This window comes from Hymenobacter roseosalivarius DSM 11622 (genome assembly GCF_900176135.1).
Lineage (GTDB): Bacteria > Bacteroidota > Bacteroidia > Cytophagales > Hymenobacteraceae > Hymenobacter > Hymenobacter roseosalivarius.
Map to the genome: position 1 here is coordinate 112,080 of NZ_FWWW01000039.1, position 50,975 is coordinate 163,054.

A 50,975-nucleotide genomic window follows, 5' to 3' on the forward strand; every position below is an offset into this window, starting at 1 on the left:
ACGGGCGCTACCTGGTTTGCCGCCTCCGACTTGCTGCCCGACCTCGCCGACCTCACCAATTACCTCGACTCCCTGGCCGAATCGATTCTGGCCGCCTGCCCGCCCAATACTCCCGTTACGGTGCTGGGCTACGGGCACGGCGCGGCCGCCGCTTGCCGCTGGCTGGCAAGCAACCGCATATCGTATGACCGCCTGATTCTGTACGCCGCCATCTTTCCACCCGAAATCGACCGCCGCGCCACGCTGGTCGGCCTACCCGACCGGCCGGTGAATGTAGTGACTACCACCGTGGAGATGTACACGCCCGAGGTCGCCGGCGAAGGGCTCGTGCAGGATTTGCTTGATGTGGGCCTCACGGCGCAGCTTAGCTACGTAGCGGAAGATGGCCTTACGCTGGCGGCCCTGGGTGCCGGTGCCGAAACCATAAACTATGAGCCAAACCCCAACCCTACGGAATAAAAAAGCCCCCCGAATTACTCAGGGGGCTTTTTTGTAAATTGCCTTAACGGCAAAGCACTGGTGTTAAGCCTTCATCCTTTTCGAGTTGCGGCTATCCGTCGAGTCGTTATAGGAAGCGCCGTTAGTCTGATTTTGGTCCTGCTGCATGTTGTAGTCGTTGCCATTCGACTGATTTTGTCCTTCGCCCGACTGCACGGATATGTCGCTGGCCTGCTGACCCATACGCTCCGACATCTGACCGCTGCCTATAGTTTGCCCCCCACGAATATCAATCTAGTGACGCATGGTTTTCTGGGTGTCTTTGGGTACCATCACATGCAGCACATTATCCTCAAACGAGGCTTCTATCTGGCCGGGGTCTACGGTATCGGGGAGCTGGAATGACCGCTGAAACGACCCATACAAGCTTTCTGCGAGGTGGTAGCGTCGGTCGTTCTGCTCATTCTGGAACTGCCGTTCGCCCGAGATAGTCAGGCGGCCCTGGTGAGAATCAACCTTAATATCATCGCGCTTCATGCCTGGTAGCGCTGCCTCAATCTGGTAGCCGCGCTCCGTTTCGTGCGCATCTACCTGGGGCGAAATGCTGGACAACTGCCCCGAGAAGCTACGGTATCGTTGAAAAACTGGTCGAGCATGGAGCTAAAAGGCGACTGGCCCATTCCGGAAAACGAGTCCTGATACTGCTGAATAGCCATGACGATAACAAAGTTTAAGAGGTTAAACCATTGTTTTCAAACACGCGCTTTTTACCGTTCTTTTCTTTGCTAGGTTTCACTAAAATATGCCTTTTTTAAGCTCATCAGGGTAGTTTTTTTAGTTTTATGACTAGGTTTCCCCGCATTATCTACTGATCTAAATACTTTTCTATGAAGGCTGTCCAATAAGTGGGTAAACTGCCTGTTTTTAGGGGCCAGCCTTCTTATAGGCTGTCATCACTTTGCTCCATCAACTCCATCTGCCACCGTATTTCTTCCAGCTTAATTGGGTAAGGAATTCCGTTCCGAATGGTTTGATACAAAGCCTCGAACAGCTGCATGTAGTCGCCTTTGGGGGCGGGATAAGAATGGGGGGTAAACTGACCGTCGGCGCTGGCTACCGTGAGGGTGCCCTCCTGGCCGGGCGCTTCCAAGCCGTAAGCGGCGTCCTGGGGGGCAATTCCTTGCTGAAGCTGGGTTTCCTGCACGTCGGTGCGGGCCTTACTGAAGCTGCCTTGCGTACCGTGGAGCACAAAGGAGGCTTGGGGCTGCGCCACTAGCAGGCTACTGGTCAGAAACACCTGCAAGCCATTGGGGTAGTGCAGGTGAAAGGAAAAGTAGTCGGGTACCTGCGAGCCGGGACGGAATATTCCGGTAGTCTTGCGGCTGAATAAGGGCTTGCCAAACATGCTAATGGCCTGATCTAGTAAGTGCGGGCCCAGGTCATACAGGAGCCCACTGCCTGGGATGGGCGTTTCCTTGAAGGCCTTCGTATTCAGGGCCATCTTGTAGCGGTCGAAGCGGAAGTGAACTTCGATGAGCTGGCCGAGCTGCCCGCTGGCTATCACCTGCCGCACGCTCTGAAAATCACTGTCCCAGCGCCGGTTTTGGTAAGCAAATACGTGTCGGTTCATGCGTTGCGCTAGCGCTGCCAACTCGTTTACTTCGGCCGAGGAAGTGACCAGCGGCTTCTCAATAAGTACGTGCTTGCCCGCTTCCAACACCTGCCGGGCCAGCTCGAAGTGCGTATTGCTGGGGGTGTTTACTACTGCCAGCTCAATTTTGGGGTCAGCGAGCAGGGCTTCCACGCTATCGTAGCTAATCAGGCCGGGGTAATCCTGCTGCGCCTGCTTGTGGTGGCGCTCCGTTATGGCACGCAGCGCAAAGCCGGGGTGAGCAGCCAGAAACGGGGCATGAAAAACCTTGCCCGACATGCCATAGGCCAGCAAGCCGGTTTGAATGGGATTCGTGGTCATAGTAAGGTAAGTAGTGAGCAATAGCAGGGCCCATAGTTAATCGATAGGAACGAAAAGCGAGCTATGGCAAGCTGACCCGTGCTTGGGTGAGGCGAGTTAGAGTAAAGGCGGTTAGTTAAAATGAATCTTGTGTGAATGCAAAATTCGGTATAGATTATTATCTATCTTAAACACAGCATATTAAAAATTTAGGTCTTCATAGCTCAGTAGCTATTGTTGGCAGAATGTTTGCAAAAAAGAGTCAAAAGGCACTTAATAAAATCAGATTTGTTTTTCTTAGTCCGCTGTTTAAAACCAGAGAGATTAGCTAATGGAAATTAAATCACTCCATTAAGTTTATAAAAAAAATACAGTTCACTCAAGCTTGTATTCTGCTCGCGAAAAAAGGACGGTTGCTCCGTCCTCCCCGCTTGCTTACCCTGGTGCTCCTACGCTGATGCCCGCCCTAGGATATTGGCTTCCACACTCTTTCTCCAATTCGTCTTTTCTGCTTCAACTGCCTTGAGCAACCACTCAAAGTACCCATACAGCTACTAAGGCTCGGGCCGCCCACCATACCTTGCCCTGGCTGTCGAGAGAGTCTACTTCCCACTCCTTTTTTCTCTGTTTGTGTCTTTCGATCTAGAAACAGGTGCCCTTGATGCCAGCTCGCCCAGCGAATGGCCTCTGCCTTACCCCGTGGCTAGCCAGCCGGTGGTCAATACGGCGCCCTCCATTGAGGCTGCCCCCGCGGTTATCTACGATAAGCTTATTCTGCCCGGCGACTTCCCCGATCCGACGGTCACCAAAATCGGTGATACGTATTGGGCTAGTGCCACTTCCGCCGAGTGGGGACCTGTCTTTCCGCTTCTGAAGTCCACGAACCTGGTCGATTGGGAAGTAGTGAGCTACGTGTTTCCGGATAAGCTGCCCGAGTGGGCCGACTGCAACTTCTGGGCCCCGGAAATCAGCCACGAAAATGGCAAAACCTATATCTGCTATACGGCGCGCAAAAAAGGCAAGCGTGGTCAGCTCTGCGTAGCCATCGCCAGCGCCGATGACCCCGCGGGCCCCTACACCGACCACGGTCCGCTGGTAGGGCAGCGCATGGGCTCCATCGATGGTTTCCCGCTGCGCGACGAGAACGGCGCGCTCTATATGGTGTGGAAAGAAGACGGCAACGCTTTTCGCAAAGACACCCCCATCTGGGCCCAGCGCATGAATGAAAGCCGTACGGCGCTGCTCGGCAAAAAGGTAGAGCTGTTCCGCAATGATACTCCCTGGGAGGGCTGTTTGGTAGAAGGCTCCGCCATTGTGCGGCAGGGCGAATACTTCTACATGTTTTATGCTGGCAATGGCTGCTGCGGGAAGTGCTGCAACTACGCTACCGGCGTGGCGCGCTCCAAAAAGCTGCTCGGCCCCTGGGAAAAATGCCCCCAGAACCCCATTCTGACCAAGAATAAAACCTGGAAATGCCCAGGCCACGGTACCGTGACGGAGTATGAGGGCCGTTGGTTCCTACTCCACCACGCCTACTACACCAACAGCCACGAGTTCGTGGGGCGTCAGGGGCTGCTGAGCGAGTTTACCTGGAACGCCGAGGGCTGGCCTGAGTTTGTGAATAGCAGCCCCCAGGCTGAGCCCCTGCGCGATTTGCGGGTGCTGAACGTGGACGACAACTTCCCCGGCAACCGTCTGTCGGCCGCCTGGCAGTGGCCCGTCAGCGAGCAGCCCACGGTGGGCGTCAGCGATGGCCAGCTGCTGCTAACAGCTCGCTCCACGGGCCTTGGCGCCCTAGTCGCTCAACGTACCTTTACGGCTACCTATAAAGCGGCCACCACACTCGACTATGGTGCCCTGGCACCCAATACCTACGCGGGGCTGGCGGCCATCGGCGACCCACACAACGCCCTGGCCCTGGTAGCCGGCAATGGGCATCTGCAACTGTGGCACATGCAGGGCAAAAAGCATCTGACCCTAACTGAAGTGAAGCTGGAGGACTGCAAGATGCTCAGCTTGCGCCTGGAGGCCTGGGGCGGCAGCCGCTTCCGCTTCGCCTTCAGCACGGATGGCGGCACCACCTGGCAACCCGTCGTGCTGGATAGCTTTGCGCTGAACGGTACCTACCTGCCCCCGTGGGATCGGGGCGTACGGATAGGCTTACTGGCTCAGGGCCCAGAAACCACCACCGTAGCCTTCAATAACTTTGCGCTGCGTAACTGCCGTTAGACATTTCCTCTATTATAGCTCTATATATTATAGTTTTATAAGTTAAAAAAGCCCCTCAGCACCAAGCTGGGGGGCTTTTTTATTGTATTTAAAACATGCGCTGGCAATCCGAGCAAGCGCCCGTCTTTTTAGCGGTCGGCTTGGTGAGAAGGCAGAAAGTATCCTTAGGATATAGTTTTTCCCTGGCTCATCTTCGAAGTCTTCGATAACTACGTTTAAAGTAAAAACTTTAAACTCCCGCATCTTCTAATGCTAGCCATTCGCCAAGCTACCACTTCTGACTTACCCGGTATTCTACAACTGATAAGCCGCGTGGTGCCGCTGATGCACGCGGCCGGCAATTATCAGTGGGAGGCGTCTTACCCCAATGAGGCAGTATTTCGGCAGGATATTGACCGGCAACACTTGTGGGTAGCTGAGCTGGGGGGCAAAGTAGCTGGCGTGGCCGCCCTCACCACCGACCAGGACCCGGAGTACGCGCAGGCCGATTGGGATGCCTCGCTGCCCGCACTCGTCACACATCGGCTGGCCGTCGATCCGGCCGCGCAAGGCCAGGGCGTAGCTGTTGCTCTGCTCAAGCAGGCGGAGAAGTTAGCCATTAAGCAAAAGCTGCCTGTGCTGCGCGTGGATACCAACTCAGAGAACCGCGCTACGCAGCAGCTTTTCCCTAAGCTGGGCTACCGCTTCGCGGGCGAAATCACGCTGGCTTTTCGGCCGGGACTGCGCTTTTTCTGCTACGAAAAAAAGGTGGTGAGCCTTAGAGAAAATATCCCAACGGACAATAAGAGCAATCTTAGTCAGCAGTAAAGCAAGCTACTGCCATCCTGCTCCGGTGTTCAGGTAGTATGCAACTGGCTGGGCTGGATTCGGTCATAAAACTTTACTCGGCGGCGTTTATCTCTAAAAAAGGCTTCTATAGCTATTGAACACTGATAGGGTCCCAAGTAGACTAAAATTACATAAACTCTATTTATTTATATTATACCATTATTTTATTGTTACGAATTACAGATATTTAAACTTTAATAATAGCTAAATTCTATTTAGACTGTATTTTTGTCAATGGGTTGCACAGGTTTGCGCAGCTGGAACTTAGTCGAATGCTTTTCTCTTGCCAGAATATGCCAAAATTTCTACGTAGTCCTTTTCGCTTTTTGTTGCTGTTTTCGTGCTTCGCTTTTCAAGCGGCACCCGCCGGTCAGCAAGCCACCAGCCTCACCGCTGCCAACCCCCAGGAATCCTTCGATACCGGAACCAAGGCCGATTACGCCGCCGGAAGTGTAGCCTTTGCTACCGGTACCTGGACTCTGACTGACGCCGTGCTGGGTAATGCCGAGGCCGACCGTAAGAACGGCGCGCAGGCGGTGCGCCTGCAGCAAAACGGTAAGCTCACCATGGAGTTCTTCGTGCCCAATGGTGCCGCTACCGTAGCGGTACAGCACGCCATTTACGGCTCCGACGCCAGTAGCAGCTGGGAGCTGTGGGCGCAACCCGAATCCTGCAACTGCAATAAGTGGACGAAGGTGGGCAACACGGTATTTACTACCACCAGCACCCTCCAGGCCGCCGCGTTTACCGTCAATATTGCCGGCAATGTCAAGTTCGAGATTCGCAAGACGTCGGGTGGAGCGAGCCGGTTGAATATCGATGACTTTGCCGTAACCGACTTCGGCGTTGCCCAGCCTTCTATCGACAACGATAACATGGCCCTGGGCAACCCAAGTGGTGCTATCACCGACGTTGGCTCTCCTAAAAACTACCTGATGGTGAAGCCTCAATTTACGTTGAGCTATAACCGCGATGAGGGCAAGCCCAACTGGGTAAGCTGGCACATAGATGCCTCCGACCGTGGTGACGCTAACCGGATTGACCTTTTTCGTCCCGATCCTACTCTTCCTGAAGGCTGGTATCAGGTGCAAGCGAATAGCTATACCAGCTCGGGTTTCGACCGCGGCCATAACTGCCCCTCGGCCGACCGCCTGGCCAACGCGGAGGATAACGCCGCGACCTTTTTCATGACCAACATGATGCCTCAGGCACCACTTAACAACCAAGGCCCCTGGGCCGACTTAGAAAATTACGCTCGCACCTTCTTGCCGGGCAATGAGGTGTACGTCGTCTGTGGCAGCTACGGTCTAGGCGGGACGGGTGCTAATGGTAGTGTCACTACCACCATCGATAATGGCCGAATTACGGTGCCTAACCGGACTTGGAAAGTCATCGTGATTTTGCCCGTAGGTGATAATGATGCAGCCCGAGTTACCTCATCTACCCGGGTGATTGCCGTGGACATGCCTAATACTAACTCTATCATTCGCGATTGGGGCTTGTACCGGACTAGCGTCGATGCCATTGAAACTTCAACTGGCTATGACTTGCTATCCGCTCTGCCAGTTGATGTACAGACTGCCATCGAATCAAAAGTCGATGCTGGCCCGGCTCCGGCAAACTAATTCCAACTTCCTGGATCTTTTCAAAACGACATAAGCGTCTATATGACAAGTTTTTACAAAAATGCCTGGAAGCTTGGGCAGTTGCCGGCTTTTCTGGTTTGCCTATTTTTCTTCAATGCGCAGCAGAGTTGGGGCCAGCTTGTTCCTGTCCCGCTAGCGAATGGTACTTACACAGAGAACTTTGCTGACATTGCTAACTGGGGTAATGACTTTAGCTCGGGTGTTGGTGCAAATCGATATAGCAAAGCATTTGGCCAACCCACTCTGCCCAATAGCAACACGGTATTCGCTGCCACTGCTAGCAGCGGTGGCGTACAAAGAGGGACGAGCACTACAGGCACAGCCGGTGCAATAGTATTGTTGGCTACGGGCACCACAGATGGCGCGAGTGCCGCCGCTTTTGATCTTAATCTGGATTTTTCGGGCGCTCCAACTGGAAACATCAGTTTAGATTGGGCTGAGGTTAATAACGGCACAATTGATAGCAACAGAAAGTCCACATTCAAGCTGCAAACCAATACTGGTGAAGGGGGGGCTTTTGTTGACCTACCGCACCCTAGTGTGGTCATCACGAACTACGTATCCGCTACAGGTAGCTTAACTGCCATTCCGTTGCCGGCCAGTTTTGCTAACAATCCAGGGGCGAAAATTCGTTTCTTCTTACTTACGTCGGGAGGTGGCAGTACTGGCAGCCGTCCAAAAATAAGCCTCGATAATATCACGGTAACTACTGGTTCTACGGGCACTCCGCCTACTCCCACAGCCAGCATCACGACTACCGCTTCTGCCTTCAACAGTCCTTATTGCGTCACGACCACTGCCGGCAGTGCTCCATTCAACGTAGCCTATACCAGCAGCGGCACCTTCACGGGCGGCTTCAAAGTGCAGCTGTCGAATGCTTCGGGCGTATTTCCGAGCAATGCAACGGACAACATTATCGGCAGCGGCAATAGCTCGCCTATTTCGGCTACTATTCCGGCCGCTACGCCGAGCGGCACTAAGTACCGGCTGCGGGTAATGAACGATGCGCCGGCTACCTACGGCAGCACCAACGGCTCCGACCTGACCATCAACTTAACGCCCGACACTAACCCGGTAACTGTAACGCCAGCCACTGCTCAGTCGGTACTTACTACCGGTACGGGCGATGCCCTTACCGCTAGCGCCGCTGCTACCTCTTCGTTCGCCTGGCTTTATGGTGCTAGTGCAGCCGGACCGTATTCTGCGGCTATCGGTGGGGCAACTACTGCTACTTACATTGTGCGAGGGGCAGATTTCCCTGGCGAGGGTACTTATTACTTGGTTGCGCGGGCAACCTTAGCTACTAGCTGTGGCACGGCAACGGGCTTGAGCGCCCCTATTACGGTAACCGTATCAGCACCTCCCACTAACCCCGCTCTGAGCGTCTCATCTACTACGCTCCCGGATTTTGGCAGCCTGGCCGTCGGGGCCGGAGCTGGGCTGAAGAGCTTTACGGTGGGGGGCAATAATTTAAAGGGAGGCGTCACCATTACGCCGCCGGCCGGGTTTGAAATCCGGACTGGTAATAACCCGTTTGCTTGCTGCACCATTGAGTTGCAGCCGACTGGTGGCACTGTCCCAAGCACCACGATTGATGTTCGCTTTGCCCCAACGGCTACTCAGGCGTACAGTGAGTCGATTCCGGTAAAGAGCGCTGGCCTGCCTGATCAGGCGGTAGCAGTTTCGGGTACGGGCGTCAATGCCATTTATCCGGCCACGCTAAGCACCACGGCCATCACCGACTTAACCCCGACCAGCGCTACTACGGGGGGCACCGTAGCTGCCGATGGCGGCAGCGCGGTAACAGCACGCGGCGTTGTTTGGGCTAAAACGGCTAATCCAACTTCTGCAGGTACTACCAAAACGGCCGATGGCGCGGGTACAGGGGCTTTTGCCAGCGCTATTACCGGCCTGGTGCCGGGCACTACCTATTTCGTGCGTGCGTATGCTACCAATGGCGCGAGCACGGCCTACGGTGAGGAGCTTTCCTTCACCACCGTAACGGTACCGCTGGCCGCCGAGCCAACCGCAGCGGCTACGCTCACCGCCAGCCAGGTAGCCAGCACCTCGCTCCAACTTGACTTGAAGGGTGGCGACGGTAAGAAGCGTCTGGTGGTAGCTCGCCGCGGCACCGCCGTAGATGCCGAGCCTGTTGACGCTACCACCTACACCGCGGAGGCAGAGTTCGGCAAAGGCAGCGTGCTGGGGGTAGGTAACTTCGTCGTGTACAACGGGACCGGCGACAACGTAACCGTAACGGGTTTGCGTGCTAATACCACCTATCATTTCTCTGTCTTCACCTTCAATGACAACGACACGCCCTATGCTGAAAACTACCTGGTAACTACACCGGGTACTTTAGCCCAGGCAACCTCGGCTGCTCCCGCCGCGCTGCTACTGGAGGAAAACTTCGATTACGCAGCTGGGTCGCTGCTGACGGCTAATAACTGGACGGCACATAGCGGCGGCGGCACCAACTCCATTGCCGTTACGGCTGCCGATGGCTTGTCTTACTCCGGCTACAGTGCCAGCAGTGGCAAAGCCGCCGCCACCGTTGGTAATGGCGAAGATGTTAACCGGCAATTTGTAGAGCCTGTCTATGCTGGCACGCCGGTGTATACGTCCTTCCTGGTAAATGTCGCGAGTGTAAGCACTAGTGCTGAATACTTTTTTCATCTCGGGCCAGCAGTAGTAGGGTCTACCTTCAAGGCTCGGTTATTTACGCGTCCTGGCATTGCGTCGGGCACAGTACAGTTCGGTATCAGTGGGAATGGTGGAACCATCAACTATACGACTGCTAGTTATCCGTTAAATACTACCCATTTATTGGTGGTTAAATACGCCTTCGATGAGGTGGGCAGCAAGACTGAGTTGTTTGTCAATCCGGCGGCTGGTGCTGAGCCCGCTCCGGCCACTGCTGGCGTTGCCGAAACAGGTAGCTCCCCGGCCAATATTGGCGCAGTGGCAATCCGCCAAGGCACCAATGTTCCGAAACTGACAATCGACGGCATTCGGGTAGGCAATAGCTACCGGGTAGTTCGTACGGGCCTTGTTTGCCTGGAGCCGGCGCCGGCCTTCACGGCCGCTCCGGCTTGTGCTGGCTCAGCCACCGCCTTCACCGATGCTTCTACGGTAGTTGAGTCCAACGCTACGTATGCCTGGGACGTGGAGAGTGATGGTAAAGTAGACTACACTACCGTCGGCAACATCAGCCACACGTACGCGGCGGCTGGTACTTACACGGCTACGCTGGTTATTACGCAGGGCGCTTGCTCCGCTACATACACGCAGAAAGTAACGGTGCGGGAGTTGCCAACGGCGACGTTGAGCGGCGACGCGACTGTATGTGTGGGTACTTCTGCCAAGCTGACCGTGCACCTGACCGGTGTTGCGCCCTGGAACATTGGCTCCTCAACCAACGGAGCTGCTGCCCCAACGGCTCTGACCGTAACAGCTACTGACGTCGATGCTGACGGAAACTACACGCTGGTTGTAGCGCCAAAAGAAACAACCACTTATGCCTTGACTTCAGTAACGGACGGCAACTGCACGGGCACGGCTCTGACGGGTTCAGCCGTTGTAACTGTTACAACGCCTCCTGCCCTGACGGTGCCTTCCATCCCGACGGCTAACACCGAGAATGATAAGTGTGGTGCCTCGGTTGCTTTCGCTGCTACGGCCACGGGTGCCCCGGCCCCCGCGCTTGTGTACAGCATTATGAAGGAGGGAGTTAATACCACCATCACTTCCCCTTACTTCTTCCCGGTAGGTACTACCATAGTTAAAGTTACGGCCACCAATAGCTGCGGTACTGATTCGAAGACCTTTGCGGTAACGGTGAAGGATAAGCAGGCACCTACGGTACTGATCCGGAACTTGACTGTGACTTTAAGCAGGGGCACCGCCACTATCACGGCGGCGCAGGTAGACAACGGCAGCACGGATGCTTGCGGAATAGCATCAATGATGCTGAGCAAGAGCACGTTTAGTTGCGACAATATTGGGATCAATAAAGTAACCCTGACTGTCACCGATATCCACGGTAACGTGGCCAGCCAGACGGCCGACGTCGATGTGAGAGGCACGGTTCCAACCCCTGTTGTCGCCTTTACCCCCTCTTCAACCGTCTACACAGGTGGAGTTCCTACAAACTTGTATCTGGGCTATGGCCCACAGAGCCTGACCCTCACCGCTTCGGGTGGTAGCAGCTACCAGTGGAGCCCATCGACTGGTCTGAGCAACGCGAGCATTGCTAATCCTGTTTTCACGGCTACCACTGCCGGAACATTTGCTTACACCTTAACAGTAACCAACGAGTTTGGCTGTACCGCGACGAAGTCCATATCGATAACCGTGGTAGAGGTGCGGGGCGGCAAAAAGAACGAGCAGATTTTGCTATGCCACAAAGGGTCAAAAGTTTATGTAAATCCTAATGAGGTTGAAGATCACCTGTTGGGGCATAAAGAACAACTCGGCAGCTGCGCGGGCACTACGCTCACCGCTTCGGCCGCGGCTACGTCTGTGACCACCGAATACGCTGCTACTGCCAACGTGTTTGAGGCGTATCCTAACCCCTTCACCGAGCGCGCTACCCTGAGTTTCCGCACGGCCGAAACCGGGAAGGCGCAGCTGTTGGTCTACAACTCGATAGGTAAGCTGGTAGCCACCATCTATGATGGCGTGGCAGAAGGCGGCCGCACTTATGAGTTCACGGTAGAAGGGGCTGCCTTGGCCGAGGGCGTGTACACCTGCCGTCTAACCAGCAAGGGTAAAGTAGAAACCAAACGTCTGGTGCTGGTGAAGTAACCTGCTTGGCGCTTGTAAGCGCAATATTTTGCAGAGAATAAAAAGCCCCCCAGATAAGCTCTGAGGGGCTTTTTTGTGTATTATTTATTTCTTCTGAAAAATATTTACAACCTATTACGAATCTTTCGTATAATTACGAAAGATTCGTAATATTTATTTATGGAAAGACTAACCCAACCCGAAGAGGAAGCCATGCAGGTGCTGTGGCAGCTCAATGGCGGCTTCACCAAAGACGTGCTGGACTCGCTGCCCGAGCCGAAGCCACCCTATACCACGCTGGCCTCCACCATCCGCAATCTGGAGCGCAAGGGCTATCTGCGCAGCGAAAAGCTCGGCAACTCCTACCGATTTGCCCCCCAGATTGCCGCCGAAGAGTACCGCAAGCGGTTTATGAGCGCCTTCGTGAGCGAGTACTTTAAAAACTCCTACAAGGAAGTCGTGTCCTTTTTTGCCAAGGATGAGAAGATCAGCGCCGAGGAGCTGAAGGAGATACTCAGCATGATTGAGAACCGCCAAGCCAAGGAATAATGACGGCGCTGCTTGTTTATCTGTTGAAAGTGAATGGAGCGCTGCTGCTGTTCGCGGGCCTGTACTACGTGGGCTTGCGGCGGCTGACCTTCTACGGCCTGAACCGGGCGTACTTGCTGTTTGCATTGCTCTTCTCGGCCTTATATCCAGTTCTGGACGTGGCAGCCATAGTTGCCCCCCAGCAGCAAGTAAGCGGTTCGCTACTCACCATATTGCCAAACTGGTCGGGTACGGTGGCTGCTTCTGCGGTGCCACAGCTAAGCTTGGTTGGTGCCCTTGTCGCTGCTTACTGGACGGGCGTGGTGGTGATGAGCCTGCGCTTGCTGGGGCGGCTTTTCTCGCTTTACCGTCTGCACCGCGCCTCTGTGCCGGATAGGGTAGGCGAAGTAGCCGTGCGGCGCTTGCCTGAAGTAGGTAGTCCTTTCTCCTTCGGAGCCATTATTTACTTAACCCCTGCCCAATACCCCGCGGCTGAGCTGCCCGCTATTCTGCACCACGAGCAGGTGCATGTGCGGCAATGGCACACGCTGGATGTGCTGTTGGCCCACGTAGGTCAGGTGTTTTGCTGGTTCAATCCGGCGGCGTGGTGGCTGGGGCGGGCTATTCAGGAAAACCTGGAGTTCCTGACCGATGACGTCGTGCTGCGTGCCGGGGTGGTTTTGCCCAAAGTATATCAGTATAGCCTGCTCCGGCTCAGTGGCCTGGCGCCGGGCGCGGCTTTAGCCAATCATTTTACATTTCTCACTCTCAAAAACCGGATAGCCATGATGAACAAACCCTCCTCTGCCCGCGCACATCTGGCGCAATACGCACTCGTGCTGCCGCTTGCCGCCGTGTTGCTGCTGGCCTTTACTACTTCACGCGCTGGACAATCCGCTTCCGCTAACCCAGCAAGCGTGCAAGTCGGTGGTGTGAAGTATTATCTGGATGGGCGGTCTACTGTGCAATCGGTAGTGGAAAAGCCGAATACGACCCCAGACGCCATTGCTAACGTGCAGGTGTTGAAAGGTGAAACGGCACAGGCGCTAACTAAAGATGCTGCAACCGGCGTAGTGGCGGTGACTACTAAAGGCAACGAGCGCCTGCCCGCCGTGCAAGCGTTGAATGCTAAAATTATCAGGCTGCTGCCGGATGCGGATACCAAACCTGAGGAGAAAGTAGTTTCCATCAGCAACCTACACCCGGATGCGCTGGCTTATATCACGCAGCATTTTCCGGGTCATCGCTTGGTAGAGCTGCTGGAGGTGAAAGAGAGCGGAGCAACTGAGGTGCGCTACAAAGCCGTGATTGCCATGGGCCGCCGGCCGAAGTATGTGGTGTTCGATACGCAGGGGAAAGCGCTGGGCAGCTTCGATGCTTCCGGCAAGCCGCTGGCGGAGTAAGAGGCCGTAGCGGCAGCGTTTCGGCAGAAGCTTAAAATTCATTTATCTCATTCTTATCCACTTCTTGTCATGACAAACAGAAAGAAAATCGTTGTGGGCCGTGTGGCCAAGTGCTTGCTGGTTAGTTCATTGGTTGTTGCCTTGAGCTTTAGTATCGTTGCCCCCGTTGCCCCCGTTGCCTATGCTGCCGTACCAACGGCCGTGGCGCAGAGCGTAGCAGGCTTACCCGACGGCGTGCTTTATTACTTGAACGGGCAGAAAGTCAGCAAGGAAATAGTTGAAAAAATAGCGCCTGAAACGATTGCCAGCATGAATGTGCTGAAAGGCCCCGGCGTGCAGCAGGTACTAGGCAACGTGCCCGAGCAACAAGCTATTCTGGTCACGACCAAAGGCAAGGAAAACGCCGCGGCCGTAGTGGAGCTGAATAAAAAGCTGAACCGCAGCGTCGACCTCGCTGGTAAGCTGCTGCTCATTGATGGCAAGGAAGTAACCCGCGCGGAGTTCGAGCGCGTGCTGCCCGCCCAGCCCCAGCAAATAACCGTTCTGACGCCGGAGAAAGCAGTAGAAGCCTACGGGGAAAAAGGCGAAAACGGCTCGGCGTCGATAACGACGAAGTAGCTACCTGGCCAAACCCCAGCGCTGGCTTGCCGCGTAGACGGTGGTTCCATTCATACCCGCCTGCCATGCCGCTCCACCGCCAGTTATCCGATAAGCTCAGTAAACTACACGAGCCTTCCGCGACCATTGATGACGTGTTCAAAGGCCACGATATCACCTTCATTACCAATGAAAACGGCGAGCCCGTCACCCTGTTCATCGGCAAGCGCCGCCCCGATGATATTATTATCGGCGAGCGGTACAAGCGCACTATCAAGCGGGTGCCGGGTAGCTCGCAGGTAGTATCCAGTCATTGGGATTTAAAAGGCAAATCTCATCTATAAAAAAGCCCCCAGAGTATTTCTGGGGGCTTTTTATAGATGTAACTGTTGAAAAAGGCGGTCATGCTGAGGTCACGAAGCATCTCGCGTGTTTAACAGGATTACTAATCCAACATCAGCACGCGAGATGCTTCGACAAGTGGACGCCAGATCAAGCATGATGGCCTATTGGAGTAGACTCTTAGGAAGAAATCACTACCCTTCCCAGGTACCAAATTTACCGGCGCGATAGTCTTGATATGCCTGCTGAATTTCGGCTTCCGTGTTCATCACAAACGGGCCAGCGGCTACAATGGGCTCCTGAAACGGCGCGGCGTGGCCGAGCAGCACCACAGCATCCGATAAGGCTTCAATCTGTAATTCGTTGCCGTCGTGGTTAAACTCCAGCAGGCGGCGAGCTTCGGTTTCCTGACCATTGACGCGCAATTTACCCCGGATGGTGTAAAAGAAAATGGTGCGCTCGGCGGGAATAGTCAGCGCCAATTTGCCCCCCAGGCGCATTTCAACGGTAGCCAGCTGCATATCAGTGAGGGGCTGCATGGCGCCGGCCGTCCCGAACCAATCACCCGCAACCGCATGAAGTATAACGTGGCCTTCGTCCTGCGCTACCTTCGGAATGTCGGCTTTTTGCAGGCCGGTGTAGCGGGGTTCGGTCATTTTGTGCCTGGCGGGCAGATTTACCCACAGCTGCAAAATCTCAAGGTCGCCGCCGGTGCGCTTGAAGGCGGGCGACGAAATCTCGGCGTGAATGAGGCCGCTGCCCGCCGTCATCCACTGAATGCCGCCGGCCTCAATCACGCTTTCGTGGCCGCCGGAATCCTGGTGCATGATGTCGCCGGCCAAGATGAACGTCACCGTCTCGAAGCCCCGGTGCGGGTGAGGGCCAAAGGGCAGGCCGCGGTTGTTGGGCCGATATACTTGCGGGCCGTGGTGGTTCAGAAACAGAAAAGGATCGAGGTGCTCTACTGATTGCGTGGGCAGGGCCCGGTAGGTAATCAGGTCGGCGATGGGGGCGCTAATGGCTTGGTGCTGTTGCTTGATGGTGCGCATAAGCTGGGGGCAAATAAGACTTGAATTGGCTCGCGGGAAGAAGCACCAGGGAGCCACCCAACAAGTTTACGGCCGCTGGCAGGTTGTGGTAGCACTATCGTTGAACGACCCGCGTAGGTGCCTGCCGTGCTACCGTTGCTTATCAGTTACGAGAATGAGGTTTATTTGTAAATCGCCAAAATGCCGGGCCCGTCCTGGCGGTGCAGCCTATACGAGGTCAGCAGGTCTTTCACTGGCTTTTTACCCCCCGAATCGTCAATTCCAATCCTTCTATGAAAAAACAAGTTGCTTTAACCTGGACTTTGGCCGCGGGCTTAGTGCTGACGGGCTGCGCCACCAGCACCCCGGCGTCGGATACCACCGCCACCGCCGCATCAGCACCGACTACTGCCACTGCGGAGCCCACCATCAAAGGCGTAGGCATCGACGTTGCCGACATCGACCGTTCGGTGGAGCCCTGTGAGGATTTCTTTCAATTTTCCGGTGGCAACTGGCTTAAAACCAATCCTATTCCGGCCTACGCCTCCAGCTGGGGGCCACGCAACCTGCTCGGCGACCGTACCCAGGCGCTGCTACGCCAGCTTCTGGAAGAAGCTGCCGCGAATACCAGCGCCGAGAAGGGCAGTAATGCCCAGAAAGTAGGCGACTATTATGCCTCTGGTATGGATTCAATGGCCATCGAAAAGGCCGGAACCACTGCCCTGAAGCCGGAGTTGGCCCGCATTGCCGCTACCAAAGACCTCAAGAGTCTGCCCGCTACGGTGGCATATCAGCAGCAGCTGGGTACGGGGGGCTTTTTTCGGGCGGGGGTTTCGCCCGACCGCAAGAATAGTACGGTGTACGCCGTCAACCTGAACCAGGGCGGCCTGAGCATGCCCGACCGCGACTATTACCTGAAAGACGACGCACGCTCCAAGGCCATTCGGGATGCCTTCGTAACGTACATGACCAATACGTTCCAGCTCATAGGCGACCCAGCGGCAACGGCCACTAAAAAAGCGGCTGCCATTCTGCGCTTGGAAACTCGCCTCGCGAAGGCCTCCAAAACCCGCGTGGAATTGCGTGACCCTAACGCCAACTATAACAAGATGACGGTGGCGGCCTTTCACCAGCAGTTCCCCACCATTGGTCTGCCCACTATTCTGGCTCAAAACAAGCTCGGCACTGCCAAGGAAGTCATCGTGGGGCAGCCGCAGTTTTTTCAGGAGCTGAACGCGGTACTGAAAACCGAGTCGCTGGCTGACCTCAAAACCTATATGCAGTGGCAGCTGGTTAGCTCCGTGACGTCGGCTTTGCCGAAGGCGTACAGCGACGAGGCTTTCCGGTTTGCGCAAGTACAAAGCGGTGCCAAGCAGCAGCCGGTACGTTGGAAGCGCATGCTGGCCGCCACCGATAACACCCTGGGCGAGGCCTTTGGCCAACTCTACGTGGATAAAGCCTTCTCGCCCGAAGCCAAGCAAAAGGCCCTGGATATGGTGGCCAACGTGAAGGAGTCGATGGCCGAGCACATCCAAACCAACACCTGGATGAGCGACGCCACCAAGGCCGAAGCCCTGAAAAAGCTCAATGCGTTGCGGGTTAAAATCGGCTACCCCGATAAGTGGAAGGACTACTCGGCGCTGAACATTGCGCGCGATTCTTACCTACAAAACGTGCTGAACGCCCGCAAGTGGAACTACCAGCAGAACGTGCAGAAGTACGGGCAGCCCATCGACCGCAATGAGTGGAGCATGACGCCGCCCACCATCAATGCTTACTACAACCCGCCGATGAATGAAATCGTGTTTCCGGCCGGCTACCTCCAACCGCCCTTCTTCGACCCTAACGCCGATGATGCCGTGAATTATGGGGCAATCGGGGGCGTAATGGGCCACGAAATGACGCACGGCTTCGACGACCAGGGCCGGCAGTATGACTCGCAAGGCAACCTGCGCGACTGGTGGACGAAAGCTGACGGTGAGGAGTTTACGAAGCGCGCTGCCGTGGTGGGCACGCAATACAGCGCCTTCTCACCGCTCGACTCGGTGTACGTAAATGGCAAGCTGACCATGGGCGAAAACCTCGCTGACTTCGCCGGTCTGACCATTGTGTACGCCGCTTTGCAGAAGCAATTGCAAAAGCAGTACGGCAACGGTCCGCGCCCCAAAATTGACGGTTTCACGCCGGAGCAGCGCTTTTTTCTGTCGTGGGCGCAGCTGCGCCGCACCAACATCCGGCCCGAAGCCCTGCGTCAGCAGGTGCTCACCGACCCGCATTCGCCCGGCCAGTACCGCACCATCGGCCCGCTCATGAACATGCCGCAGTTCTACGAGGCTTTCGGCTGCAAGGAAGGCCAGAAAATGGTGCGCGCCGAAGCTGATCGGGCTAAAATCTGGTAGCATAGTATAAAGTCAATTTCACTAAAAAAGCGCCCCGTACCGTACGGGGGGCTTTTTTTTAGTGGGTTTCCATTATAAAGGAGATCATAGGAATGTCATGCTTTGCTACCGCTCTGCATGACAGTTGCCGGGTAATACAACGGAGCAAAATGCTCCGTTGCCGCTTCATGCGCGGAACGCTCCGTATGACATCTCACTTGGTAAGCGGCTTCCAGCAATCAATACATAATGCGTCGTAGCTGCCTATATTCGCCCTCCACTCCCTCGTACTTATGGCTGCCGAGAAGCTACCCGAACTGCTGCAAACCAATTACCGGTCTGACCTCAACCTGTTCGTTGGGCGCTGGGGCTATCAGCCTGCGTCGGAGCTATTGTCCCGCACTTATGAGCAGCTAACGCAGCGCGCCTTGGAGTGCGGCTGCCGCTTCTGGCTACAGGATATCCGGCGGCGCGCCTTCAACGATCCGGACATCACCCGCTGGCTGCTCACCAGCTATTTTCCGCAGATGGCTACGAGCTTGGGTGGCCGCTTACATGTGGCTTATTTGACGAGCCCAACTTTGCTGGAAACCATCGTCAACGGCTCAGGCTACGTGCTGCCTGGTGCTTATGAGAACAGCCCATTCGTCATCGCTTTTTTTAGCACTGAAAATAATGCGATGGAATGGCTCCACCAGGCGCAAGGTCGTGAGTTGCTGACCTCGTGAGCTTAGTTGCTGGCCGACGAGGCGGCATAAGCTGCGCTCCGAAACCTCTGGGGGGCTTTTTACTCGATAATTTGCTTCGCCACTTCCACCAGCGTCTTTCCCTGATAGGTGGGCGAGGGTGCCAGCGGATAGAGGGTTTGGCCCTTGCGCGCAATGAACCCGGCCGCGAGCCCGGCGTGCAAAGCGCCGGCAATATCCCAGCCGTGGGCCGCAATCATGATGGCGGAGGCTGGCTCGGTGCCGGCCTGGCGCGCGGCAGTCAGGTAGGTGTCTGGGTGAGGTTTGTAGCAGCGCTGATCGTCTACGCTCAGGCCCTGCTCGAAATACTGAATGATATCCGCATAGCGGAGCTGCTGATCCAGCACACTGCGGGTTGAGTTGGTAAACGCCACCAGCGAATAGCCCGCTTTCGACAGCATTTTCAAGCCCTCGGGCACGTCTTTGTGCGCCGGCAGCTCCGTCATAAGGGCCAAAAGCTTATGCTTCTCGGCCGACTTCAGGGGTTTTTCCTGCAGCATATTGGCCGTCATGTCCAGGGCCGCGTCGCCGATGGTGCGGAAGTCGTGGTAATGATTCGTAACCGTATCTACCAACGAATATTGAAGCAACAACCCAAACCACTGATGAAAGGCTGCCTTGTTGCTGAAGGCTTTGATGAGCGCGTTTTTCAGCTTACTCATGTCCAGCAGCGTTTCGTTGACGTCGAAGAGAATAAGCTTGGAGGGACCGGTAGAACGGGGCTGGGGCATACGTGAATAGGCTGGTTAATAGAAGGAGCGGGCGTGAATACGCGTTATTCCCATACGCATACCGTCGTCGCCAGATACCCGCCACTACCAAAAATATTGCTCAATTAAACGCAGTAAGAGGAAGGCAAGCGGCAAAGCACTGAGCCGGTGCTATCTATTTCTGTTTGCGCAAAAATCCCCGCACGGTCTTAAAATATTCCTCCGGCACTTCCCAATAAGCCTTATGGGAGGCATTTTCAAAGATTACCAGCTGCGAATTAGGCGTTTGCTTCTGGAAATAAGCCACCGTAGCGGGCGCGGCCTCATCGTAGCGGCCGCATAAGTAAAGCACTGGTAATGTGAGCTTTTTGAGGTCGGCGGCGCGAGAATAGCTTTTCAGCGAGCCAGTGGCCTGGGCCTCATCGGGGCCCCACATCGTTTCGTACACCTGCGTCCCGAAGGTGGGATTGGGTGGCATCGGGCCGTTGCGGTACAAGTGCTGGCGGTTATAAAGCGTGACTGCTTCTTTATACGCCTGTTTGCTGGGCTCATCGGTAGCCGCGTACAGGCGCATGGCCCGCTGCTGGGTCGGCGGCAGTTGGCCGATGTAGCGCTCCGCATCCTGCACCCATAGCTTCGTGTCAAGCAAAGGGCTGGACAGTATCACGCTGACCACGCCGGGGGGCTTTTGGGTGAGCAAGTACTCAGTGGCCAGCGTAGCGCCCCAGGAGTGGCCCAGCAGATGCAGCTTCGGGTAGCCTAGCGCGGCTACTACCTGCTCCAGCTCGGTCACGAACCGCTCCATCGTCCACAATCGCGGATTGTCAGGCCGGTCTGATTTGCCGCAGCCAAGCTGGTCATACAGGATAACCGGCCGCTCATCGGCCAGCGCCGCGAACCCCTCGAAGCTGCCGCTACCAGAGCCCGGCCCGCCGTGCAGGAGCAGCAGCGGAATGCCCGGCTTGTCGGCGCCCAGTACTTTATACCAGACTTTGCCCCCCGGCACGTTGATATAGCCTTCTTTCATAGATGGTTGGGCCTGTACGGCAAAGCCCAGCACCCAAAGGCCCACGGCTAGTAATAGTGTGCGCCGGAAAAGAAGAAAACGCTTCATGCAATCAGGGTTCAGGTCGGAAGTAGTGCCGCGCCAAACTTGCACAAAGTTCAGCAGATGCGTTAGCCCCGCCACTTATTCGTACAAATCCTGCGGATCGGCGGCGGCCAGCTCCACCAAAAACTGCCCAATATTGGTTGTCACGGCTGCCAGAAAAGCCTCGCCTTGTTGGGCCGTGGCCTCGGCCGGGTTGCCCACGCCCGTGTCAGTCGATACTTTGCTCCATTCGCGCTGCGCCCACGCCCAGCCCTGCTGAAAGGCTTTGATTTTGAACTGTTTGGCGGCTCCATCGCCGGCCTCGGCCAGTGGGCGCACCAGCTGGGGGGCAATATGCAGCATGGCGCTGGTTTCCATGGCGTCGGCGTGGTCGCCGGGGGCGGTAAAGAACTGGCTCCGGTCGGCGGCTTTAAACCAATTGAGCGTGCAGAGAAAGACACTCGGAAACTCGGCTTGCAGCTCCCGCAGTATCTGCCGGAAATCGTTGCCGCCGTGGCCGTTCAGCACCACCAGCTTCGGAATGCCCTGCCGGGCCAGCACCTGCACCATGTCACGGAGAATGAGCAGCTGCGTGCTCGGGTTCAGGTTCATATCGAGTGTAATGTCCAGCTGGCCGGTGTTTACGCCGAACGGAATGGTGGGCAGCACGACCACTTTTGCCCCCCGGTCCCAGGCTTTGCGGGCCGCTTCGGCCGCCACGTAGTCGCACTGGTAATTGTCGGTGGCGTAGGGCAGGTGGTAGTTGTGGGCCTCAGTAGCGCCCCAGGGCAGCACAACTACCTCGTACCTGGTTTCTTTTACTTGTTGCCAGGTGGTTTCGGCTAAGATGTAGGGGCGTGTAGTCATAAAAGAAAGAGTAGAAAAAGGGAGCGGAAGACTACTGCCTTCGCTGCTTTGCAGATGTAATAGGTGGTTTAGCGCCACAAATAGGCTGACATTACACTACGTTGAGCGGCGCCGGAAGATTAGCCAGCAAAGCCCGGAGCTCCGCTACGCTTTTCCCTTCTAACTCCAGCAGGGCCTCGTACGCATTGCCGCGCAGCTGCAAGAGGATTGCAAAGGCCGGCTCCGTTTTCAGGCCTTTTTCCTTGAGCTGCCGCACCGCTGTGCGCCACATGTCGCCCCCGGCCTGCAATACACGGTCTTCCACGACCATATGCCGGAAGGCATGTTGAGCTTCAATAGGGCAATCTTGCCCAAAAATCTCTACTACAAAATCCTGATAACGAAAGCGGCATACCACGGACGACCGCAGGTTGATTGTTTTCTGCGCTAACGCAAAGTCAGGCAGGTGCGCATAGTGCGCGCGAAGCAGGTCGGTGAAATGAGAAATATCAGCAGAAGCAACGGCACACAGCAAGTCTAGGTCGCTACTGGCTATGTCAATTCCCAACGGAATCGTGCCTGCCAGCACTGGATTAAAATCGCGCAGCCTGTTCAGTATGCCCAGGTTTTGCAAGGTGTCATAAGCCATTTGCTGGCGTGTACTACCAGTTTGTAAGTAGTGTAAATCCTTCCAGTTTGTCATTTTAACCAGATAATTGACCCCTCCGAACCAACCAGATTGTTTAAGTTCAAGCTTGCACTTCATCTTCAGCAGCTAGCTGCTAACTGACAGAATGCAGGTAACAGAGAGCCTGCCCGTGTTTCGAGAGCCAGTCACCGTGCAGTTGCAGACCTCGTCCGTTACTTTGCGTAGACAAGCTACCTTCAAATACCCATCCCACCCCCTTCATGCAGCAATTCCGAACCGAACACGATTTTCTTGGCGAACGGGCTATTCCTATTGATGTCTACTACGGTATTCAAACCCTGCGAGCTCTCGAAAACTTTGATATCACGGGCATACCTCTTAAGTCAGAGCCGCTGTTTGTACAGGCTCTGGCGCACGTAAAAAAAGCTGCTGCCCTGGCCAACCGCGACCTAGGCGTGCTCGACCCGACCATCGCCGCTTACATCGCCCAAGCCTGCGACCGGGTCGCGACCGGCGAGTTCGACAGCCAGTTTACCACCGACATGATTCAGGGCGGGGCCGGTACGTCGGTGAACATGAACGCCAACGAGGTGATTGCCAATGTGGCGCTGGAAATGATGGGCAAGGAGAAAGGCCAATACGAGTATTGCCACCCCAATAACCACGTCAACTGCTCCCAGTCCACGAACGACGCGTATCCTACGGCCTTTCGCATTGCCCTCAACAACAAGCTGGTAGGCTATAGTCATGCTTTGGGTCAGCTGGCTGACGCTTTTGCCGAAAAAGGCGTCGAGTTTCGTGACGTGCTCAAAATGGGGCGCACCCAGCTTCAGGACGCCGTGCCTATGAGCATGGGTGACGAGTTCAAGGCCTTTGCTACCAACCTGCGCGAGGAGCTGCTGCGCATCGAGGACAGCCGCAACCTCATCAGCGAAATAAACATGGGGGCCACCGCCATCGGTACCCGCGTAAATGCGCCGGCTGGCTACGCCGAAATAGTAACTGAGCACCTGCGCGACATCACGGGCCTAAATCTGGTGCTGGCTGGCGACCTGATTGAGGCCACCTACGACACGGGCGCCTATGTGCAGCTTTCCGGGGTGCTGAAGCGCACGGCCGTGAAGCTCTCCAAGATCTGCAACGACCTGCGCCTGCTCTCCTCCGGTCCCCGCACAGGCATCAACGAAATAAACTTGCCTCCCCTGCAGCCCGGCTCCAGCATTATGCCCGGCAAAGTAAACCCCGTGGTGCCGGAGGTAGTCAACCAGACGGCCTTCTACGTTATCGGCGCCGACCTCACCGTGACCATGGCCGCCGAGGCCGGGCAACTTCAGCTCAACGTGATGGAGCCCGTTATTTCCTTTGCCCTGTTTACCAGCATTTCCTACCTCACCCGCGCCTGCCACACCCTGCGCGAGAAGTGCGTAGTCGGTATCACGGCCAATGCCGCCCACGCCGAGCAGCTGGTACGCGGCAGCATCGGTATCGTGACCCAGCTAAACCCCATCCTGGGCTACGAAACTGTCTCCGAAATCGCGAAAGAAGCGCTCCGCACCGGTAAATCGGTGTACGACGTGGCCGTGACCGAACGGCAGCTGCTGACCCAAGCTAAATGGGATGAGATATTCACGTTTGAAAACCTGATCCGCCCGAACTTTATTCAGTAAATAAAAGCGATTACCCCGTAGAGACGCGAATTCGCGTCTCTACGGGGTAATCGCTTTTTAGCTGCTCTTAGGGCGTGCCAGCCAGATACCGCCGGCTACAATAGCCAGCACGCCGAACACGGCGGCCGCCTTACTCAGGCGGCGGGGTGAGGCGGCGGTGTCGTACGCTCCGACTGCTTCCTCAATGGTTTCGCCGCTGGTGGCGCGCAGAATCAGACGGATGGTTTCCTCGGGCTGGTCCCACTGCGGAAAATGCCCGCATTTGTCGAACCAGCGCAGGCGGGCATCCGGGAATTTGGCCAGGGCCCGCTCGGCTTGGTAAGGAAAACATACCCGATCCTGCCGGCCCCAGCCAATAAGTAGCGATGCCTTTATAGTACCCCGCGGCGCGCCTTGCTGCTTTTCACCATAGGCCAGATTATACAGCAGCTCATCGAAGGAAGGCGCGTTGGCGAAGGTTCGCATCTCATCCAAGGCTACCTGGGGGGCAATTTTCCAGGGCTTCGCTGAAAACTGGGCAAACAATACCGTGCGGCTCACCCTATTGCCGGTTAATTGCGGCATCACCGGCTGCAAGGCCCGCACCAGCTTGGTCGAAACGGCGACAGTGTGATAAAAAAACGGAACCTCCCAGCCCTCCCAGAACCCGCCCGGATCAAGGGAAACGACCGCGCCTACCACGCCGCCCCGGCGCGCCAGCTCCAGCACCAGTCGCGCGCCCATCGAGCTGCCCACCGCATCGATACCCAGCAGATTTTGCTCGCGCAGAAAGTCGGTCACCGCATCGGCTAGGGTGCCAATGGTGACCGGACCATGCAGCGGCGGCGTATCGCCAAAGCCTGGCAAATCTACCGCGATGACGTCGCGCTCGGCGGTCAGGCCGTCGAGAATAGTTTGCCAGGAGCGCCAGCTGCCACCGATGCCGTGCAGCAGTAACAGCGGCTTGCCGGTGCCGCGCCGGGTGTGGTGCATATTCATAAGGATAGGGGTGAGAAGGCTTGAGAAAGCCCTCCAAACGCTGGTTGTTAGCGGCTGGGGGGCTTTTTTGTCGCGAATTTCGCGTAGTGTGAAGCTTATGCGCTGGTCATTCTACGCGCTTGGTATATAATTAGATACCAGCAGATAAGTAAACAGCCTATAAAGGACTGTCATGCTTCGCTACTGCTCTGCATGATGGTCTTTAATTATATTCTTACGGATTCGTAGACCACATACCGGCTTCTTTGATAAATACCCGCCGGTTGAGCTTCAGCTGCGCGATAATCAGCTCAGCCAGATCTTCGGGCTGCGCTACCTTCTCCGGGTTGCCGTCGGTGAGCTTGTTACTGACGGCCAGCTCGGTAGCGATGGTGCTGGGGGTAAGCGCCGACACGCGAATGTTGTGCTTGCGCACCTCCTGCATCAGCGACTCGGTGAGGCCCATTACGGCAAACTTCGAGGCGCTGTAGGCGCTGGTGCCGGCCGCGCCGCGCTGCCCGGCCGTGGAAGAGATATTGATAATGTCGCCGGTCTGGCGTGCTATCATCTGGGGCAATACGGCGCGGGTGGCGTAATACACGCCCATCAGATTCACCTGAATAATCCGCTCCCACTCCGAGGGGTCGAATTCCAGAAACTTACCGAAGGTGCCGATGCCGGCGTTGTTGATGAGAATATCGATGGGCCCGAGCTCCTGCTCCACGCGCGCGGCGGCGGTTTCTACGGCGGCGCGGTCGGTGATGTCGGCGGCTACTACGGCTGTTTTGCCCCCCAGGGCCGCTATTTCGGCGGCTACGGCTTGCAGCTGCTCTTCGGAGCGGGCCAACAAGCCTACATGGGTGCCTTCCTGGGCCAGCGCCAGGGCTACGGCGCGTCCGATACCTTTACCCGCGCCCGTCACGAGGGCGACTTTTCCTGCTAATGATTCCATGCGATGGCTGCTAAAAGAGAGTAATAAGCGGCATAACCGCCGAACCCGGCAGGTGTTTGGCCTGCGTCGGTAAGTGGCTGATAAAGCGCCGGTTTCAGGTTTAGCAGCAAGAGAAGCACGGCTGAAAGCCATACGGAGGAGTGAGCATAGATAAGCTACCCCGGACGTGGCCACCAGCTAGCTTCTGTACTGGCTAGGCCATAAGCAGGGAGCAGCCCCACCTTTGCCCTACCACTTGATCGTTGAGGCAGCTGATGAGCTGGTCTGCCGTTCTTACCTGCTCCAGCTCAATATCTGGAATACGGACGTGGTAGAGGTTTTCGAGGCGAATGACCAATTCAAAAAAGTCGGTCTGGTCCATTCCCAAATCCTCACTGAAGCGGGAACTGCTGGCGAGTTTAGTTGTAAACGTGGACCTGATGGGCAGGTAGCTGTACACTTGTTGTTGAATAGGTAGCATGATAAAATAAGGCTAAAGGGTGGAGCACCGAAGGGCAGCGTTCGTTGCCGTGCCGCTTATAGGCTATATAAAAATGTCAGTAGCGCGAGCGTATGGCAGTAGCGCGTTACCAGACCATACGACGTACTGACGGGCCTTTTACCTTATCTAAGCGACGGGTTCTTTTTTGTTAATGCTTTAAATCAGCTGACTAACCGGCACCAAGTAGCCCCGCGACTAACCGGCTGCGGTAGCCTGGCCTAAAAAAGCCCCCCGGAGCAACTCCGGGGGCTTTTTTAGGCCAGGCTACCTTATCCTTTCCCAAACCGCTCCAGCATTACCGTCGGCTGATCTTTGTACGTGGTGCGATGGTAGGGGCTGTAGCCAAACTTCTGGGCCAGCCGCAGGGATGCTTTGTTGGCCGGATGAATAATGCACACGGTACGCCCGGTGCCAAAACGCGCATCGCCCCAGGCAATGGCAGCTTCTACTGCCTCGGTGGCGTAGCCTTTGCCGTGGGCGTGGGCGGCCAGCACCCAGCCAATCTCGGGCGTGCCGTGGTTCTGCGGCATGATGTCGCGCTTGGGGTCGGCAAAGCCGACCGCTCCGATGAAGGCACCGGTTGCTTTTTCCTCAATGGCCCAGAACCCGTAGCCCATCAGGGCCCAGTGACCGATGCTGCGAAGCATGGTGGCCCACACTTCTTCCTCCACCATGGGGCGGGGCGTTAGGTAGCGATAAAACTTGGGGTCGGCCCACATGGCCACGTACTGCTCAAAATCGCTGGGTTTGTACCCGCGCATGAGCAGGCGGGCGGTTTCCAAGACTGGTACCTGATGCAGCGAAGGGGTAAGGGTTGGGGTAGGAATAGACTCCATAAAGTATAGTTAGTATCGACGTGCTGGCGAAAGTAATAAGCGCGCGCATAGCGCTACTAACTGAAGCTCGTGCTGCGGGATGAGCCAGGCGTGACTTAACGCATGACTCGCTCCCAGGGCATCTATAACTCCCCACACATACAGCTCTTTCTAATACAGCATTCATACGCAGCCTGTTGCCGACTCCGAAATCGAACGCTCTGTCCGGTATCGAACATCTGCTGGCATGAGTGATCTGTGTAGCTTCTATGTAACAACTTGTATATGAGTTATTTATACAAATGGCATGGGTGTTGGAAAATTACCAATAACTCTACTATTCAACTGTTCAAAACCGCACATGAGCTGCTTTTCCCAGCAATGAGTTCGGCCGACAGCAAGACGATTATAGAGGAAACCAGCCGCTGCCCAGCGGTGCATTTGGTATCGTTTCCATCATTTCTAACCCCAAACTTTTTATTATGAAAAGCTCATTCGCCTCTGCTGCTTCCACATTGGCTGCCCGTTTTGCTTCCAAGTCTGCGTTAGCCCAAACCCAATCGGGTTCCTCCTTTTCTCTGGATTATTTGCGCCGGGCCGCCTTGGGCGTGCTGTTGTTTTGGGGGGCTTTTTTCGCCAGCCCAGCAGTAGCCCAGCAGCATCCCGTGACCGTGGACAAAGTAGAAGCGGCCGTCTTTCGGGTGCGCACCCAGAACCTGACCAGGCAGCATGGGCAGGTGCAGGTGTACAGCCTCGTAAGTGGCCAGAAGCTGTTCGACGAAGCATTCGACCAATCGTTTTATACCTGCCGCCTAGGCTTTAATAATTTGCGGCCTGGCAACTATTGGTTGTGCCTGAAGGTCGGAAAGGACAGTTACCGCTACACCTTGCGGGTGCTATCAAATGGCGCTGGTGAAGAGGTTGCCGTGCGTAGCGTGAAGGCTCGGCTGGGCAAGCAGACCCGGCAGGTAGCCGCCCTCAACACAGTAGTGCCAGTAGCAGCTCCTACGCTAACAACTAACGGTATTGGACTATAACGCTCGCGCAAGAATGGCGCACAGCAAAAAAGCCGTCCAGCTAGGACGGCTTTTTTCTGTAAATGATTTTACTGAAAGATTACCAGGAGCCGCTGTTGTCGCTGTTGTCATCGAAGCCGCCACCGCCGGTATCGTCGGCGGCGGTGTCGTCGTAGGATGACGTCTCATCGGCTGAGAAGAAGTCAGGCTCGGAGTTATCCGGCAGATCGGAGAAATAATCTGGGCTCATTTCTTCGGCGTTGCCGGTGCCTTCCAGCGCCGGGAAGCCACCAGAAGCGGCTGTGCCTCCTACACCGGCCGCGTAGGTATTGGCGGGGTCAAGGTTTTGTTGGGACGCGGTGTTGTCAGGGCCTGCTATGCTGTTGCCGGCGTGGTCGGTGTGCCCGCCCGAGGCCATCCGATTGCCTAGGTAAGCACCGGCCGCGGCCGCCGCCCCCGTTGCCAGAATGCCCCCCATGCCGCTGGTCAGGCCCCCGCCGCTTCTGTTCATAGAGCCGCTACCCAAAAAGTCAGGTACTGGTTGGCGCGCCTGCCCGCGGGTATAGTTGCCATTCGGTCCCGCGGGTTGGTTGCCGCCCACCGATTGAGTGCCCAGAAAGTCAGGCGTTTGGCTAGGGTTTTGATTCTGGTTGGAATACATGGTCTGAGGCGCGGCCGGGGCCTTGCGCCAAAACAGGCGCATCAGCAGCCACAGGATGCCGCCAATAGCCAACGCCCCAATAGCCAGGGTGCCCATGCCCAGCCCCGAAGAAGATGGTTCGGGCGTCGATGCGGCCGGCCGAAAGGGCTCGGAGCTTGGGTCAGAAGTAGCTGGCAGCTCATTATTCAGACTTGAGGTGGCTGCTTCAGCACGCTTTTCTGGTGCTATTTCGGCCTTGGCCGCTTGCAGATCCATGACCTTGGGAGCAGATTCTGGGTTGGCGGCTACCATCAGCGCGTTCAGGCCGGCGCGCAAGCCCGCGAAGTAGTTGCCCTGCTTGAAGCTGGGGGCCATTTCCTGGCCTATAACCCGTTTAGTCAGCTCGGGCGTAATCTGGGAGCGAAGTCCGCTGCCGGCCTGAATCGTGACCTGGCGCTCCTGCCCGGAAAGTAACAGCACTACACCATTGTTTTTGCCGCGCTGCCCTACACCCCAGGACTCGCCCAGGGCCTTACCATACTCGGCTACGTCGCGCCCGCCCAGGGTGGGCACCGTCACGACAACAATCTGAGTACCGGTGCTATCGGCATAGCGGCGCAGGCCCCCTTCCAGGGTTTTGGCGTCGGCGGGGGAGAGAAGCCGCGCTTGGTCGGTGACGAAGCGAAAGGGCGTAGGCCGCGCTGGCAGCCCCTGGGTAGGCTGCTGCGCGCCTCTTGCCGGCCCGCTCAGCCCCGCCGATACGAGCAGCAGCATTATAAACAAGAAGCGTTGCATGGCGCAAAAAATGAGGTGAGAGATCAAGCTTATTTTGCTTTCCACGTCACTTACCGTCAATCGGCTATCACTTCTTCGCGCTGAGCCCGTTGCCACCTGCCGGCTGCTGCGGGGGGCTTTTTTTCCGCAAATTTTCTGCCTTCCAGCGCATGGCCGTCAGCACGCGGGTGTGGCCACTGGGATGATCGAAGAAAATGATTTCCTCCATCGGGCTTGGGTCAATTTTACGATACTCCGACAGCTTCATGGCGATGGTAGCGAAGCCGTCGGGCTGGCGGGCGGCATTCAGGCCAAACATATCGGCCTCCTGCTCCTGGGTGCGGATAATGGTATTAAAGGCGGGCGTAGCCAGAAACATAAACACGGCGAAAAGTGCCACCAGCAGCGGCAGTCCACTCACATCGGTGATGCCGGCAATGCCCCAGCGCGGCCCGTAGCTCCCAATCAGGCGGTGAAAGGCCCAATCGACGAACCACAAGCCCACGCCGATAATCAGCACCAGGAAGATCAGCATTTTGGGGATGTGATTCAGCACGTAGTGGCCCAGCTCGTGGCCCATCACGGCCTGCACTTCGGCGGGCGTGGAGCGGTTGAGCAGGTTGTCATTGAGCGACACCCGGATGGTGCTGCCCAGTCCGCTCACGTTGGCGCTGATGCGCTTGCTTTGCCGGGAGGCATCCACGAGATACACGTTATCGGCCGGAACACCGTTGGCGCGCGCCATGCTCAGAATTTGGTCGCGGATGGGGCTGGCCGGCAGCGGCGTGTACTTGTTGAACAGAGGCGCGATGAAGACCGGCGACACAAATATTGATACCACCAGAAAGACGGCAAGTATGGCCGTGCCCCACACCCACCAGCTCCGGCCCGTGCGCCGGATGGCCGCATACAACGCCAGCAGCACCAGGCTGCCGAATACGACCGACAGCGCCAGTCCCTTCAAATCATCCGTCAGCCACTCGCCGAAGCTTTGGTTGGAAAGCGCGTAGGCATGCTCGCGGATGTAGCCACTATACAGACTCAGCGGAAAGTTGAGCAAGTAAGCCAGCAGCAGGTACAGCGCCGCATACGCCAGCGTGGGCAGCACTTTGCCCGGTAGCCGCGCCGTTTGGCCTTTGATAACCCTGGACAGGCCCAGCACCAGAAATACGGCTGCCACACCCAGCGCGTACACCAGGCTCCCTATCTGGAGCCAGTAGCCCCCCTCAAAGTAAGCGTTGGAGCTGGCCTTTTGGGCGGGCGTGAAGGTGTTGAGGTAGTGTTGAGTGGCGGCCTCAATGTTGAAAGCGGCGGTCGAATCGGCTGCTGCTGCCGACGCGGCCCAAGCCGGAACCACGAGCAGGGCCAGGGCCAGCATGACCACAAATGTTCGTTGGGAGAGCAGACGCATAAATTTGAAGGATGGATCAGATAGCGACTCGGGGTACGATTACAGTGGTAAGCTAATGTTTTAAAGTTATATATAGATATAATTAATTCCGGGCGCCTGGCCGGCGTGGGCAGCATGGGCTGCATACTCCGGCCAGGCTGCCGGGGGGCTTTTTTACTGCCCGGTTGGCAATAATTTTCCTGCATCAGCTGTACCGTTAGAATAATGCAGGTAAGCAACAGCGGTGGCGTGAGCGACTACCGCCTCAGCATCCCTACCCTCCCCGACGTACAAGCTAAGCTACCTGCGCAGAGAAATTTGGAATCGGCGCTGGCCCTCGGAAGTCGTACAATCCTGTATCTTTCGTTTTGTCCCCTTACCCGTAGCGCCCTACCCGATCAACCCGGCCTGGGGGGCAAATTTATCCTGCCAGCCGTTTCACTCTACCCTCAAGCCCATGAGCCAGATCCCCGAATCGCCGTCCCGGCGCGAGTTTATCAAGCACAGTGCCGTCGCCGCCGCTGGCATCATGATCGTGCCCCGCTTCGTGCTGGGGGGTAAAGGCTACACCGCCCCCAGCGACCAACTGGTCATCGCCGGCGTGGGCGTGGGCGGCAAGGGCGAGAGTGACCTGGCCATGTTTGCCAAAACCGGCAAAGCCCGCATTGGCTACCTCTGCGACGTGGACGACCGCCGCGCCGCCAAATCGCGCCAGGCCTTCCCGAAGGCCACCTACTACAAAGACTGGCGGCGGATGCTGGATAAGGAAGGCAAGCATATCGATGCCGTATCGGTAGCCACCCCCGACCACAACCACGCCGTGGTGACCCTGGCGGCCATGCAGCTGGGCAAGCACGTGTACGTGCAAAAACCGCTCACCCACGACCTGCACGAGGCCCGCGTACTCACCGAAGCGGCCAAACGCTACAAAGTAGTAACGCAAATGGGCAACCAGGGTGCCTCCAACGACGGCGTGCGCCAGCTCCAGGAGTGGTACGACGCCGACATTATCGGCGACGTGCACACCGTGTATTGCTGGACCGACCGGCCCGTCTGGCCCCAGGGCATTGCCTGGCCCACGGGCAAAGCCCCTGTGCCCAGCGAGCTGGACTGGGACCTGTGGCTCGGCACGGCCCCGTACCGGGACTACGTGGATAAGCTGGTGCCCTTCAACTGGCGCGGCTGGTGGGAGTACGGCACGGGCGCCCTCGGCGACATGGGCTGCCACCTGATGGAAGCGCCTTTTCGGGTCCTGAATCTGCAATACGCTAATGCCGTGCAGGCCAGCGTGGGCAGCGTCTACGTCGATGAGTTTAAGCGCGGCTACTTCCCCGAGAGCTGCCCGCCCTCCAGCCACGTCACGCTCACTTTCCCCAAAACCAACAAAACCAAGCAGGATATCACCATGCATTGGATGGACGGCGGCATCCAGCCCACCCGCCCCGATGAGCTGGGCCCCAACGAACTGTTTGGCGACGGTGGCAACGGCACGTTGTTTATCGGGACCAAGGGCAAGATGATGGCCAGTACCTACTCGGCCAACCCGCGCCTGCTGCCCACCTCGCGCACCAATGAAGTGCAGGTGAAGCAAACCCTGGCCCGCGTACCCGGCGGCGCCGACGGCCACTACGGCCAGTGGGTAGATGCCTGCATAGCCGGTCACGGCAAACAGACCGTCAGCTCGCCCTTCGAGCTGGCCGGCCCCCTGACCGAAGCCCTGCTCATGGCCAACCTCGCCATCCGCGGCTACGACCTCCAGCGCCCCAAAGCCACGGGCTCGGGCATGGACTACCCCGGCCGCGGCATCGAACTGCTCTGGGATAATCAGCAGCGCAAAATCACCAACTTCGACGAGGTCAACCGCTTCGTGCAGCGCGACTACCGGGCCGGCTGGAAGCTGGGAAGCTAAAGAGCCGAAACGTGCCTAGGATTTGATCAGGCCCATTCCGTTAAGACGAACGATCATACTCCTGCTCCGTCATGCAGAGCGAAGCGAAGCATCTCGCGTGCAGTCGTTGTGATAGTAACTGATACCAAAAAGAACGTCATGCTGATGTTGCTAAAGCATCTCTCCCGCTTCGTTTGATTAGCACTACAACGAAGCGGGAGAGATGCTTTAGCAACATCAGCACGCGAGATGCTTCGCTTCGCTCTGCATGACGGCCTGGAGCAGGACCACCTCAAAAGAAAAAAAGCCCCCCACGACGCCAACCGGCTCCTTGGGGGCAAATTTCTTATGCGGCTACCGTCTCGTAGCGAAGCCACAGAATCCCGTCGGAGCGCTGCTCCACGCTGAGCAGCCGAAAGGACGTGGCCGGGCCTGGCGCATCGCCCTGCTCAAAAATGGTAGGCGAGGTGGGCGCGCCATCCACCACGGGGTAATGCAATAGGCTCAACTCGTCTATTAGGCCGGCTTTGAGCAGGGAGCCATTCAGGTGGCCGCCGCCTTCCAGCAGGATGGTCTGGATGGGGAATAGCTCGCCTAGCTTGTGCAGGACCAGCGCAAAATCAATTTCCTGGGGGCCGCCGAATAGGTAGGAAACGCCTTTCTCGCGCAGGTAGGCTAGGTATTCGTCGCTTACCTGCTCAGTGAGGATGCTAATGATGTGGTCATCGTCGATGTAGGCCGATTCCCAGCCCAGCTTACCGTGGGCATCCACGGCCACGGCAAACGACTCGGCGGCGTGCTCGGCCACGAAGTCGGTGCGGGGCAGGGGGGAGGCTACGGGCTTCAGGTCGGGGGCCAGGCCGTCGGTGAAGTCCTTTTCCATGGTCACGCGCCCGCACAGCCAGGCCTGGGCCTCAAAGGTGGCGGCCGTCGTTTCGTACTCCTTGGTGTTGGGCGAGTCGCCCCAGCGGCTGAGAATGGTGCGCCCGTCCAGGGAACTCATCATGTGGCAGATTACCCGAGGTTTCATATGTTTTGGTTCAGTGTAAGAATAGGCCGCTTCTTATGAGCACTTGCGGCATGATGATATTGCTAGAAAAGTAGAATGCCTAAACTAACGGTTAAGCATTCTGCTTTTTTATGAACTCTTGGCTGCAAGTATTAACAATGATCTAGCATTATTCTACACCTACCAATACAGATAATTTATATGTGGCTTCTGCTGTGAGAGACCATAAAGGTAATTTCCCAGTGAAAGTGTGGGGGTCCTTACCATTTATTGTCTTTATATTCGTTATAAATTCTCTGTGGTCAATTACTAAATATTCTATTTTTACACCTTTATATTCATAAAAATTAACTTCATCAAGCCTTTTGTAATCTTGAGTCTTTGCCAAAACTGGCAGTATGAAATTTTCTAATAACTTTAGTTTACTTCTGTTCTGTTCTCCAATTCCTAAATAAGGCTTTGGTAGCTTTTTTGCATCGCCATACACTGGCGCATCTAAGTTATCTAACTCATTTAGTTTTTCAACAAGGGAGTTTGTGTCTTGAAATATACCTCTCAAAACAAAAAATATGTCCAAAAATAATAAACCATATAATTCATCATTAGTATTTTTGTTTATTAAAAATTGTCCTATTTCGTCTGTATCTAGTTTAATTTTTATCAATGATCTAAGGTTTAATAAATTATTCTTAGATAGTCTTGATAATATATTAAATAGAAAAGAGTAAGTAGGTATCTTTAGTTTATTATGAAAAGATGTTATTTTTTCGTTGTGCTCTAACCATGTTATTATAGCTGATGTATTGTCGTAATAGAAAATCTCATCAGAGTAGAACTTATCAATGTAACCATTGAAATCTACTGATGAACCGTATTTATGCCTAAAAATGCCTCTTATGTTTTTTATGTCACAGACAAGTACTGTAGTGTTAAAGAGAAACTTATTTTCATTTTCCCTTACGTCTAAGTGAGCTCCAAAAACGTTTATCAATCTAAATATATGTTCAGGATCAATTCTATCTAGATCATCGATTATTAAAATGACCTTTTTGTTAAGTGCTTTTAGCTTGGAAATAGATTTGTTTATTAACTCACTAATAAAATCATTTTCATAAATAGCTCCGGTTTTATTTGCAAAGTTTTTGCTAAAAACTTCCAAGGTCTTAAATTCATTTAAGGCTTCTAAATGCCTTTTTTTAAAGGATTCGTATTCGTTGAAAAGTCCATATAAGTGCTTAGCTAATTCTAATGCCGATTTATCAATTTTGTTAATTGACATTAAAAATCTGTCTAGAATGCCTTCGAACTGACTTGTGAGAAAATATTCTCTCATCATATTTTCAGGAATTGGGGTAATATCGAATATATTGTACTCCTTATCATGCAGTAATAATTCATATATTATATCATATTTAATTAATTGAAAAATATCTTCATTGGTAGATACTGCATAGTTTATGGGCTTTAAATTTATAGTGATATATTTATCTGAATTATCTTTAAAATATTTTTTTAAGAAATAGCTTTTTCCTATTCCAAAGGGACCTGATAATATTACTCTTTCACTATTATTTAGATGGTCATTGAATTGCTCTTCTGGCGAGACAATATCAATACTTATTTTTTTAGTTTGTTTTGATTTCATAGTAGCAAAAAAAAAGAGAGAAATATTATTTCTCTCTCCTAAAACAATAAAAATATACATTACCACGAACCGCAAGCCTCGCAAGCGTCTGGATTATCCAGCGAGCAAGACATGTCCGAAGCATTCTGGGCCGATACGTTCAGCGGCTCCAGCGTCTCGGCGGCTTGTTTCTGCACCGCAGAAAGCAAGCCGCCTCTCCGGCGTGCTATGGTAGTGAAGATACGTGGTTGGTTGTGCTTTGCAAGGGCTGCCGAACAGAAAGACCTTATTCGGTTGTTATGGACGAAACCTTTCTGGTAACTTTACTTACTTCAACCCCGAATCTGGTTCTACTATGGCATCTCTCACCACTGACCTCCACGGCGCCGTCACGAAAGTACAGGTGGAAGTGCTGCTCGTGCTGGACGATAGCGGCCAGTATGTGGCCTACTGTCCGGCGCTGGAGCTCTCCTCCTACGGCGATACCGAGGACGAAGCCCGGCAGGCCTTTGAGGAAGCCTTACGCTTCTTTGCCGCCGACACGGCCCGCCGGGGTACTCTCGACCAACTATTGCTGGCCTTTGGCTGGCGTTTGGTAAAGAAGCCTCTGGCCGTATACGAGCCGCCCCGCTTGCCGCTGGAGTTGCTGAATGCGCCCGTCCGTTCTCGTCGCGTCCTCACCGAAGATATTCTGCTGCCTGCTTAGTAACCTTGGCTAGCTTTTTATAAAAAAGAGCCTTTCCATCATGGAAAGGCTCTTTTTTATTCTTCGTTTTTCTTGCGCCGCTTCTGCGCTGCACGGGCCGCTTTCGGATTGGCTTGTTCCGCCAGCAGCTTATTAAACTCTTCCTTGGTGACCACACCGGATAGCTCCAGCGTCACTAAGTTGGTGTGCATGTGCAACAGTGGAATATCTCTGTCCTTCTCCCGAATGGTAACCATGCGAAGCAAAGTCTTGCCGGAGCCGGCCGAAAAATCCCAGTGCTGATGGCTGGCCTCGGTACGAATGTGTACCAAGCCCAGCACTTTCAGCAAAGCCACATACTGCTGATACGGAATAGATTTCACCGTTTCAATCTACGAACCGCAAGCCTCGCAAGCGTCTGGATTATCCAGCGAGCAAGCCATATCCGAAGCATTCTGGGCAGCTACGTTCAGCGGCTCCAGGGTCTCGGCGGCTTGTTTCTGCACCGTGAACTTGATGGCGTCGGCGGCGGCTTTGGTGCGCAGGTAGTACATGCCGGTTTTCAGGCCGCGCTTCCAGCTGTGGAAGTGCATGCTGGTGAGCTTGCCGAAGTTCACGTTCATCACATGCAGGTTTAGGCTCTGGCTCTGGCAAATAAAAGCCCCCCGGTCGGCCGACATATCGATAATGCGGCGCTGGGAGATTTCCCACACCGTCTTATACAGGTCTTTGATGTGCTGCGGGATGCGGGCGATGTTCTGCACTGAGCCGTTGGCGGCAATGATTTCGTTTTTCATCTGCTCGTTCCAGATGCCGAGCTTGATGAGGTCCTTGAGCAAGTGCTTGTTCACTACCATAAACTCGCCGCTCAGCACGCGCCGCACGTAGATGTTGGAGGTGTAAGGCTCAAACGACTCGTTGTTGCCGAGAATCTGAGCGGTGCTGGCCGTGGGCATCGGCGCCACCAGCAGGGAGTTGCGCATGCCGTGCTCCATTACCTGAGCGCGTAGCGTTTCCCAATCCCAGCGGCCCGAGTCGGGCATCACGTCCCAGAGGTCGAACTGGAACTTGCCCTGGCTCATGGGCGAGCCGACGAAAGTTTCGTAGGGACCATTTTTCTTGGCCAAATCCATCGAAGCCGTGCAGGCCGCGAAGTAGATGGTCTCGAAGATGTCCTTGTTCAGGCCCGTGGCTTCGTCGCTCTCGAAAGGCATCCGCAGCGCAATAAACGTATCGGCCAGCCCTTGCACGCCCAGCCCGATGGGGCGGTGGCGGCGGTTGGAGCGCTCGGCCTCGGGCACGGGGTAATAGTTGATGTCAATAACCTTGTTCAGGTTCTTGGTAGCGTGGTACGTGACATCGTACAGCTTCTGGTGGTCGAACACCAGCTGGCCCTTCTGCTCGCCTTCCTTCACGAAGCGTGGCAAGGCCAGCGAAGCCAGGTTGCAGACGGCAATTTCGTGCTCGTCGGTGTACTCCATAATCTCGGTGCACAGGTTCGATGACTTGATGGTGCCCAGATTCTGCTGGTTCGACTTGCGGTTGGCGGCGTCCTTGAACAGCATGTAGGGTGTGCCGGTCTCGGTCTGGCTTTCCAGAATGGCAAACCACAGCTCCTGCGCCTTGATGGTCTTGCGGCCGCGGCCTTCCTTCTCGTACTTGCGGTACAAGCGCTCGAAGTCCTCACCCCAGGCGTCGCCCAGGCCGGGGCACTCGTTGGGGCACATCAGGGTCCAGTCGCCGTTATCCTCCACGCGCTTCATGAATAAGTCGGGCGTCCAGAGGGCGTAGAACAGGTCGCGGGCGCGGTTTTCTTCCTTGCCGTGGTTCTTTTTCAGATCCAGGAAGTCGAAAATATCGGCGTGCCAGGGCTCGATGTAGATAGCGAAGGCTCCTTTGCGCTTGCCACCACCCTGGTCCACGTAGCGGGCCGTGTCGTTGAACACCTTCAGCATCGGGATGATACCGTTGGAAGTGCCGTTGGTGCCCTTGATGTAGGAGCCCGTGGCCCGCACGTTATGAATGCTCAAGCCAATACCACCCGCCGACTGCGAAATCTGAGCGCAGTTTTTTAGCGTGTCGTAAATGCCTGTGATGGAGTCGTCCTTCATGGTGAGCAGGAAGCACGACGACAGCTGGGGTTTCGGTGAGCCGGCGTTAAACAGGGTAGGCGTAGCGTGGGTAAACCACCGCTCGCTCATCAGCTCATAGGTTTCAAGGGCCGATTCGATATCGTCCTTGTGAATCCCGATGGCCACGCGCATGAGCATGTGCTGGGGCCGCTCGATTACCTTGCCGTCCACGCGCAGCAGATAGGAGCGCTCCAGAGTTTTGAACCCGAAGTAGTCGTAGCTGTAGTCGCGGTCGTAGAGAATGGCCGAGTCGAGGGTAGCCGCGTGCTTGTGGATAACTTCCCACACGTCTTTGGCGATGAGCGAAGCGTTTTCGCCGGTCTTGGGGTCCTCGTAGGTGTACAGCCGCTTCATGGTGCTGCTGAACGACTTGGAGGTCACCTTATGCAGGTTGCTCACGGCAATGCGGGCCGCCAGAATAGCGTAATCGGGGTGTTTGGTGGTGAGCGAGGCGGCGGTTTCGGCCGCCAGATTGTCCAGCTCAATGGTCGTTACGCCGTCATAAATCCCGTCAATGACCTTTTTGGCCACCTCAATGGGCGAGACATACACCATGTTGAGCCCGTAGCAGAGCTTCTCAATGCGCGCCGTGACTTTGTCAAATTTCACGGATTCGCGCCGGCCGTCGCGTTTAATTACCAGCATAAGCGTGTGCGTTTTGGTAGTTGGATATGAGTTTGCCGGCTCAGCCAAGAGCAGGCAGTTGGATCAGGAAAATGGGGCAAGCAGCCGTAGGATGCGGCTAATCGTTGCGGAAGATATTTCTATCTGTCGGGTAGGACAAGACTTATCAACAGAAGTTATCCACATAGTCCAAAAATATAGCGCTGGGGGGCAAAATTGTTGGGAGGCGCTGGGGGATTGGTGCTAAATTTTGCTGGGAAAATTGGGTTGTGCTGTTGGGGGAAGTTTGGTAGGGCGGGACCTCACCCCCCGGCCCCCTCTCCCAAAAAGAGGGGGAGCCAGGCGCTCGGCCTACGCCGCCCTGTCGACTCGTGTCTCCAGCACGGCTACCCCTCTAACAGTACAGGTAAAGTTTTGTCAAATAGGAAAGGCAACGACTGGCGGTCGGTGCCTTTTATTTTCTACACATTCGGTAGTGGTTGCGGAGGCGGCAGCCGACGTAGCCGCGTAGGCCGAGCGCCTGACTCCCCCTCTTTTTGGGAGAGGGGGCCGGGGGGTGAGGCCCATCGTCTGAACGACCAACCTAACCAACCAACAAAAAAGCCCCCCAGCCAACGCCAGAGGGCTCCTTTATTGAGAATCAATGTTTTAAAAATCCTCGTCCAGCGAGAAAGCATTCTCGGTGCGCTCGCTCATTACGCCGGCTTTCTGGTACTCAGCCACCCGCTTCTCGAAGAAGTTGGTCTTGCCCTGCAGCGAAATCATCTCCATGAAATCGAAGGGGTTGGAGGCGTTGTAGATCTTGCTGTAGCCCAGCGACTCAAGCAGGCGGTCGGCCACGAACTCGATGTACTGCGCCATGTTTTTGGCGTTCATCCCAATGAGATTTACGGGCAGCGCATCCGTCACAAACTCTTGCTCGATCTGCACCGCGTCGCGGATGATGCTGTGTACACGCTCCTCGGAGAGCTTGTTTTGTAGATAACCGTAGAGCAGGCAAGCGAAGTCGCAGTGCAGGCCTTCGTCGCGGGAAATCAACTCATTGGAGAAAGTGAGACCGGGCATCAGACCGCGCTTCTTTAACCAGAAAATCGAGCAGAAGGAGCCGGAGAAGAAAATGCCCTCCACGGCCGCGAAGGCAATGATGCGCTCGGCGAAGTCCTCGGAGTTGATCCACTTTAGGGCCCACTCGCCTTTTTTCTTCACGCACGGTACGGTTTCGAGGGCGTTGAAGAGACGGTCTTTCTCCTTGGGGTCTTTGATGTAGGTGTCGATCAGCAGCGAATAGGTCTCGCTGTGAATGTTTTCCATCATAATCTGGAAGCCATAGAAGCAGCGCGCTTCAGGCATCTGCACTTCCTGCATGAAGTTTACGGCCAGATTTTCATTCACGATGCCATCGGAGGCCGCGAAGAAGGCCAGCACGTGGGAAATGAAGTGCCGCTCGTTATCGTTGAGGTTTTCCCAGTCTTTCTGGTCCTGGGAGAGGTCTATTTCCTCGGCGGTCCAGAAGGAGGCCTCCGCCTTCTTGTAGAATTGCCAGACATCGTCGTTCTGGATGGGGAAAAGCACAAAGCGGTTGGGGTTTTCAACGAGCAGTGGTTCCATAGCAGATAGCGTATTGAAGGTGAAACGCGACCAGAAATATGGTCGGCTAGTGGTTTGCCAACCTAGCGGCAAACGGAAATGTTTAGGCTGGCTTTAGATAAAACTTGACCGGCCATGGGATCAAATATAAACCCGGCAGCTGGCAAAATGCCCCCCGAAAATCATTTTCTTCGGTTAAATTTTCTTCTGGCTTACGGACTAACTATTGGAAGGAAATTTGTGGCAGCGGCTGGAATTGTCCTCGAAACGCCCGAATTTTGAATACTTATCAACATTTGGGCTGTGGACAATCCAACTTATCCACAAAAAGTGTATTCGCGTGCCCGGTGCGCGCTCCTACAAGCCTCCCGATAAGCTTGTCAGAAATTCGCCTTAGACAGCCGACCAAATGAAGACTAGTGAGTTAGGTTTGGTTTTGAATCTAAAACCTGCTACTTTTGCCTTCCCATTTTTAAAACACGCGAGACGCCGATGTACGCAATCGTCAACATAGCTGGCAAGCAGACCAAGGTCGAAGCCGAGAAATTTGTTTATACCCACAAACTGGCCGGCAACGTCGGCGACTCAGTTGAGTTGGGCAACGTGCTCCTGACCGATAACAACGGTTCGCTCACTATCGGCGCTCCGTTTCTGGACGTGAAAGTGACAGGCACCATCTTGGCCCAGGTAAAAGGTGACAAGGTATTGGTGTTCAAGAAGAAGCGTCGGAAGGGCTACAAGAAGCTCAACGGCCACCGTCAGGACTACACCAAAGTAATGATCAACAGCATCGGCTAGTTTAGTGCTCTGTCGTTGGTGCCTGGTGCTTAGTTTAGATAGCTAAGAATTCTGGTCCAACAACCTCTTAAGCACTAAATAGCAGGCACTAATAACTAAATAAAATGGCACACAAGAAAGGCGTCGGCTCATCTAACAACGGCCGCGAATCGCACTCTAAGCGCTTGGGCGTGAAGATTTTCGGCGGTCAAGACATTATTGCTGGCAACATCATCGTTCGTCAGCGTGGTACCAAGCATCACCCCGGCCAGAACGTGGGTATCGGCAAGGACCACACTCTGTTCGCTATGGTAGACGGCACCGTGCAGTTCCGCAAGGGCCGCCAGGACCGCTCGTTCGTGTCGGTAGTGCCCGTTATCAGCGACGCTGAGCTGACCGAAGCAACTGCTGCTTAGCCTGAATTACTAGTTAACCGGACTCCATATATTTTATGGAAGTCGATGAACCAGTCAAAAAGCCCCCCAGATTTGCCTGGGGGGCTTTTTGCGATCCTATTGTTATGCTGACAATAATATTAGCTTAATTGGTATAAGACCGGCTTGCTCGGGCTGGCGTCTAATTCCAAGCTGGTGATCTGGAGGTTGAGCAGATACAAACCGTCTTTCAGCTCATCGGGCACGAAAATCAGCTCTGTAATAGTGCTAGAGCGGCGGGTGTGCTGAGGATATTGCCAGAACGCATGATGAGCAAGGAGTTGACCGCCGTCTTCTTCCCGATCTACGCTGGGTAGGTCCAGGAGAAGGTGCTCAATGTGGTGGTCGGCGAGGTATTGAGTAAGTGCGGGCTCCAGATAAATAGGGTTGGTACCGGAATATTGCCGCGTGCGCTTGCCTTTGTGATTGGGCAACGTCCGTAGAATGATGGCCTCCGGCAACACCTCAGAATCCGGCAAAAAGCCCCCCAGCGCCGACTGTGCATCGGCCAGCATGACTATTTGGTCGCCGTTGGCCTGCCGGCGCGGTTCCACTGAGAGTAGTCGGGCCACGAACAAAAAGCGGCGCAGGCAGCGGTTAATGGTCGCGTCCGGGTCAGTGGAAATATGGCCGTAGCATTCGGTATGCGTGCCGTTGCCGTGGGGCGTGAGATGCACGCGCTTATAGTTGGTGCTGCCGCCCTCGGCCACGCTCCCCACAAAGTCGCCCACCCGAATGGTATCGAACCGCACTGGCTCGGCCCAAAAGCAATTCGCCTGATTCGGGCCGGGCGCCAGCGGCAGGGAAATATCCAGCGGCGCGCCGGGATCGAAGGAGAACGTGTGACCGTGGTAGGGGTAGGTTGCGAGCATAAGTTGGTGGTAATCGAAAGTAGGGGCGGCTCGCAGCCGCCCACCTGCTGCTGGTAGTTGCAAACGGCGGTTACGGGCGACTGCGAGCCGCCCCTACTTCAGCAACTTCAGCATCCGCTGCTCCTGTTGAGGCTTGCTGCTTGCGTAGCAGCTCATTCAAAATCTGGCTGATTTGCTGGGCGTGGGTGAGAACCATGAAGTGCGTGCCGCCGGGAATAAGATAATCAACGGGCGCGGGCGAGGGCGGAAAAACCCGGTCGCGGGAGCCCAGGATCTGCACGCAGCTGCCGACGCCGATGCTGTCCCAGTGTAAGAGCCGCTTGATAGCCCAGCTGGTATAAGTGGAGTCCATGTCGCGCAGAATGGCCTTAAATGTTTTGTATTCCAGGTTGTCATCAATGCCAAAATACCAGCGCCCGGCCCACGGAAACAGCTTGAGCAGGGGCGGCGGGACCAACTTATACACCCGCGTAGCCCGAATGAGGCGAAGCAGAGGAGGTAGACGGTCGGCATCGGGAATGCTGGATACCAGCACGGCGCAGGCGCGCGGCCGAATGCGGCAGATTTCCAGCGCTACCACGCCGCCAAACGACACGCCTACCACAAAACAGACCTGATCCTCGGGAATTGCCGCCGCCATGCGCCGCACATAGTCTGGCAATGACTCGTCGTTAATCGGCTTCAGCCATTCCAGCACCTGAGTTGGTCCGTGGAGCAAGGGCAACAGCTTGCGAAAAACGCGCTCATCAGCCCCAAGACCAGGAATCAGGTAAAACATGGAGTGTTTGAAAAGGTGAAAGTAAAGTTGAACAAGCGCTTAAGACAAGAACGTCATGCAGAGCGAAGCGAAGCATCTCGCGTGCTGACGTAAGAATAGTAAGCCTGCCAAACTCGCGAGATGCTTCGCTTCGCTCTGCATGACGGGCTTTTAGGGTACCTGCCTCGCCTGCGTAAAAAAATAGATCACTGTTAAAAGATGCTCTCAACTATGCAATAAGAAGTACTTCCGCCTACGGTTCGAGCCGCAGATACACGCCTTCTAAGTAAAAGATATTATGGGGGGCAATTTCTTCGTCATCATCCTCACTTTCCTCCTCATCCTCACCCTCTTCTGCCTCGCCCTCATCATCATCTTCTACTAACGTAGCCGGATAGGTACAAGCCAGCTTCATGGCTACGTTTGGGAGCGGTACGGGGGGCTTTTCTTCGGTGGTATACTCCAACAGGCAGGGCCATTCCGTGACGGTGGCCAAAGCTTCGGCCACTTCTTCCTGTAGGGCTTCCGCCCGCTCGCCGGCCAGACGTAGCAATAAATCCAGAGCCGGAAATTGCAGGCCCAAGTGGAAGAAATGCAGATTGTTATCAAAGTAAGTAGTGGCCCACACGGTCACGTCGTCGGTCGTATCGAAGACGATGGCGGTGATTTGAACGTGCTCGACAAAAAAGTCAGCATCGTCGGCGAGGGCATCAATCAGGCGTTCCATAGGCACAGATTACGCTGATTTTATCGATTTAGCCAAGGTCCTGAAATAATTCCAGGGTGATGTGGTCGGCCAGTAGCTTGCCCTGATCAGTCAGAACCAGGACATCATTGTGCAGGGTGGCCCAGTGGTTTTCCTGCAAACCGTGCAAGTAGTCAGCACATTGAGTACGCAGATCCACCCCGAATTCCTGCCGCAGGCGTGCTAGGTCGCAGCCCCGAGCAGTGCGAAGACTAGTCATTAAGTACTCGTTGGCGCGGTCGGTGGGAGAAAGAGTTTCGCGGGTGGCGGGCACCTCGTTCTGCTCCAGCAGGCTGGTGACGTAGCGCGTATTATTAGCTACCGCAAACTCCCGGCTCGTACCATCGAAGGAATGGGCGCTCGGTCCTAAGCCCAGGTAAGGCACGCCGCGCCAGTAGTTCGAGTTGTGGCGCGACTCGCGGCCAGGGCGGCAGAAGTTGGAAATCTCGTACTGCTCGTAGCCGTGGGCGGCTATTTCTGCCAGCAACATCTCAAACTGCCGGGCCACAAACTCATCGGGCGGCGGGGTAAACTGACCTTTGCGCAGGCGGCGCCCGAATACTGTATCGGGCTCAATGGTAAGCGCATAACAGGATAAATGGGGAACTTGCAAGGCAAACGCGGCCGCCATATCCTGCTCCCAAATGCTGTGGTCGGGGGCCGGCACGCCGTAAATCAAATCCACCGAGATATTCTCAAAGCCAGCCTCCTGAGCCAGTCGTACGCACCGCGCTGAATCAGTGGCGGAGTGAGCCCGATTCATGAGCCGCAAATGTGGTTCATGAAAGCTTTGCAGACCAATACTCAGACGGTTGATAGGCGAAGCCGCTAGCTCCCGCAATTTGTCGGCGGTAAGGTCATCGGGGTTGGCTTCAAGGGTAATTTCGGCCTGGGGGGCAATTTTGAAGTGCCGGTGAATGGCTGCGAACAACGTGTCCAGTTCCGCCGCTGTCAGTAGGGAAGGGGTGCCGCCGCCGAAGTAAATCGTGTCGAGCGTGGCCTGCGGACTGAGGTAGTCACGGCGCAGCTCCAGCTCTCGCGCCAGGGCTTCTACCAGCTTGCCTTTCAAGCCCAGGGAAGTGCTGAAATGGAAGTCGCAGTAGTGGCAGGCTTGTTTGCAAAAGGGAATATGAAGGTAAAGGCCGGGCATTCAGGTGGAAAAGGTAGCGTATGTGGTAACAACCAGAGACGCGTGATTAGTTTGGACCATTGTTTCTCCGCCCAATAAAAAAGGAAGCAACTCCACCCGCACAATCTCCTGGTCCGTCCTGCAAGTTACCCAGATAGTAAATCTTAACTGCGCGGGGCGCATAAAGAGCACCTGACGGCGGCACTCCTACCTGCGGAATCAGTCTCAAGCACAGCCTTCAAAATTAAATGCCTCCAGTCCGCGTTCTTTGCTTTAATGTGCGCCCGCGTCTTTTGCTACTGTGTGTTGAGTCTGCTCCTGACTGGCTGGCCGGGCGCGGTACGGGCGCAGATAACGCCTGCTCCGGCTGCGCCCAATCAGCCAGCGTTGCAGACGCCGCCTCTGCCTCCGGCCCGATCTGACACCAGCACCACGCGGCTTCGCAAGCCACTTCGGGGGGCAAAATTCATTCAACTCAACACAGAGCCAGCAGACCGGCCTACGCTGGAGCGCTACCGGTTTCGCCCCAACGCTCCCGACTCACTCACCGCCCTGCGCACCATCCGTGACGTAGTACTGGCCCTGCAAGCCGACGCTTACCTCACCGCCTCAGCCGATACTATGCGCTGGAGTCGCGACATGGTGCAGGTACGCCTGTATGTAGGCGAGCAATTTCGGTGGGCGCGCCTGCGCAACGGTAACCTCGGCGACGGCCTGCTTACCAAAGCCGGTTACCGAGAAAAGTTCTTCCGCGACCAGCCATTTCGCCCCCAGGAGTGGACCCAGCTCCAGCAGCGCGTGCTGGCCGAAGCCGAAAACCAGGGCTATCCTTTTGCCACTGTACGCCTGGATTCCGTGGCTCTCACCGGCTCCGATATTGAAGGCCGCGTGGTGCTCGACCGCGGCCCTGTTATCGTATTCGACTCTTTACAAGTGCTGGGCAATACCAAAACCCGGACGCAGTTCCTGATTCGCTACCTGCAGATTTTTCCAAATCAGCCCTATAGCCAACAGCGGGTGGCTGCCGTTGCCCGGCTGCTGCGCCAGTTACCTTATATACAGGTAAAAGCCGAGCCTGAAGTGCGTTTCGCGCAAGGCAAAGCGCGGGTGTACCTACTCCTCGACGACCGTCCCGCCAACCAATTCGACGCCATTGTGGGCGTACTGCCCAACCCAAACCCCGGACCGGGCCAGAACAAAGTGCAGCTCACCGGCGACGTGACCATCAACCTGCGCAATATTCGCGGCGGGGGCAAGCAGCTAGGCCTGCAATGGCGCAAAGTAGACGCCGCCTCGCAGCTGCTCGACGCGCAGTACGTGCACCCCAACTTCTTCGGCTCGCCGCTGGAGGTGGGGGGCAATTTTAACCTCTACCGCCAGTCTGATGCCTTTCTGACGCTGCGGCCTCGCCTACAGGTTACGTACCCCACGGCACGCGCCGGGCGCATCAGCTTTTTTACCGAGTTTCGCAGCTCACGCTTGCTGTCCGATTCCACGTTCCGCGAGTTGCAGGCTCTCCCCGAAAACATCGATTCCGAGTACACTTCCTACGGCTTCGACTACTCCAAAAGCACCCTCGATGACTTATATTTTCCGCGTCGGGGGGGCTTTTTTTCAGGCTTGGCTGCCGTCGGCAACAAGCGCATCAGCAAAAACACCGATCTCAACGACACATTGTATACCCGCGTGCCCCTGCGCTCTACCCAAGTCACCCTGGGCGGTCGGGCCGAGTACTACTATCCGATTGGTCGCAACGGGGTACTGCTCGGCCGGGTGCGGGGCGAGTCCTTGCTCAATGACCGTCTGTTTCTCAACGACCTGTTTCGGCTCGGCGGCCTGGCCACCCTGCGCGGTTTCAGCGAGTTTGCCTTCTACGCCAGCTCCTATGCCGTAGGCACGTTGGAGTACCGCCAGTTCACCGGCCCCGATTCCTTCGTGTTTCTCTTCCTGGATCAGGCTTATCTGCAGCGTAAGCTAAACCAAGGGGCCAACGCCGACGCGCCAACGGGGGTGGGCGCTGGTATCAGCTTTCGCACTGGCGCGGGCCTGTTTCAGCTGGTGTATTCTGTTGGCCGCTCAGAGCAGCTAAATCAAAAGCTGGCGCTCAATACCTCCAAAATTCACTTCGGTATTACCAGTCGGTTTTAAGGTCAAGTGCTTAATCACGCGTTTAGTAAAGAATAAAGCGGCTGATTATCAGTATAGAACACTCAAAAAGCAACTTTTTGCAGTGCAACACCACCTAATTCCGAAAAAGCCTCTTACATTTGCAGAACCAAACAGTGCGGGGTGGAGCAGTTGGTAGCTCGTTGGGCTCATAACCCAAAGGTCACAGGTTCGAGTCCTGTCCCCGCTACCTAAAAGGCCGTTTCCTATCAGGAAACGGCCTTTTCTTTTGTCAGCAGGACGCTTTACAGGATAAACTCATCCAATTTTCCATCGCCTAGTATAGGCTGACACAGTTAGCAAGCTTTATAAAACGGGCGGAGTAACTCTACCTAACGCTAAAAGCCCCGCGTTCCTCCTAGAGAGCGCGGGGCTTTTTTGCTAAGAAGATAAACTTATCAGCTTAGCATTAACAGCGTAAAAGCAGCTTTAATATCCGGACGGAAAGCGTGCTAACTCATTTCTGCGCTTTCTTGCCCATGGGGGCGGCCTTGGCTACTGTCGGCGACACCAGCTGGCCATTGCGCACAACCACGGTACCGTCTACTTCCACGGTAGCGTTGGCAATGGGAAAGCTGTAGCTGGTCGCCGCCTGGTTCTGACCGCCAAGCAGCTCATTGTTGCCGATAGCCAGATACACCATTCCGGCGGCCGTAGAAGGATTGAAGCCTTTTTGTTCCTGCGGCTTCATGGCTGGGTTTAGGCCAATGGAAAAGTAGCCTAGCTGCATCATACCAGGATCATACGACGCGAGCGACTTCTGAAAGTCTTCTGAGCCGGCGTCGGCGCGGGAGTTAGCCAACTGACCATTTTTCAGCTCGGCCTTAAAGCCTTGCATGGGTTTCCCATTCCACGTAGTAGGCGAGGCCTCTAACCGGCCCGTGGCGGATGTTTCCTGGCAGGTACCATAGATCCGCCCACCGGGGAGGGACGCCGTACGATTATAGATGAGCTTCTCCTGCTGATCGGCCGCGGTGAGCACGCCGTCGTCAACAAAGACCGGGCGGGCGGCGAGCTGAAAAGTTAAGTTGGTGCCCGTGGGGGAGGTGATATGTACTTTTTTGCCCGTGGTCAGCAGCTGTTTCAGTTGCTGCGCCTGCGTTGCAACGGCCGTATAATCAGTGCCAATGCCCGCCCAAATCATCTGTTCGTAGCTTGGGTAGTCAAGCTGCTGATTCGCTGCAAGGCTTTTGCTAGGGTAGCTCACAAAGACGCCCCGAATCTTGGCGGCATCCAGCTTTTTGCTTAACCCGGCATCCGCCGCCACTTTCGCAAATTTGGCCTGGCGGGCCGGAGTGATGCCGGCCAGTACGGCCTTGCTGTCTTCTAATTGGGGCAGCGTGATTAGTACATCCGCCTGCAATAGCCAGTTGTCGCTTTTGGAGGCTTGAATCGCCGATTCTGGCATTTCTACGTCGATGGCATGCGCTACCTTATCAGTATTCACCATCATCTCCGGCTGCCCACCCACGCGGGCTACTTCCACGGCAATAGCCTCCATTAGCGGCATGGTATGCTTGCCGCCCGTAATCATCACTAGTTCGCCGGGCTTCACGCCGGCAGAGGTGTTTACTATTTGCTTGGCTATCTGCTCATAATTCTGCCCGAATACGGGACTGGCCATCAAAAGCAGGCCTAGTAGCCCACTGGTTGCTGCATAACGGTTTCTCATGTTGGTTGGGATTGAGGGTGAGGGGTAGACAGGTAAAAAAGAAAAGGCCGGGGCAGCCACCGCCGCCCCGGCCTTTTGGTCGTGAACAGTAAGTTAATAAAGCGGTGTATTAAATTTTTATTTAATTATACAAATAATATTTATAAATATATCTATAAAAAATAAGCGTATGAATATATACAATCCTTATTTCTCATTTCACCGGTGCTAGTGGCCTTTTCAGCAAGTAATTACCAATCAAATAATTATAATGATCACTGCCACCGCCACGCTTGTACAGTGTGTTTGCCAGCTACCGCTTAGCTGCTCTGCTTCACTGACGCGAGTTAAGCCTACTTTAACTCATGATGAACTCCGTCGGGCGGCGCCTCCCTATTAATAGAGTAATACTTGTGGTGTTCGTCGGAGGAATTCTCTTCTACGTTCAATGTCACTTCAACTGGGCCTTTTCTTACTCAGTGCTCAGGATGGTGCGTTGCGGCCTCGGGGTTAAAAATTCAGTCAGCCCCGTATGCTCAGCTAAAAAAGCCCCCCGACTACGCTTGACAAGCGAGTAACTGCCAAGTCGGGGCAGTTGTACTCGGGCTTCCGAAACTCAGAACGCTGGGTTTACCGTGGCACGCAGCACTGGGGGCATTTATGTGGTGCACCACCATACTCAGGCCGGCCGCTACCAGAGCCAATGCGTGCTGGAGTAAACGAGCGCGCACGGCTACTTAAATTTCCAGCTTAAAAAAGCCCCCCTTGCCTTTTAGAGAGGATTGCCGGATGACCAAGTCGCCGGAGATGACAAAGGTGCGAGGTTGAAGATCTTCCTTCTGGCGCATCTGCTCTAGGAATAGTCGTGCCGCTTGCTGACCGATGCGGTAAGGATGAAGGTCAACGGTGGTAAGTCCCGGCTCGATCATGGGGGCCATAAACTCGTCGCCGAACTCTACCACTGCCATGTCCCCTGGCACTCGCAGACCGCGCTTTTTGAGGGCTACTAATAAATCGAAGGCATTGATGTAGTTGATGGCAAAAATAGCGTCGGGCGGCTCGGGCAGGGCCAGCCAGGCATTCAGGGCAGCTACGGCCTCCGCTGGCTGAAACTCAATGTGAATTTCGTGCTCCGGGCGGAGGGGGAGCTGGTTGCGTTTAAGCGCATGCTGGTAGCCCGCCAATCGATTACGGCTAATCAGCAACGACTCGGGGCCCGCCAGGATAGCAATACACCGCGCGCCCTGCTCAATCAGGTGCTCCGTCACAGTGAAAGCGCCGTTCCAGTCGTCCAGAATCACTTTGGCACTGTCTACTTCATTGCTCACCCTATCGAAGTGCACGATAGGAATACCGCGGCAGGCCAAAGGCTTTACGTGGTCGAAATTTCGGGTTTCGCGGGAGTGGCAGATCAGCAGCCCGTCCACGCGGCTGGCGATAAGTGCCTGCACGTTAGTTACTTCCACCTCATACGACTCCTTCGACTGGCAGATCATTACGCGGTAGCCTGCCTCTGATACTACCTGCTGAATACCGCTAATGGCAGTGGCAAAAAACGGCCGTTCGATGTCAGGTATCACGACGCCAATGGTTTTGGTTTCGCTGCTCTTAAGCTCTGGGCCAGTAAGTTAGGTTGATAATCCAGCTGTCGGACCACATCAATAATTGCCTGTTGGGTATTAGAGTTAATATCCGAGTGATCATTAAGCGCCCGCGACACCGTGGACGGCGCAACGCCCAGCACTTTCGCCACATCGCTGATCGTGGTTTGGTGGCGTTTGCGCTCGGGTCCTAGCAACGCCTTATTATCCGTGAAGTGATAGCCACAGGTCTTACAGAAGAACCGTTGGCGGCCCCGAATGAAGCCTGCCCCCATCACCGCATCAGCGGAGGTACACTTTGTGCATTTAATCATAAGATGAATAGTATTTTTCGGAGTAGCCAAACGGTAGTGAGAAAGCACTGCGAAATATCCTCCTTGATTATTCGAAAATAATCTAAAATTATTT

At 55.3% G+C, this 50,975-nt stretch carries 45 protein-coding genes and 1 tRNA gene (1 of these 46 only partly in view); 19 read left to right on the forward strand and 27 right to left on the reverse strand.

The features are described from left to right. Positions 1-459, forward strand: partial view of an alpha/beta hydrolase gene (locus tag B9A24_RS03035; protein ID WP_084443687.1) — the 3' portion only. It extends 225 nt beyond the left edge of the window; the window shows 459 of its 684 coding nt (coding positions 226-684); its start codon lies beyond the left edge, outside the window; the stop codon is at positions 457-459. Between the two features lie 63 nt (positions 460-522). On the opposite strand, the gene B9A24_RS21965 is transcribed toward B9A24_RS03035, so the two are convergent. The 3 genes from B9A24_RS21965 to B9A24_RS03045 form a co-directional block, all read right to left on the reverse strand. Beyond that, the gene (locus tag B9A24_RS21965) at positions 523-693 is read right to left on the reverse strand and encodes a hypothetical protein (RefSeq protein WP_159451928.1); all 171 of its coding nucleotides are present in this window, start codon (positions 691-693) and stop codon (positions 523-525) included. Between the two features lie 39 nt (positions 694-732). After that, positions 733-1,050: an Hsp20/alpha crystallin family protein gene (locus B9A24_RS03040; protein WP_084443688.1), complete on the reverse strand. Its 318-nt coding sequence runs from the start codon at positions 1,048-1,050 to the stop codon at positions 733-735. A gap of 328 nt (positions 1,051-1,378) precedes the next feature. Further along, on the reverse strand, positions 1,379-2,410 hold the full coding sequence (locus B9A24_RS03045) for a Gfo/Idh/MocA family oxidoreductase (protein WP_084443689.1): 1,032 nt from the start codon (positions 2,408-2,410) through the stop codon (positions 1,379-1,381). A 609-nt stretch (positions 2,411-3,019) separates the two neighbouring features. On the opposite strand from B9A24_RS03045, the gene B9A24_RS03050 reads away from it, so the two are divergent. Then, the gene (locus tag B9A24_RS03050) at positions 3,020-4,618 is read left to right on the forward strand and encodes a family 43 glycosylhydrolase (RefSeq protein WP_234996937.1); all 1,599 of its coding nucleotides are present in this window, start codon (positions 3,020-3,022) and stop codon (positions 4,616-4,618) included. Positions 4,619-4,660: 42 nt separating this feature from the next. Here the strand turns inward: B9A24_RS03050 and B9A24_RS21465 are convergent, their stop codons facing one another. After that, positions 4,661-4,861: a hypothetical protein gene (locus B9A24_RS21465; protein WP_143434730.1), complete on the reverse strand. Its 201-nt coding sequence runs from the start codon at positions 4,859-4,861 to the stop codon at positions 4,661-4,663. A 6-nt stretch (positions 4,862-4,867) separates the two neighbouring features. On the opposite strand from B9A24_RS21465, the gene B9A24_RS03055 reads away from it, so the two are divergent. The 7 genes from B9A24_RS03055 to B9A24_RS03085 all read left to right on the forward strand — a co-directional run bounded on the left by B9A24_RS03055 (position 4,868) and on the right by B9A24_RS03085 (position 14,749). Beyond that, on the forward strand, positions 4,868-5,425 hold the full coding sequence (locus B9A24_RS03055; RefSeq protein WP_084443690.1) for a GNAT family N-acetyltransferase: 558 nt from the start codon (positions 4,868-4,870) through the stop codon (positions 5,423-5,425). 314 nt (positions 5,426-5,739) lie between these two features. Beyond that, entirely contained in the window at positions 5,740-7,071 is a 1,332-nt protein-coding gene (locus tag B9A24_RS22560) for a DNA/RNA non-specific endonuclease (RefSeq protein WP_084443691.1), read from the forward strand. A 561-nt stretch (positions 7,072-7,632) separates the two neighbouring features. Then, on the forward strand, positions 7,633-11,898 hold the full coding sequence (locus B9A24_RS03065) for a PKD domain-containing protein (protein ID WP_159451929.1): 4,266 nt from the start codon (positions 7,633-7,635) through the stop codon (positions 11,896-11,898). Positions 11,899-12,057: 159 nt separating this feature from the next. Continuing rightward, a complete protein-coding gene (locus tag B9A24_RS03070; protein ID WP_084443693.1) occupies positions 12,058-12,426 on the forward strand; it encodes a BlaI/MecI/CopY family transcriptional regulator in 369 nt (122 codons plus the stop codon). After that, the gene (locus B9A24_RS03075; protein WP_084443694.1) at positions 12,426-13,808 is read left to right on the forward strand and encodes a M56 family metallopeptidase; all 1,383 of its coding nucleotides are present in this window, start codon (positions 12,426-12,428) and stop codon (positions 13,806-13,808) included. The genes B9A24_RS03070 and B9A24_RS03075 overlap by 1 nt, the downstream gene beginning before the upstream one ends. 69 nt (positions 13,809-13,877) lie before the next feature. Next, entirely contained in the window at positions 13,878-14,426 is a 549-nt protein-coding gene (locus tag B9A24_RS03080) for a hypothetical protein (RefSeq protein WP_143434731.1), read from the forward strand. A gap of 65 nt (positions 14,427-14,491) precedes the next feature. Next, positions 14,492-14,749 (forward strand): hypothetical protein, encoded by a 258-nt coding sequence (locus B9A24_RS03085; protein ID WP_084443696.1) that lies wholly within the window; start codon positions 14,492-14,494, stop codon positions 14,747-14,749. Between the two features lie 192 nt (positions 14,750-14,941). Here B9A24_RS03085 and B9A24_RS03090 read toward each other — a convergent pair whose 3' ends face one another. Further along, positions 14,942-15,796: a pirin family protein gene (locus tag B9A24_RS03090; protein WP_084443697.1), complete on the reverse strand. Its 855-nt coding sequence runs from the start codon at positions 15,794-15,796 to the stop codon at positions 14,942-14,944. 272 nt (positions 15,797-16,068) lie between these two features. On the opposite strand from B9A24_RS03090, the gene B9A24_RS03095 reads away from it, so the two are divergent. Both B9A24_RS03095 and B9A24_RS03100 read left to right on the forward strand, forming a co-directional pair. Further along, the gene (locus tag B9A24_RS03095; RefSeq protein WP_084443698.1) at positions 16,069-18,174 is read left to right on the forward strand and encodes a M13 family metallopeptidase; all 2,106 of its coding nucleotides are present in this window, start codon (positions 16,069-16,071) and stop codon (positions 18,172-18,174) included. 272 nt (positions 18,175-18,446) lie between these two features. After that, a complete protein-coding gene (locus B9A24_RS03100; protein ID WP_084443699.1) occupies positions 18,447-18,881 on the forward strand; it encodes a hypothetical protein in 435 nt (144 codons plus the stop codon). Between the two features lie 59 nt (positions 18,882-18,940). Here the strand turns inward: B9A24_RS03100 and B9A24_RS03105 are convergent, their stop codons facing one another. From B9A24_RS03105 to B9A24_RS03120, 4 genes are all read right to left on the reverse strand, one after another. Beyond that, positions 18,941-19,630 (reverse strand): haloacid dehalogenase type II, encoded by a 690-nt coding sequence (locus B9A24_RS03105; RefSeq protein ID WP_084443700.1) that lies wholly within the window; start codon positions 19,628-19,630, stop codon positions 18,941-18,943. 154 nt (positions 19,631-19,784) lie between these two features. Continuing rightward, complete coding sequence (locus B9A24_RS03110; protein WP_143434732.1) at positions 19,785-20,723, reverse strand: proline iminopeptidase-family hydrolase; 939 nt, start codon at positions 20,721-20,723, stop codon at positions 19,785-19,787. Positions 20,724-20,798: 75 nt separating this feature from the next. Next, positions 20,799-21,566, reverse strand: a complete 768-nt coding sequence (locus B9A24_RS03115; RefSeq protein ID WP_084443702.1) for a creatininase family protein — start codon at positions 21,564-21,566, stop codon at positions 20,799-20,801. Between the two features lie 91 nt (positions 21,567-21,657). Further along, positions 21,658-22,248, reverse strand: coding sequence for a DUF4269 domain-containing protein (locus B9A24_RS03120; protein ID WP_159451930.1), 591 nt, complete (start codon positions 22,246-22,248; stop codon positions 21,658-21,660). 206 nt (positions 22,249-22,454) lie between these two features. Here B9A24_RS03120 and aspA point away from each other — a divergent pair, with 206 nt between their 5' ends. Further along, a complete protein-coding gene (gene aspA, locus B9A24_RS03125) occupies positions 22,455-23,861 on the forward strand; it encodes an aspartate ammonia-lyase (protein WP_084443704.1) in 1,407 nt (468 codons plus the stop codon). A 57-nt stretch (positions 23,862-23,918) separates the two neighbouring features. On the opposite strand, the gene B9A24_RS03130 is transcribed toward aspA, so the two are convergent. From B9A24_RS03130 to B9A24_RS03145, 4 genes are all read right to left on the reverse strand, one after another. Next, positions 23,919-24,839, reverse strand: a complete 921-nt coding sequence (locus tag B9A24_RS03130; RefSeq protein ID WP_084443705.1) for an alpha/beta fold hydrolase — start codon at positions 24,837-24,839, stop codon at positions 23,919-23,921. 214 nt (positions 24,840-25,053) lie between these two features. Continuing rightward, complete coding sequence (locus B9A24_RS03135; RefSeq protein WP_084443706.1) at positions 25,054-25,770, reverse strand: 3-ketoacyl-ACP reductase; 717 nt, start codon at positions 25,768-25,770, stop codon at positions 25,054-25,056. A gap of 193 nt (positions 25,771-25,963) precedes the next feature. Then, positions 25,964-26,230 carry an acyl carrier protein gene (locus B9A24_RS03140; protein WP_084443707.1) on the reverse strand — a complete coding sequence of 89 codons (267 nt, stop codon included), beginning with the start codon at positions 26,228-26,230 and terminating at the stop codon, positions 25,964-25,966. Positions 26,231-26,520: 290 nt separating this feature from the next. After that, positions 26,521-27,087: a GNAT family N-acetyltransferase gene (locus tag B9A24_RS03145; RefSeq protein ID WP_084443708.1), complete on the reverse strand. Its 567-nt coding sequence runs from the start codon at positions 27,085-27,087 to the stop codon at positions 26,521-26,523. A gap of 461 nt (positions 27,088-27,548) precedes the next feature. Between B9A24_RS03145 and B9A24_RS03150 the strand changes: the two genes are divergently transcribed. Next, complete coding sequence (locus B9A24_RS03150; RefSeq protein ID WP_084443709.1) at positions 27,549-28,103, forward strand: hypothetical protein; 555 nt, start codon at positions 27,549-27,551, stop codon at positions 28,101-28,103. Between the two features lie 79 nt (positions 28,104-28,182). On the opposite strand, the gene B9A24_RS03155 is transcribed toward B9A24_RS03150, so the two are convergent. Together B9A24_RS03155 and B9A24_RS03160 are read right to left on the reverse strand one after the other, a co-directional pair. Beyond that, positions 28,183-29,517, reverse strand: a complete 1,335-nt coding sequence (locus B9A24_RS03155; RefSeq protein WP_084443710.1) for a TPM domain-containing protein — start codon at positions 29,515-29,517, stop codon at positions 28,183-28,185. Between the two features lie 67 nt (positions 29,518-29,584). Continuing rightward, positions 29,585-30,907, reverse strand: coding sequence for a M48 family metallopeptidase (locus B9A24_RS03160; protein WP_200813852.1), 1,323 nt, complete (start codon positions 30,905-30,907; stop codon positions 29,585-29,587). A gap of 436 nt (positions 30,908-31,343) precedes the next feature. Here B9A24_RS03160 and B9A24_RS03165 point away from each other — a divergent pair, with 436 nt between their 5' ends. Continuing rightward, the gene (locus tag B9A24_RS03165) at positions 31,344-32,795 is read left to right on the forward strand and encodes a Gfo/Idh/MocA family protein (protein WP_084443712.1); all 1,452 of its coding nucleotides are present in this window, start codon (positions 31,344-31,346) and stop codon (positions 32,793-32,795) included. A gap of 325 nt (positions 32,796-33,120) precedes the next feature. Here B9A24_RS03165 and B9A24_RS03170 read toward each other — a convergent pair whose 3' ends face one another. Both B9A24_RS03170 and B9A24_RS03175 read right to left on the reverse strand, forming a co-directional pair. Next, positions 33,121-33,804 carry a RibD family protein gene (locus B9A24_RS03170; protein ID WP_084443713.1) on the reverse strand — a complete coding sequence of 228 codons (684 nt, stop codon included), beginning with the start codon at positions 33,802-33,804 and terminating at the stop codon, positions 33,121-33,123. 148 nt (positions 33,805-33,952) lie between these two features. Next, entirely contained in the window at positions 33,953-35,428 is a 1,476-nt protein-coding gene (locus tag B9A24_RS03175) for a P-loop NTPase fold protein (RefSeq protein ID WP_159451931.1), read from the reverse strand. 334 nt (positions 35,429-35,762) lie between these two features. Here B9A24_RS03175 and B9A24_RS03180 point away from each other — a divergent pair, with 334 nt between their 5' ends. Then, on the forward strand, positions 35,763-36,113 hold the full coding sequence (locus B9A24_RS03180; protein ID WP_084443715.1) for a type II toxin-antitoxin system HicB family antitoxin: 351 nt from the start codon (positions 35,763-35,765) through the stop codon (positions 36,111-36,113). Positions 36,114-36,169: 56 nt separating this feature from the next. On the opposite strand, the gene B9A24_RS22225 is transcribed toward B9A24_RS03180, so the two are convergent. From B9A24_RS22225 to B9A24_RS03195, 3 genes are all read right to left on the reverse strand, one after another. Continuing rightward, positions 36,170-36,475 carry a hypothetical protein gene (locus tag B9A24_RS22225; RefSeq protein ID WP_084443716.1) on the reverse strand — a complete coding sequence of 102 codons (306 nt, stop codon included), beginning with the start codon at positions 36,473-36,475 and terminating at the stop codon, positions 36,170-36,172. Positions 36,476-36,484: 9 nt separating this feature from the next. Next, on the reverse strand, positions 36,485-38,869 hold the full coding sequence (locus B9A24_RS03190) for a ribonucleoside-diphosphate reductase subunit alpha (RefSeq protein WP_084443741.1): 2,385 nt from the start codon (positions 38,867-38,869) through the stop codon (positions 36,485-36,487). A 627-nt stretch (positions 38,870-39,496) separates the two neighbouring features. After that, the gene (locus B9A24_RS03195) at positions 39,497-40,456 is read right to left on the reverse strand and encodes a ribonucleoside-diphosphate reductase small subunit (RefSeq protein ID WP_084443717.1); all 960 of its coding nucleotides are present in this window, start codon (positions 40,454-40,456) and stop codon (positions 39,497-39,499) included. Positions 40,457-40,927: 471 nt separating this feature from the next. On the opposite strand from B9A24_RS03195, the gene rplU reads away from it, so the two are divergent. Together rplU and rpmA are read left to right on the forward strand one after the other, a co-directional pair. Further along, entirely contained in the window at positions 40,928-41,233 is a 306-nt protein-coding gene (gene rplU, locus B9A24_RS03200; protein WP_084443718.1) for a 50S ribosomal protein L21, read from the forward strand. 104 nt (positions 41,234-41,337) lie between these two features. Next, the gene (gene rpmA, locus B9A24_RS03205) at positions 41,338-41,628 is read left to right on the forward strand and encodes a 50S ribosomal protein L27 (protein WP_084443719.1); all 291 of its coding nucleotides are present in this window, start codon (positions 41,338-41,340) and stop codon (positions 41,626-41,628) included. A gap of 119 nt (positions 41,629-41,747) precedes the next feature. Here the strand turns inward: rpmA and B9A24_RS03210 are convergent, their stop codons facing one another. From B9A24_RS03210 to hemW, 4 genes are all read right to left on the reverse strand, one after another. After that, positions 41,748-42,518 (reverse strand): cyclase family protein, encoded by a 771-nt coding sequence (locus B9A24_RS03210; protein WP_084443720.1) that lies wholly within the window; start codon positions 42,516-42,518, stop codon positions 41,748-41,750. Between the two features lie 70 nt (positions 42,519-42,588). After that, the gene (locus B9A24_RS03215; protein WP_084443721.1) at positions 42,589-43,296 is read right to left on the reverse strand and encodes an alpha/beta fold hydrolase; all 708 of its coding nucleotides are present in this window, start codon (positions 43,294-43,296) and stop codon (positions 42,589-42,591) included. Positions 43,297-43,528: 232 nt separating this feature from the next. Further along, positions 43,529-44,002: a hypothetical protein gene (locus B9A24_RS21970; protein ID WP_084443722.1), complete on the reverse strand. Its 474-nt coding sequence runs from the start codon at positions 44,000-44,002 to the stop codon at positions 43,529-43,531. 28 nt (positions 44,003-44,030) lie between these two features. Continuing rightward, positions 44,031-45,170: a radical SAM family heme chaperone HemW gene (gene hemW, locus B9A24_RS03225; RefSeq protein WP_084443723.1), complete on the reverse strand. Its 1,140-nt coding sequence runs from the start codon at positions 45,168-45,170 to the stop codon at positions 44,031-44,033. 285 nt (positions 45,171-45,455) lie between these two features. Here hemW and B9A24_RS03230 point away from each other — a divergent pair, with 285 nt between their 5' ends. Beyond that, positions 45,456-47,297: a POTRA domain-containing protein gene (locus B9A24_RS03230; RefSeq protein ID WP_084443724.1), complete on the forward strand. Its 1,842-nt coding sequence runs from the start codon at positions 45,456-45,458 to the stop codon at positions 47,295-47,297. A gap of 135 nt (positions 47,298-47,432) precedes the next feature. After that, a tRNA-Met gene (locus tag B9A24_RS03235) sits at positions 47,433-47,505 on the forward strand. A 267-nt stretch (positions 47,506-47,772) separates the two neighbouring features. Here the strand turns inward: B9A24_RS03235 and B9A24_RS03240 are convergent. The 3 genes from B9A24_RS03240 to B9A24_RS22565 all read right to left on the reverse strand — a co-directional run. Further along, positions 47,773-48,987 (reverse strand): aminopeptidase, encoded by a 1,215-nt coding sequence (locus B9A24_RS03240; protein WP_084443725.1) that lies wholly within the window; start codon positions 48,985-48,987, stop codon positions 47,773-47,775. 716 nt (positions 48,988-49,703) lie between these two features. Then, on the reverse strand, positions 49,704-50,546 hold the full coding sequence (locus B9A24_RS03245) for a substrate-binding domain-containing protein (RefSeq protein WP_234996939.1): 843 nt from the start codon (positions 50,544-50,546) through the stop codon (positions 49,704-49,706). Further along, a partial coding sequence (locus B9A24_RS22565) for a LacI family DNA-binding transcriptional regulator (protein WP_234996941.1) occupies positions 50,543-50,975 on the reverse strand: 433 nt, incomplete at its 5' end. The genes B9A24_RS03245 and B9A24_RS22565, both read right to left, overlap by 4 nt.

Bases quoted from the DNA above. Each gene is read 5' to 3' on its own strand.
- B9A24_RS03080 (WP_143434731.1), top strand. From the start codon at position 13,878: ATGACAAACAGAAAGAAAATCGTTGTGGGCCGTGTGGCCAAGTGCTTG.
- B9A24_RS21965 (WP_159451928.1), bottom strand. From the start codon at position 693: ATGTCGGAGCGTATGGGTCAGCAGGCCAGCGACATATCCGTGCAGTCG.
- B9A24_RS03105 (WP_084443700.1), bottom strand. From the start codon at position 19,630: ATGCCCCAGCCCCGTTCTACCGGTCCCTCCAAGCTTATTCTCTTCGAC.
- aspA (WP_084443704.1), top strand. From the start codon at position 22,455: ATGCAGCAATTCCGAACCGAACACGATTTTCTTGGCGAACGGGCTATT.
- B9A24_RS03210 (WP_084443720.1), bottom strand. From the start codon at position 42,518: ATGCTCGCAACCTACCCCTACCACGGTCACACGTTCTCCTTCGATCCC.
- B9A24_RS03240 (WP_084443725.1), bottom strand. From the start codon at position 48,987: ATGAGAAACCGTTATGCAGCAACCAGTGGGCTACTAGGCCTGCTTTTG.
- B9A24_RS03130 (WP_084443705.1), bottom strand. From the start codon at position 24,839: ATGAATATGCACCACACCCGGCGCGGCACCGGCAAGCCGCTGTTACTG.
- B9A24_RS03215 (WP_084443721.1), bottom strand. From the start codon at position 43,296: ATGTTTTACCTGATTCCTGGTCTTGGGGCTGATGAGCGCGTTTTTCGC.
- hemW (WP_084443723.1), bottom strand. From the start codon at position 45,170: ATGCCCGGCCTTTACCTTCATATTCCCTTTTGCAAACAAGCCTGCCAC.
- rplU (WP_084443718.1), top strand. From the start codon at position 40,928: ATGTACGCAATCGTCAACATAGCTGGCAAGCAGACCAAGGTCGAAGCC.
- B9A24_RS03155 (WP_084443710.1), bottom strand. From the start codon at position 29,517: ATGCAACGCTTCTTGTTTATAATGCTGCTGCTCGTATCGGCGGGGCTG.
- B9A24_RS03170 (WP_084443713.1), bottom strand. From the start codon at position 33,804: ATGAAACCTCGGGTAATCTGCCACATGATGAGTTCCCTGGACGGGCGC.
- B9A24_RS03175 (WP_159451931.1), bottom strand. From the start codon at position 35,428: ATGAAATCAAAACAAACTAAAAAAATAAGTATTGATATTGTCTCGCCA.
- B9A24_RS03140 (WP_084443707.1), bottom strand. From the start codon at position 26,230: ATGCTACCTATTCAACAACAAGTGTACAGCTACCTGCCCATCAGGTCC.
- rpmA (WP_084443719.1), top strand. From the start codon at position 41,338: ATGGCACACAAGAAAGGCGTCGGCTCATCTAACAACGGCCGCGAATCG.
- B9A24_RS03180 (WP_084443715.1), top strand. From the start codon at position 35,763: ATGGCATCTCTCACCACTGACCTCCACGGCGCCGTCACGAAAGTACAG.
- B9A24_RS03135 (WP_084443706.1), bottom strand. From the start codon at position 25,770: ATGGAATCATTAGCAGGAAAAGTCGCCCTCGTGACGGGCGCGGGTAAA.
- B9A24_RS22560 (WP_084443691.1), top strand. From the start codon at position 5,740: ATGCCAAAATTTCTACGTAGTCCTTTTCGCTTTTTGTTGCTGTTTTCG.
- B9A24_RS03190 (WP_084443741.1), bottom strand. From the start codon at position 38,869: ATGCTGGTAATTAAACGCGACGGCCGGCGCGAATCCGTGAAATTTGAC.
- B9A24_RS03115 (WP_084443702.1), bottom strand. From the start codon at position 21,566: ATGACTACACGCCCCTACATCTTAGCCGAAACCACCTGGCAACAAGTA.
- B9A24_RS03160 (WP_200813852.1), bottom strand. From the start codon at position 30,907: ATGCGTCTGCTCTCCCAACGAACATTTGTGGTCATGCTGGCCCTGGCC.
- B9A24_RS03085 (WP_084443696.1), top strand. From the start codon at position 14,492: ATGCCGCTCCACCGCCAGTTATCCGATAAGCTCAGTAAACTACACGAG.
- B9A24_RS03070 (WP_084443693.1), top strand. From the start codon at position 12,058: ATGGAAAGACTAACCCAACCCGAAGAGGAAGCCATGCAGGTGCTGTGG.
- B9A24_RS03100 (WP_084443699.1), top strand. From the start codon at position 18,447: ATGGCTGCCGAGAAGCTACCCGAACTGCTGCAAACCAATTACCGGTCT.
- B9A24_RS03095 (WP_084443698.1), top strand. From the start codon at position 16,069: ATGAAAAAACAAGTTGCTTTAACCTGGACTTTGGCCGCGGGCTTAGTG.
- B9A24_RS03055 (WP_084443690.1), top strand. From the start codon at position 4,868: ATGCTAGCCATTCGCCAAGCTACCACTTCTGACTTACCCGGTATTCTA.
- B9A24_RS03045 (WP_084443689.1), bottom strand. From the start codon at position 2,410: ATGACCACGAATCCCATTCAAACCGGCTTGCTGGCCTATGGCATGTCG.
- B9A24_RS03110 (WP_143434732.1), bottom strand. From the start codon at position 20,723: ATGAAGCGTTTTCTTCTTTTCCGGCGCACACTATTACTAGCCGTGGGC.
- B9A24_RS03195 (WP_084443717.1), bottom strand. From the start codon at position 40,456: ATGGAACCACTGCTCGTTGAAAACCCCAACCGCTTTGTGCTTTTCCCC.
- B9A24_RS03075 (WP_084443694.1), top strand. From the start codon at position 12,426: ATGACGGCGCTGCTTGTTTATCTGTTGAAAGTGAATGGAGCGCTGCTG.
- B9A24_RS03090 (WP_084443697.1), bottom strand. From the start codon at position 15,796: ATGCGCACCATCAAGCAACAGCACCAAGCCATTAGCGCCCCCATCGCC.
- B9A24_RS21970 (WP_084443722.1), bottom strand. From the start codon at position 44,002: ATGGAACGCCTGATTGATGCCCTCGCCGACGATGCTGACTTTTTTGTC.
- B9A24_RS03145 (WP_084443708.1), bottom strand. From the start codon at position 27,087: ATGGAGTCTATTCCTACCCCAACCCTTACCCCTTCGCTGCATCAGGTA.
- B9A24_RS03150 (WP_084443709.1), top strand. From the start codon at position 27,549: ATGAAAAGCTCATTCGCCTCTGCTGCTTCCACATTGGCTGCCCGTTTT.
- B9A24_RS03120 (WP_159451930.1), bottom strand. From the start codon at position 22,248: ATGACAAACTGGAAGGATTTACACTACTTACAAACTGGTAGTACACGC.
- B9A24_RS21465 (WP_143434730.1), bottom strand. From the start codon at position 4,861: ATGCGGGAGTTTAAAGTTTTTACTTTAAACGTAGTTATCGAAGACTTC.
- B9A24_RS03165 (WP_084443712.1), top strand. From the start codon at position 31,344: ATGAGCCAGATCCCCGAATCGCCGTCCCGGCGCGAGTTTATCAAGCAC.